The sequence below is a fragment of the Flaviaestuariibacter terrae genome, from assembly GCF_054777635.1.
In genome coordinates this window covers 1,700,436-1,758,106 of sequence record NZ_BAAHAL010000008.1, presented here as the reverse complement: position 1 = coordinate 1,758,106, position 57,671 = coordinate 1,700,436, and the positions used below count along the sequence as shown (strand labels likewise).

The following is a 57,671-nucleotide window of genomic DNA, read 5'->3' as shown; positions in this document are numbered from 1 at the left end:
GTCAAGTGTGTTGCCATAGGTATAGCTGCCGCACAATTGCGGTACGTTGCTGTACACCATGATGACCCGCATGTAGATCGGGCCGTTGTAAGCAGTTGTGGGAACGGTTATGTTGCCGTTGTACACGTAGGTACCGACGAACGTCGCGTTCTGGTCCATAACCAGCTCGCCGGCGTCCTGCAGGTTGCCGTTGCCGTTGAAATCCATCCAGATTTTGACATACTCCAGGTAGGTGCTCGCCGCTTGCACGGTAACGCTTACCGGGTAGGTGCTGCCCGCCACCAGGTTCGTAATGCTGGTACCGGAGAAATCCTGGTAACCCGGGCCCGAAGAGTACGAAGTGTTGGCGGTGTTCTTCACGACGCCATTAATGCTGACCGAGGAAACGTACTCGCAGCAAAAAGTTGTCGCCGAAGAGGCACACAGGTTCGATTGCGCTAACAAGCACTGACCGAAGCCGGTCATGAAAATGCTGAGGAAAAGCAGCTTTATCCCCAGGCTGAGCGAGTTTGTAGATTTTGTATGCATGCTTCTTAGTTTACGACGGTTGAATTGGTAACACTCCACTGATCGTTCACCTTAGACAGGGTCACTTTCATCCGCACCGAGCCGGGGCTCGTGCTGTTGCGGCCGTACGTCATGAAGAAATCAGCACTTGCGTCCTGATCACCGACGGTAAAGGAGAGGAAGTTGATGTAGGCATCCTTGTTGCCGACGCCATCGCGCGAAACGAACAGAACGGGCTGCTCGAACTTCGTGACCGAGAGACCGGCCGGAAAAGCGACGGGAAGTTGCAGGATCGTGACCTGCTGCTTCGCACCATCGACGCCGCTTGGATAAAAAGCCTGCAACGCGGGCAGGTCTAGGCATTTCTGCAAGACCTCGGCATTGTCGGCCGTCGCCTGCGCAAACCCCTTCTGGGGAGCGGCGATAGCGAGCAGGAAGCCAAGCAGGCATGCAATCAGGTGGAAGTAGGATCTTCGTTGCGCAGGGGCAAACAAGGGCATGGTTGTGTGCATTTTTTGCTGTTTAAAATTTTGTCTGGTGCGGTTCAGAGGCTTGGCGGGAGGGCATAGGCATTCCGGTTCAAGCACAGGCAACGGCACAGCTGGGCTGTTCCGGGCCGGGGCTCAAACGGGTTTGATGCTACCGGTTAGGAGGCGAAAACAGAGGTTAGAGAAAACCGCAGGAAAGGTTCGTGACGATTGGTGGATGGTGGCGGCTGGTTCTAAAAGGGTTGGAGTGGGACAAAAGAAGAGTTTAAAATCCACATAAAGCAACTACTTAGGTGTTTTTTAGTTCGGCTAAGTAATTACACCTAAAACGCTTGGTAGAAATACGATGGCCGGGCATTAGAATAAAAAGGACGGCAATGCCGTCCTTCCGTAGTACTACAATAGGGCTAACGTGCTTATTCCTGCACCCGCGTTGGCGTTGCTTTCCCGCTGATAATCGGTCCGGCGCTGGTTGCGATCGCCCCCGTGACCCGCACCAGGTTGTCGAGGTCCAGCGTGCCTACCTCGTCGGAAGGCTTGTGGTAGTGCGGCTCTACGTCCATCTTCGACGTGGAGATCGTGTGCGCCGGCACGCCCAGCCGGGCAAGGGTGGCGTTGTCGGAGCGGTAAAACAGCTGCTGCTCCGGGTAAGGGTCGGGGTAGAAGGCGAAGGCGGTACCCGCCAGCGCTCCCTGCAGCAGGGTGCCCATGCTGCTCTTCTCGAAGCCGGTAATGTAGGCGGAGCCCTTCCCCCACTTCGACTCGGTGCCGACCATCTCGATGTTGAACATCGCTACGACACTGTCGGGGTTCAGCTGGCGCGAGAAGTAGGTAGCGCCGAAGCCACCGCTTTCTTCAGCCGTAAACGCTGCGAAGACGAGGCTGCGGCCATTGTTCTTCAGGCGGGCAAAATGCCGCGCCAGCAGCAGCATCGAGGTGATACCCGAAGCATCGTCGTTGGCGCCGTTGTAAATGGAGTCGCCCGCAACGGGCTTGCCGGTGCCGAGATGATCGTAGTGACCGGAGAAGATCACCTGCTCCTGAGGCCTGTTCCTCCCCGGGAGCATGCCAACAATATTGGTCAGCTTCAGTTCTTCAAAGCTATGCTCCGCGACGACGCTGTAGCTGTCGGGGAGTCCGCTCGCCAGTAGAAATACAATATCGCTGGCGCTGGTAAAGAGCGAGCGCTTCAGCCCCGGAAGCCGCCCAAAGAAAGCCGAGAAGGAGCTGTCCACCAGGACGATTGCCGGCTCTTTGCCGGCGGCGTACTTCTGCGCCAGGCGGAAGAAGGCACGCTGGTCGGCGGCATCGGAAGGCCCGATCGTCTTCACCGCGAAGCCCGACTTCTCATCAAGGCTGAAGTCTTTCTTCGTGGTAACGACAACCACGCGCTTCGGATCGAAATCGGCGCCGCCCATCCGGGCTCTGAGCGCCGTCATCTTCGGGCGCAGCACGGAAAACGTTTGCAGGTAACCGCTGGCCCCGGGCAGGGGCTTGAGGCCCGCCTTGCGCATTTCCTCAGCGATGAACGCGGCTGCCTGCTCGCTCCCGGCCGTCCCGGGCTTGCGGCCCGCGAGTGCGTCGGAGGCGAGGTACGTTTCGATCCGCGTCGCTTCGGTTACGGAAATAAGCGGCTTCTGCGCCTGGCAGGAAAAACACAAAAGGATAGCCGTTGCAACGAAAAGTTGTTTGAACATGGTAGGATGATTGGTAGCGGGGAGGTTCCGAAGGTTCTGGAGGTTTTTAAGGTTCTGGAGGTTCTGAGGGTTCTTAAGGTTCTGATGGTTTGCGGGGTTCATTGAGGTTAGAAAGGCGGGCTTTCTTAAACCGGTAAAACCTTCAGAACTATAAAACCTTAAAAACCTGGTTAAAGCGACATCATCTCCTTGAACTTCACCGTCTGCCGGCGGCTTACCTCGATCTTCTCGCCGCCTTTGAGCTCCAGCAGCAGGCCACCGTTGAAGTAGGGCTCGATCTTTTCGATGAGGCGCAGGTTGACGATGTGCTTTCGGTTGGCGCGGAAGAATACTTTCTCGTCGAGGCGCTCTTCGAGCGCGTTGAGCGATTTCAGGATAAGCGGCTTGTTGTTGCCGAAGAAGACCTTGGCGTAGTTGCCCACGCTTTCAAAGAGGCGGATCTCGCCGAGGCGGACAAACCAGCAGCGGTCGCCGTCTTTCACGAATACCTGGTCCTGCTCGGTGAGCAGCCCGCGGGGCTCGCCGGGCGTAACGGGGCTAGCGCCGCCGCTGCCGCTATCCATGCCATGCAGCTTCTGGATCGCATCCGAAAGACGCTTCGGCTCCACCGGCTTCAGCAGGTAGTCGAGGGCATTCACTTCGAAGGCCTTCAGCGCATAGTCGTCGTAGGCCGTGGTAAAGATCACCTCGGGGGCGCGGTCGAGTTCCGCCAGCAGGTCGAACCCTGTTTTGCCGGGCATCTGGATGTCCAGGAAGATCAGGTCGGGATTATGGGTCTCGATCTTGGCCAGGCCTTCGTCCACATTGCCGGCCTCGTCCACCACTTCGATCTCGGGAAATTCCTGCAGCAGCTTGCGCAGCTCGGTGCGGGCCAGTCGTTCGTCGTCGATGATGATTGCGCGCATAAAAACAGTTTGTAGTTTGATGTTTGTGGTTTGTAGTCCGGTCGAATTAATCCACCGGGATTTCCACCTTCGCCTCCACGAGGTCGTCGGTGATCTGCGATATCTGGAAACGGGCGCGGGCACCGTAAAGCAGCGCCAGCCGGTCCTGCGTACTGGTGAGCCCGAAGCCGCTTCCGCCCGCTTCAGCGCCGGCATGAAGGTGACCTGTATTCTGCACCGTCAGCTCGTAAAAGCCTTCGTGGCGGTTGGACGCGATCCGGACAAGTCCGCCGCGCACCTGCTTGGAGATGCCGTGCTTGATCGCGTTTTCCACCAGTGTCTGGAGCATCATCGGCGGCACCTCGTACTTGAGGGTCTCGGCGTCGACGCTGTAGTTGACCTGCAGGCGGTCTTCGAAGCGGATATGCTCGAGCGCGAGGTAATCGCGCACGATCTGCAGCTCGTCGTTGAGCGGCACCGTCTCCCCTTTTTCGGCCTTGAGGCTGGAGCGGAGGATATTACTGAGCTCGGTAACAGCCGTCCGGGCGCGGGCCGGGTTTTCGTCGATAAGCGCACGGATGCTGTTGAGGGCGTTGAAGATGAAGTGCGGGTTGATGTGCGCCTTGATGGTCTTCAGCTCGAGCTCCTTTACGAGCGTCTCCAGCTGCAGGGTCTCCATCTGCTGCTTGCGGCTCTTCGACACGTAATGAAACATGAAGTAGATCAGGTTCCAGATGAAGAACAGCCAGAAATAGCCGAAGGCGCCGTCGAGGATGAGGAGAAAGACGTTCTTCCGGAGGTAATAGATTTCCTTCTGGCTCAGGAGCCCCAGCCCGTGGAGGCTTTGCATATATAGGAAGGAGGCCAGGAACGAAAAGCAGACCGTCAGCAGGAGAAACTGGGCCGCCTGCTGCTCCACCACCTTCTGCAGCACGTTGGTAACGCGGATGAGGAAGCGCATGCTGATGGTGGCCAGCAGCCCCACCGCGAGGTAGATGCTCAGGCGGCCGAAGAAGGTCTCCGCCGCCGGCCAGTTCTGGAGGGTGCCGAACGAGTAGGCAAAAAACGTGTTGATCAGCGCGAAGCTTCCCCACCCGGCCGCCTGCAGCACCCAATACCGCGAAAACTTCCCGAGATTCATAGGTAACAAATCTACAATTTAGGGGCGCTACGTAGATCTTAATTGTAGGAACGGCCCATGGCCCCGCTGAATGGGGCCCCGGGGCCGCTTTCCGGGGGCTCCGGCACTACCGGTTCTTCCGCAAGGGATTATCCGGATGACCTGTCAGCGTTTACCCGTAACGCCTTAAGACAGCATCGTATTTCTCCTAAGTGGAAGACCCCAATTTCTAATGATTTAACGCGAAACATTAGAAATCGCCTCCCGGCTGAGGTAATTTTATAGAGTCCGCAAGAGTCCGCAAACCTAACACCGCCCCTTATGAGAACACGTTCTTTACACCTGCTATTGTGCAGCATCTGCCTGCTGATAGCAACAATCGGGAAGGCCCAGGCTTATGGTCGCATTGTGATCAACGAGTATATGCCCTGGCCCTCCGCCTCCTGCGGCACGACCTCCGAATTCGTTGAATTGCTCAATTTCGGGCCCGGCCCCACCAACATCGGTTGCTACATTCTCACCACCGGCACCTATTCGGTTACCATCCCTCCCAACACCATCCTCCAGCCCGGCCAGTTTTACGTGATCGCCGGCCAAAGCAGCCTTCCGCGCAACTGCGGCAACATCGACAGCGCCGTTACCGTACACCTCAACTGGAATACCTGCAACTGCACGAACGTGGCCATCCCAACGTCCGGCGACGGCTTCATGGTTGACGGAGGCACCGCCAATGTGAACCTGGTACTCTTCGACCCGACCCTCAAGGCAGTGGATGCCGTGACCCGCGCTGTCCCGGTGCCGACCAACAGCGCCATCCTCAGCTCCTCGGTAAGCAACGGATGTACCCGGAAAACCTTCACGTTGAGCAGCATGTCGGGCATCGACTACGAGCAGCTTGGCATGTCGACCGGAAAGGCCAACTCCTTCGCCCGCAAGCTCGATGGCGACTGCGAATGGATCAAGCAGCCGCAGATCAGCGCCGGCGCCACCAACAACAAAACCTCCGGCGGCACCGCGTCGCTCACCTACCAGTTCAACATCGTCAACTCGATGGACCTTTGCACCAACGTGCATGGCTCGATCAACGTCTCTGCATCGGGCAGCAGCCTCTCCACCTACTTCCCCCTCAATTACACGCTGGCCTACGATATGGACGGCAACAATGTCTTCGACTTCGGCGACATCTATACCTACGGCAGCGACGCGACGGCCCCCGACACCACCATCAACGGCCTCGTGGGCGGTTCCTACATCGTTACGGTCGGCTCCTCGAAGGGCTGCAACCTCAAATCTTTTCCCTTCTCGATCCTCCCCTGCCAGAGCCTCCTGCCAATCAAGCTGCTCGACTTCGGCCTTGCCGGCAGCGATGCCACGAGCCATAGCTTCCAGTGGCGCTTCAGCACGCTCGAGGGCTATTCGGCCGTGATTCTGGAAAGCAGCAGCGACGGCCGCGCCTTTCACCCCGAGCGGAGCTTCCAGGTGACATCCGGCGCGCCGCTTCACTACCGCAGCACGGTGTCGCGCAGCCCCGCCCAGCAATACCGGCTCCGGCTCATCGGCCTCGACGGCCGACCCGAGTTTTCGCGGGTGGTCAACGTAGCCGAGCAGCAGGCTTCGCTGCAGGTATTCCCCAATCCCGTCAGCGACCGGATGCGTGTTCGCTGGCAGGCGCCGGCGAACGGAAGCGTCCACTTCAGCATCACCAGCGTCGACGGGCGCCTCGAGTACAGCGGAAGCTTCAACGCCCACAGCGGTGTGAATGAATGGCCGATCTCGGCGCAGGGCCTCAAACCGGGTATCTACCAGCTTACGATCGACGATGGCAACAGCATCAACCGTACGCGTTTTGTAAAACAATAAAAGGACTGAGCGAACCGAGCGCCGCGCCTCAAGGGGTGCGGCGCTTTTTTTTACAGCAGTCCTGCCAACGTCCCGACGAAGCCCTGGCGCAGTCGGGCAACCAAATTGCATCCCCTTTGTTAAGCTTCTGAAAAAGGGCGCCCATCCGGCGCTTTCGGTTATTTTTGTGTTTCATCCCGCAGCAGCGGGAGCTTAAACTGTCTTCATGCAGATCAATCCCGGTCCCCTGCTTCAGCATATCGACGCCCCCGACGACCTCAAGAAGCTTTCCAAGGAACAGCTGCACCAGGTATGCGACGAGCTGCGCCAGTTCATCATCGACGTGGTGAGCGTGCACGGCGGTCACTTTGCCGCCTCCCTCGGCGTCGTGGAGCTGTCGGTGGCCCTGCACTACGTGTACAATACGCCCTACGACCAGCTGGTATGGGATGTGGGCCACCAGGCCTATGGCCACAAGATCCTCACGGGCCGCCGCGATACGTTTATTTCCAACCGCAAATACAAGGGTCTCAGCGGCTTTCCGAAGCGCAGCGAAAGCCCCTACGATACGTTTGGCGTCGGTCACTCCTCGACCTCCATCTCGGCGGCGCTCGGAATGGCCATGGCCGCCAAGTACAAGGGCGAGACCGACCGCAAGTCGGTGGCTGTCATCGGCGACGGCTCCATGACCGCGGGTATGGCCTTCGAAGCCATGAACCACGCCGGCGTGGCTGATTCCGACGTGCTCATCATCCTCAACGACAACTGCATGAGCATCGACCCCAACGTGGGCGCGCTCAAGGAATACCTCACCGATATCTCCACATCACCGGCTTATAACAAGGTGCGCGACGAAGTCTGGAACCTCCTGGGCAAGCTGCCCGTGGGCAAGCGCTTCACGCGCGACATGGCTTCGAAGCTCGAGGCCTCGGTGAAGGGAATGGTCAACAAAAGCTCCAACCTCTTCGAAGCGCTCAACCTGCGCTACTTCGGTCCCATCGACGGGCACAACATCACCAAGCTTGTCGACACGCTGAGCGACCTGCGCCAGATACCGGGCCCGAAGATCCTGCACATCCTGACTGTGAAAGGCAAGGGCTACGCGCTCGCCGAAAAGGACCAGACGAAGTGGCACGCCCCCGGCCTGTTCGACAAGATCACGGGGGAGATCTACAAAAAGAAATTCGACCTGCCGCAGCCGCCGAAGTACCAGGATGTATTCGGCCATACCATCATCGAGCTGGCCGAGCAAAACGAGAAGGTGATGGGCATCACGCCCGCCATGCCTTCGGGCTCCTCGCTCAAGTTCATGATGGAAAAGATGCCGCACCGCGCGTTCGACGTAGGCATCTGCGAGCAGCACGCCGTAACGGTTTCGGCCGGTATGGCCACGCAGGGACTGAAGGTGTTCTGCAATATCTATTCATCGTTCATGCAGCGCGCCTTCGACCAGGTGGTGCACGATGTGGCCATCCAGAAGCTCCCGGTGATCTTCTGCCTCGACCGCGCCGGCCTCGTGGGCGAAGACGGCCCCACGCACCACGGTGCTTACGACGTCCCGTATTTCCGCTGTATTCCGAACATGATCATCTCGGCGCCGATGAACGAGCAGGAGCTGCGCAACCTGATGTACACCGCGCAGCTCGACAGCACGGTGCTGCCCTTTGTGATCCGCTACCCGCGCGGCGAGGGCGTGATGCCCGAATGGAAGAAGCCGCTCGAAGAACTCACGATCGGCAAGGGCCGCCGCCTGCGTAGCGGCAAGGAGGTCGCCATCCTTTCCTTTGGTCACCCCGGCAACTTCGCCGCCGCCGCCATCCGCGAGCTCCAGGCCGAAGGCATTACACCCGCCCATTACGATATGCGCTTTGCGAAGCCCATTGACGAAGAACTGCTGCACGAAGCCCTGACCACCTACGGCAAGATCGTAACGGTTGAAGACGGCACCGTCGTCGGCGGCTTCGGATCGGCCGTACTCGAATTCATGCAGCAACACGGCTACAAGAACGACGTACGCATCCTCGGCATCCCCGACCGCGTGGTGGAGCACGGAACGCTCAAGGAGCTGCATAAAGAATGCGGTTACGATGCGCCCGCCATCGCCGAAGCAGTGCGGGACCTGTCGCGCATTTCGGTTGAAGCGATCGTTGCTACACCACAATAGATCCAGATATGTCTTTAATATGAGAAGGGGCCTGCTGAGGGCCCCTTTGCATGTATCGTCATTGCGAGAACGCCGGTGCGAAGCCCCCTTGCACCGTCATTGCGAGGCGGCCGGCGCGTAGCGACGGCCAACGAAGCAATCTGTTGGAGTATAGTCAGGCCCTTCCGCCTGCAGTGTCAACCCGAAAGAGATTGCTTCGCTGCGCTCGCAATGACGGGGCCATCCATAAACGACAATACTGCGCCGCGCTTCGCGCAACTACAAACCTCAAACTACAAACTACAAACTTGCTAGCGTCTCCGTGCGTTCCCCTGCACACTCCGTAACAGCGCGCCCGCATCCCGCTGCACATCCGTCAGGGTAACGATCTGCACATTCGGGTACCGGCGAAACTTGGCCAGCAGACGCTGCCCTTCGGGGCTTTCGTCGATCATCACCACGGTGAGCTGCACGTTGAGCGTTTGCAGGATGCCGCGCTCCACATCGGGGAAGATAGGGAAGTCGCCGTCGGTGATGAGGAAGATCTGGTTGTTGCCGCCGGGCAGCAGCTTGCGGAGCGCCTCGCGGTACCCCTCCAGGATCGCCACAGAGCCGTTGGTGGCCTCGCCCTGCACACGCAGCGAGTCAACGATGTGCTGCAGCCGGGTTGCGTCGGTGAGTGCCGCGGCATCAAAGAGCCGCTCGGTATGGTCTCCGAACCGGTACAGCGATACGCGGTCTACGGGGCGAAGGGCGCGGACAAGCGGACGCATGGCTGTTTTGAGGAGCGTCATCCGCCGCGCGATCTTCATGGAATTGGAGAGGTCCAGTAGAAATACAATATTGCTTGGCTTGTAGCGCGGCTCGCGGAGGCCGTCGCTGCTGTCCGGGACCGCCGTCGTATCGCCGCGGGGCGGGGGCGGCTTCTGCGTCGTATCGGGCTGCAGCCGGAAGATGTCGGTGCCGCCCATCGTTCCGGAGTCCGATACAAAATACGCATCACCGTTCCAGGGATCCTGGGTAAACGAGCGCTCGTTGCCCTTGCTGTTGAGGGGCGCCCCGGCGTTCTTCGGCTGCGTCCAATCCGTCCAGCCGCTGCCGCTGCGGGTAGCGCTCCAGATATCGAAGCCGCCCACACCGCCGGGGCGATCGGAGGCAAAGTACAGGGTGCTGCCATCGGGGGATAGCCAGGGTGCCGTTTCGGCAAAGGGCGTATTCACCGAGAGCCGCTGCGGCGACGACCAACGGAGGCGTGCCCAGTCTGTCTCTTCCGGGTTGAGTGCGCTGCACACGAAGAGGTCTTCGTTGCCGGCACGGTGTACCGACAGGAAAAGCAGCTTTGCCGGCTCGTACAGGAAGGCATTCGTAAAGCGGCTGTTGAGCATCGTGTCGACACCTTCAAAGGGAAGGGTCACAAACTGGGTCTGGCCGCCGGCGCTGTAGGCAAAGGCAAGACCCTTTCCCTGTATCCGGCTTTGCAGCCCGCGGTTGTAATGCCCGTTAACGAGGTATTGACCATCGCACAGCTGCGTGAACACGAATCGGGAGCCGGTGGCGGGCGGATGGAGCCAGGGCGCGCCCTGGCGCGGGCTCCAAGGAAGGCGCTGCGTACGTGTGCTGAAGCGGATCGAAAAGTTTCCGTCCGGACCGGTTTCACTGAAGAAGAGGCTGTCGCCACTGCTGCTGAACTGCGGCAGCACCTGCGCCTCCGCGCCGTTGATGGCCGGGCCGAGGTTTTCGCGACTGCCTTTCCATTGCGCCCGAACGACGCCCGAAAAGACCAGTAGCGCCAGCAAAAGGAACAGGTGCTTCATGGACTGGATTGGCCTTCAAGATAGCCAAATGCCGCAAAAAAATTACTTATGGAAAACGGCGCCCCCTGCATCTCCGCACTATGGCCAAAGCTTTCCTCCTCGTTTGCCTGCTGATGACCCTAACGGTGCTGGCGCTGCGCAATTGGAACCGGTTCGCTCCCGGCGCGCCCTCGCCTGCCGCGCTGCTTCCGGTTCCACCACCCGCAGCTCATCCCACTGCTTCCGAAGCGGCGGCACTGCGGGCCCGTCTCCAGGCCAGGGCGCGCAGCCTGCGGGCCTATGCCGCGGCGCAGCAGTACTCCCAGCGAACGGCCTTCCTCGTCGACATGAGCCGTCCCAGCGGAAGCTACCGGTTCTTCATCTACGACTTGGCCGGCGACAGCATTCTCCGAGCGGGCCTTGTGGCGCACGGAAGCTGCAATCGCAGCTGGGCCGACAGCGCGCAATTTGCCAACGAAGTAGGCTGTGGCTGCAGCTCGCTGGGGCGCTACCGAGTCGGCGCTGCCTACCCGGGCCGGTTCGGCACGGCCTTCAAGCTTCACGGCCTCGACCCGAGCAACAGCAATGCCTATGCGCGCTTCGTGGTGCTTCATGCCTACGACTGCGTTCCTGACCGCGCCATCGATCCCCTCCCCCTCTGCAACTCGCTTGGCTGCCCGATGGTTTCGTACCGCTTTCTCGAAACCGCCGCCGGTTTCATACGGAAAGAAAAAAGACCCATATTGCTATGGATCTTCAACTGATATTTTCAACGGACCACTTACCAAATCCGAGATCTGAGATCCCAGATCAGAGATCTTAAAGCAGGTGCATATGCTCCTCGTCCGTCAGCCCTTCCTCGGTTTCGTTGTATTCGACCAGGAAGTTGTTGCGGCCGTCGCCGATGATGATGCGCAGGAACTTCTGCTGCACCAGCTCCAGCATCGACAGGAACAGGAAAATGGCGTGCACGCGGTTCTCGGCCTGCTCAAACACGCTTTCGAACGAAAGGGTACGGCGGCCCTGGGCCAGCGAGATCATCCCGGTCTTGGTGGTCTCCATGCTGTAGTTATACTGGACCACGGTGTGCACCGGCTTGTTGTGTTTCTCGTGGAGGCGCTGCATGACCTTTTCAAACGCTTTCATCAGCTTGAACAGCGTGATGGCCTGCACCTCGGTGCCTTCGCTGGCCTCCTCGCCGATGGCGGCGAGCTCGCGGTGGATATTACCCCGCTTTACCATCAGCATCCGGTCCGCTTCCTTCTCGGCGAGCTCGGCAGCGGCTTCCTTGTACTTCTTGTATTCCAGCAGCTTGTCCACCAGCTCCTGCCGCGGGTCGATCTCGTTGCCCTGCGCATCGATCTCCTTGCGCGGAAGCAGCATCTTGGCCTTGATGCGCATCAGCGTAGAAATAAAGAGGATGAACTCGCTCGACAGCTCGATGTTGAGCGTCTCCTGCGAGTGGATATAGGTGAGGAAGTCCTTGATGATGCCGGTGATGGGAATATTGTAGATGTCCAGCTCGTCGCGCTCGATGAAGAAGAGCAGCAGGTCGAAGGGACCTTCGAACTGGGGCAGCTTGATCTGGTAATTGATGTTGTGGATGGCCATGTGCTTAAAGAAACGAAAATCCCGTGGCTTTCGTGCCACGGGATGCCGTAAAGATAGGTTATTATTCGGTTAGAGACCGATTCCGACACCTACGCCCAGGATCGAGCGCATCTGCGTGGCGTCCTCGTTCTTGTTGTCGCCGAAGGTGCGCAGGTTGCCGTCGTAGATAAGGTCGTAGTTGTACAGCACCTTCAGCCACTTGTTGACGTGGAGGGAGATGTTGTTGGTCCAGTAAACGTCCATGTAGTTCGTCTCGCGGCGGATCCGGATGATGTTGAAATCCCAGGACCAGTCGACGCGGCCGCGGTAGTACACGTTCTTCATCAGCTTGCGCTGGTAGCCGAGGCTGAGCATCGCACCGGTTTCAAAGCGGCTCGTTTTGACAGGGTCGACCGCGTAGCGGGAGGCAAGCGTCGCTTCCGTCTCGCCGGTGGGCTTCACGCCGCCCTGGTAGCTGAAGCTGTAGGGCGAATTGCTCACGATCACCCAGCGGGCAAAGGGACCGGCGGCAAAAAAGAGGTTGCGGCTCGGGGTAATGTGCAGTCCGCCGTGGAAGGTGAGGTAGGCAGGCGCAAAGAAGCCCGATACGCGGCGGCGCGGCGTTTCGGAATAATCGTAGCCGTTGCTGAATTGTGTACGGAGATCGGCGCTGATGCCGAGGCCGAGGTATTTGCGCTTTGCAAAGTGGCAGGTGTAGCGGGTGTATACCTCGAGCTTGTCGTCGACCTTGCGGATACCGGTCGATTGAACGTTGGCGAGGCCGTAGGAGAGCTCGGCCATCGAGTTCCAGGTGTGGCGGGACTCGTACTTGCTGGTATCCCAGCCCGACTTACCCCAGCCTTTGTTGGCATAGAGGTAAAGGGAGGCAACACCGGTGAGGGAATATTTTTCGGGAGCGTTCACAAAATTGCGGCTTCCCGTCTGCGCGCCTACGATGCTGAGTACCGCGCCCTTGCGCCACTTGGGGTTATGCATTTTGGGCGTCTTCTGGGCAGCAGAAACGATGGCCAGGCATAGTGCGCCGGACACCAGGAGGCTTCTTCTCATAATTCAGTCAGGTTTTAAGCAGTACCGCCGAACGGTAGAGCCAAAAATAGGAGAATTTTGCCACATACACGGGACGCTTGCGAATTGCAACGCACATTTGCAACCCAATGACGCAGCGCGATAAATGGATCAACTGGAGCCTCTTTGTTTTGCTGGCTCTAATCTGGGGCTCCTCCTTTATTTTGATGAAGCTGGGCCGCACGCATCTCAACGGGATGCAGATCGGCGCGCTGCGGATCTTCTCCGCCGGAGTCGTGTTTTCGCCCTTTACGCTTGCCCATTTACGGAAGATCCCGCTGGCGCGTATCCCGCTCGTCGCCCTGTCGGGTGTGCTCGGCAACCTGCTTCCCGCGTTCCTCTTTGCCGCGGCCATCGACCGCATCGATTCCTCGCTCGAAGGCATTCTCAATTCGCTGACACCGCTGTTCGTGATCGTAGTGGGCGTGCTGTTCTTTCACATCCGCCTCGAAATGCGCAAGGTCGCCGGGGTGCTGATCGGGTTTGTGGGGCTGCTGCTCCTGAGCCTGTATAGCGGCTTCAATGCGTCGGACTTCGGTGCCGCGTCGCTCGTGCTGCTGGCTACCCTGTTGTACGGCATCAACGTCAATATCGTCAACCGCTTTCTCCGCGACCTTGATCCCTTTGCCATGGCAACGGTGTCGCTCACCATCGTGGCAGTGCCGGCGCTGGTCGTGCTGCTCTGGCAAAACGTTTTTTCGATGGCCGTGCACGACGAGGAAGCGCGGATCAGCATCGGCGCCTCGATGCTCCTCGGCTTCGTGGGCAGCGCCATTGCAACGGCCCTCTTCTACATCCTCATCAAGCGCGCAGGCGGCCTTTTCGCGTCGCTGGTCACTTACGCCATCCCCGTTGTCGCCATCGGCTGGGGCCTCCTCGACGGCGAAGCCATCTCGGTTGTGCAGTTCGGCTGCCTGGCGGTGATCCTGGGTGGCGTGTACCTCGTCAATAAGAAATCTTAATATCTCTCGATCTCGGATCTGGTTGAAAACCTAACCCATCAAAAGAAAAGCCCCTTCAATTGAAAGGGCGCCTGTATGTTTTGAGTAAATCCGAGATCTCGAGATCCGAGATGAACAGATCTAGACCACCATGATCTCTTTCTCCTTCGTCTCGAGGTGTTTTTCCACGAGGGAGATATAGCGGTTGGTGAGGTCCTGGACTTCCGCTTCATAGTCTTTGGCGGCGTCTTCAGAGAGGCCGTTCTTCTGGGCCTTCTTGATCTGCTCGATGGCGTCGCGGCGGATGTTGCGCACGGCGATGCGGCAGTGCTCGCCTTCGCCCTGGCAGCGCTTCACCAGTTCGCGGCGGCGCTCCTCGGTGAGCGGCGGCAGGAAGAGGCGGATGATGACACCGTCGTTCTGCGGGTTGAGGCCGATGTTGGAGTTGATGATGGCGCGCTCGATGGGCTGCAGCATATTCTTCTCCCAGGGCTGGATCGTGAGCGTGCGGGCGTCGGCCACGCTTACGTTGCCTACCTGGCCGAGGGGCGTCGGCGATCCGTAGTAATCCACCATGATGCCTTCGAGGATCTGCGGGTTGGCCTTGCCGGCGCGGATCTTTCCGAGTTCCGACTCCAGGTGACTGATGGCTTTCCGCATCGAGTCTTCGGCCATACCGATGGTCAGCGACACTTCTTCTGACATATAAACGTGTGATTTAGTGGAGCAAACTTAGCGATCCGCGGAACAAGGAACAAGGATTTTGACCAGAAGAACAAGGAACAAGGAATTCCGAACTCCAAATTGATGGAACAAGCGGAATGAAAAAGGGAGATCTCTTCAGACCTCCCTTCATTATTCAGTATTCCTTGTTCCTTGTTCGATAGTCCTTAGTTCTCCGCCACGGCTTGCTCGGAGCTGATGGGAACGACCTTGGTAACCTGCGGGATATGCGGCTCTGCATTGTGCGGGAGCGCTTCCCGGGCAAGTGTCGGCCGGCGGCGCACAAAGATCAGGAGACCCAGGAGGCCGAACGACACTGAGCAAAGCAGCAGCAGCAGGTAGTTCGGGCCCAGTGAGCGGCCGAAGTAGGCGATGCTGATAAAGCCCATGTTGAGCAGGAGGCAGGAGAAGGTAACGTACTTGTGGTTCAGGCCGCGGTCGAGCAGGAGGTGGTGGATGTGGTTGCGGTCGGGCGAGAACGGTGAGCGGCCATTGAGGATCCGGATGCTGAACACCCGCAGCGTGTCGGTCAGTGGCACTACCAGGATGGCGAAGGCAACGGCAACCGAGGAAGAGATGGGATAGGGCATTGCGGGTGAGTCGGCAACCTGGATGAACTTGATCACCAGGAAGGAGTTCACGAGGCCCAGCATCAGCGAGCCCGAATCGCCCATGAAGATCTTGGCGGGGTTGTAATTGAAAATCAGGAAGGCCATCAGCGAGCCGGCCATCGCAAAGGAAAGGGCGGCATAGGAGCTCAGTCCCGAGAATGCGAAGTAGGCCCCGAAGACGCACATCGTCAGGAGGCTCAACGTAGCGGCGAGCCCGTCGACGCCGTCGATCAGGTTGAAGGCATTGATGATGAGGATGATGGTGAGGTAGCTGAGGGCGAGGCTGAAGGCCTGGGGGAGGTCCCAGAGGCCGAAGAGGCCGTGCATGGAAGTGATGCGGACGCCGCACAGGTGGATGATGATCGCCGCGGCGCCGACCTGGCCGATAAACTTCTTGGTGGCACTGAGGATAAGGATATCGTCTTTAATACCGAGGAAGAAGATGACCGTTGCGGCCGCGAAGAAATACTGGAATTCGGGAGTTGCTTTCAGGTTGACGGTGAGGAGCGCCGCCAGGAAGAAGCCGATGAAGATACCGACGCCGCCGAGAGAGGCGATGGGCTTCGTGTGGAGCTTGCGGGCATCCGGGACATCGTAGAGTTTTTTGAGCTCGGCAATCCGGATAATAACGGGTACGGCAAGAAAAGTCAATACAAAGGCTACGGAAGCAGTCAATAAGACATCGAGCATACAGCGTGTGGTTGGGTTATCAAAGTATTTTCATGGGTCCAGGTGGAACATTCTCTCAGCCACAGCTCTTCAAGGGGATCGGATCCAAGGCTCAATTACGCAGCGAAAGTAACCAAACTACGCCATTAAACCTATTAAATTACCGGTTCTCTCAGGATTTTGAATGGAAAAAGGTTGCACATTTGCAGCCGACGGGACGCGCCCGGAATTGAACGCAAAAGGTTAAAGATCAACTAAAAATTATGCCAGAAATCCAAGACATCGCCAGCCAGGTACGCCGAGATATCCTCCGAATGGTGCACGGCGCCAACAGCGGTCACCCCGGGGGCTCCCTCGGCTGCGCCGACTTCCTGACGGCCCTGTATTTCCACGCCATGAAGCACAACCCCGAGCAGTTCGATATGGACGCCCGCGAGCAGGATATGTTCGTGCTTTCCAACGGCCATATCTCCCCTGTTTTCTACTCGGTGCTGGCCCGGTCGGGGTACTTCCCGGTGTCGGAAATGGCGACCTTCCGCAAGCTCGACTCGCGCCTGCAGGGCCACCCCACCACCCACGAAGGACTTCCCGGCGTACGGATCGCCTCCGGCTCGCTCGGGCAGGGCATGAGCGTGGCCATCGGCGCCGCGCTGGCCAAGAAGCTCAACAACGACCAGCACATCGTTTACTCCCTCCACGGCGACGGTGAGCTCCAGGAAGGCCAGAACTGGGAAGCAATCATGTTCGCGCCCAACCACAACGTCGACAACCTCATCGTCACCATCGACTGGAACGGGCAGCAGATCGACGGTCCCACCTACCAGGTCAACGACCTCGGCAACATCCGCCAGAAATTCGATGCCTTCGGCTGGTACACCATGGAAATGAACGGCAACGACATGGCCGAGGTGATCCACACCCTCGACGAGGCCCGCTCGATGATGGGCAAGGGTAAGCCCGTCGCGCTCATCATGCACACCATCATGGGCAAAGGCGTCGACTTCATGGAAAACGACCACAACTGGCACGGCGTCGCTCCCTCCAACGAGCAGCTCGAAAAAGCACTGGCACAGCTGCCCGAAACCATGGGCGACTTTTAGAGCAGAAGAACAAGGAACAAGAAATAAATAATGAGGAAGGGAAGTCAGAAGTGGCTTCCCTTTTTCGTGTTCGGACTTTCCGATCAGAATTCCTCGCTCCTTGTTCCCTGTTCGTTATTCCCTATCCTTCTCGGATGGCAAACTGCTGCCTGGCGGCCTTGCGGGCCGGGATCCAGGAAGCCAGGAGGGCGATTACGACGATGGTGACGGATACGAGGAGAAAGTCCCAGGGATTGAGCTTGACGGGGAAATAATCGATGAGGAAGGAGCCGCCGGAAAGCGGGATGAACTTGTAGCGGATCTGGGCGAGGGCGAGGCCTAGGGCCAGCAGGATGCCGCTTCCGCCACCGATAAGGGCCAGCAGGAGGCCTTCGCCCAGGAAGATCGACTGGATGCGGCGACCGTCGGCGCCGAGGGCATGGAGCACCTGGATATCGGCTTTTTTCTCCAGCACCAGCATCGTGAGCGAGCCGATCATGTTAAAGGCCGCCACCACGAGAATGAGGGAGAGGATCGCGTAGATGACCCACTTCTCGGCGGCCATCACTGCATAGAGCGACGCGTTCTGCTGGTAGCGCGTCTGCACTTTGTACGTTGCCCCGAGCATCTGCTGAATGTCGGCGGCCAGCGCATCGGGGTCGGCTGCCGGCTTCAGGGCGATCTCGAGGTAGGTGAAGCGGTCGGCTGGCTCGTCCATCATCCGCTGCACAAAGCCCAGGCTCGTGAGCACATACTTGTTGTCGAAATCCTGCTGGATGAGGAAGGCCCCCGCGGTGTTGACCGTATCGGCGCTGATGGAATTGAGGGGATTGCTCAGGTCGACGGCGCCCTTGCGCGGAAGGTGCACCAGCAGCGGCGAGAAGTTGCGGTCGCTCTCGATGCCCACGGCGTTCTCGACACCTGCGCCCAGCACGAGCAGCGGCGCATCGGCGGTGCCCACGTCGAAGGAGCCGCGAAGCATATGGCCGGCGACACCCGACACGCGGCGGTAGTTGTCGTCGACGCCTTTAAGGTAAATGATGGATTGGTTATCGCCGTTCTGCAGCAGCGCCTTCTCCTCGAGGGTCGCCGAGCACCAGGCTACGCCGTTGACGCTGCGGATCTTTGCAAGCTGCGCTTCGGTAAGCACGATCTGCTTGCCGCTGGCCGCGCCCACGCGGAGGTCGGGGTAAAAGGAGGAATACAGTGATTTGACGAGGTCTTCAAAACCATTGAACACGCTCAGCACCAGGATAAGGGCGGCCGCACCGACGCCAATGGCCAGGATCGAGATCCAGGCGATGATGTTGATGGCGTTGGTGGACTTTTTGGCTTTGAAGTAGCGCCAGGCGAAGAGAAAGTTCATGGGCAAAATGAATAAGGACCAAGGAACAAGAAAAGGCTCCGGAGCGTCAATCTGTTTTTTCTTCCGGCTCGCTACCTTCCTTGTTCTGCGGTCCCTGTTCCGTGTTCTTCTGTTCGTTCAGCCCCTCGTCTTCTTTCTTGATCTGGTTGAAGATGTTCTCCATCTTGAACACGTAGTCGAGGGTGTCGTCGTAGAAGAAGCGGAGCTCGGGCATCCGGCGCAGCTGCGTCTTGATGCGGGCCGTCAGCTCTTTCTTGATCTCCCAGGCGCGCTCGGTGATCTTTTTGAGGGTCTGCTTCGGTTCGGCCACCTGGAAAAAGCTCAGGTAAATGCGGGCTTCGAGGAGGTCGGGGGTGATCTTCACACCCGATACCGACACCATGCCTCCGTCCATCATCGACAGCCCGAGGCGGCGGAAAATATCGTTGATCTCTTCCTGAATGAGCCCGGCTACCTGCTTCTGACGCTTTCCTTCCTCCATAGTTGCTGCTTTGTAAGGGGCAAAAATACAACTTCGGCAATCGGCAATCGCTAATCGGCACTGGATTGGGGCCGCCGGTCAGCCCGTTCCCGATTCCCGATCGCCGATTGCCCTAACTTTGCGCCTCGCTACGGCACAGCACTCATGAAGAAATACACCCGCATTTTCCGCTATCTGCGCAACTATAAAGGCGAGATAGCGCTCTATACGCTGACGACGATCCTGTCGGTCAGCTTCTCGATCGTATCGATGGGTATGCTGATCCCGTTCTTCAACCTGATCTTCGGCGTGTCGGGACCCTCGCTGGGGCCCTCGTCCAATCCCCTCATCAACCTGATCCAGGGCTCGATGCAAAACCTGGTGGAATCGCAGGGAAAGGTAGCCGCGCTGCTCTTCATCTGCATCTTCATCATCGTATCGACACTGCTGAAAAACCTCTTTCTCGTTCTTTCCAACTACATCCTCAACCCGCTGAAGGCCCGTATCGTGGTGCGGATGCGCAACGAGATGTTCGACAAGATCCTGCAGCTCCCGATCGGGTATTTCACCGAGAAGCGCAAGGGCGACCTGATCAGCCGCGTCACCAACGACATCGGTGAGGTGGAAAGCTCGCTGATCAGCGCCATCGAAGGCTGGGTGCGCGACCCCATTACCATCATCCTGGCCATGGCGATGCTCCTCAGCACCAGCTGGCAGCTCACCGTGTTCGTGTTCCTCTGCCTCCCGGTGGTGGGCTTTCTCATCGGGCGCACCACGCGCTCCCTCAAGTCGCACAGCTCGCGTCTCGCCGAGCTGTATGGCGAATCGATGTCGGTGCTCGATGAAACCCTCAGCGGCCTCCGCGTTATCAAGGCCTTTAACCTCGAGCGTCTCATGCAGGGACGCTTTCACGGCAACGGCAACGAGCTGCTGCATATGAAGAACCGCGTGTCGCGCCGCCGCGACCTCGCCTCTCCCCTTTCCGAAACGCTCGGCATCGTCGTGTTCTGCGCGATCCTCTACTTCGGAGGCCGTCTCATTCTCTCCGGTGGCATCCCGCTGTCGGCCTCCTCGTTCATTTTTTACCTGGGTGTTTTCTACACCATCATCAACCCGGCGAAATCGCTGGCCAACTCCTTCAGCAACATGCAGAAAGGGCAGGCTGCCATCGGCCGCATCGAGGAAGTGCTGCAAACGGAGAACACCGTCGACGACAACCCCGGCGGCCAGGCGCTCAGCGAGTTCCGCGACCGCATTGAGCTGCGCAACGTTTCGTTCGACTACGACGGCATACCCATTCTCAAGAATATCAACCTGGTCATACCCAAGGGCCACACCGTAGCCCTGGTAGGCTCTTCGGGCGCGGGCAAGAGCACGCTTGCCGACCTCGTGCCGCGCTTCCACGACGTAAGCAGCGGCGAGCTCCTTATCGACGGCGTCGACATCCGCCACTACCAGCTGCAATCGGTGCGCAACCTCATCTCGATCGTAACGCAGGAGCCGATCCTCTTCAACGACAGCATCAGCAACAACATCCGCATGGGCAAGCTCGATGCATCCGATGGCGAAGTGGAGGAAGCGGCACGCATTGCGAATGCCTACAACTACATCGGGCAAAAAGAGCAGGGCTTCGACACCAACATCGGCGACCGCGGCACGAAGCTCTCCGGCGGCGAGCGGCAGCGGCTCACCATTGCCCGGGCCATCGTGAAAAACCCGCCCATCCTCATCCTCGACGAAGCCACCTCCGCCCTCGATACCGAAAGCGAGCGCCTCGTGCAGGACGCGATCAACAACATGATGCAGCACCGCACCTCCATCGTCATCGCCCACCGCCTCTCCACCATCCGTCATGCCGACGAGATCATCGTGCTGCAAAAAGGCGAGATCGTCGAGCGCGGCAACCACGACACGCTGATGGCGAAGGGTGGCTACTATTACCGGTTGGTGCAGATGCAGGAGCTGAAGTAATGTGATAATCTGCTAGTCTGCTAGTCTGCTAATAAATAGAACAAACGTCCCGCCTGTGCGGGACGTTTGCGTAAGATGTAGTTGCCCGAAAGCCAACTACATCATCGTTTGAGCGCGAGGCGCAGGAGCAGGCTCAGGTTGCGGTCGCGGAAGGGGTTGTTGCCCACGAGCGGCTGCCCGTAGCGGAGGTGCAGCGAGCCGGCGGGCAACTGCAGGCCCGCGCCAATCATGGCCTCTGTGCTCGTGCCGCCAAGGCGGCTGTTGTACTGCTCGATGCCACCCGACGGGTTTTGTACAACGTAGTGGAGCTCGCCCGAAAAGTAGCCACCCATCATCAGGCCGCTCTCCAGGAAAGGGCGCTGGCGCGAGTCGCCGAACAGCCGGCGAACGGTCACTTCCAGGTACACTGCTTTATACGACAGTTCGGCGTGCGGAATACGGAGCTCCTTGGTACCTGGCTGAAAGTCGTTGCTCCCGGTAAGCAGCGAAAGCCCCATCCCAATGAGCAGGTTGGTATTCTGGCGCCGCGGGAGGAAGTCGATCCAGGCGCCCACTACGCCCGACAAGGTGTGGACCCTTGCTGCCTGGTCGTAGGGCAGGCCGATGTACTGCGACGCGAACCAACCGCCGGCCTCTATACCGGCACGCACAACCGAGCGCTTTTTGTTGAGGCGTCCAACAACCCGCGCCCTGCCCCCGCTGCAGGCATTGAGCTGCTCGAAATAGCGGATCATATCGGCGGTCTCGTACGACACGTAATTGATATCGGTATGCGCCGCCTCGCCGCAGCCCGCGCGGATACCGAGCCGCTCGAGCTCGTTTCGGTAGCCGAATTGCCCTTTGTCGTACGGGTCTTCGTAGGGCTCGTACACGATCGGCTGCAGTGCCGTATCGCCGATGCCGCGGTAAAAGAAATGTGCCACTTCGAAGCTGTCGGTATACTCGAAGAGATCAGGATTGCCATCTACGAGCTGCTCGAGCAGGAGACCGCCATCGAGGTATACGTTTGGCGTGTAGTCGCTTTTTTGCCGCAGCGATACGGGCTTTGCCAGTACGGGCACGCGCACGTGGTGCCGCTCAAACACGGTGCTGTCTTCCAGCTCCACGCGCTCCAGCGCAGACGCATCAAAGCGGCGCCAGGGACCGGTAGCGCTTTCGGAAAAATCGAAATATTGCGGTGTGAAGATCTTTGGACGGTTGCGGACGTAGCCCCGCAGCGTACCGGATGTCGTTTGCAGGCGGGCACGCGATACCGCATCCAATTGCGCCGAAGCGGTGGCACAGAAAACGAGAAGTGCGAGCAGGAGGTTCAGGGAGCGATGCATGAACGTGATTTACACTAAAATAGGAATTTCCGGAAGTGAACCAACGACGCCGTACGGAAGGCGCCCGAACGTACGGAACAACAAAAAGCCCCCGCGATGGCAGGGGCTATAGTTAGTTGGCTAGTGGCAAAATTCACGCATCGGCAGACGGGCCGGTTATTTCAGCACTTCGCGGGAGATCACCAGCTTCTGGATCTCGCTGGTGCCTTCGCCGATGGTACACAGCTTGGCGTCGCGGTAGTGCTTTTCCACGGGGAAGTCTTTCGTGTAGCCGTAGCCGCCAAACACCTGTACGGCGTCATTGGCCACTTTCACAGCGACTTCAGATGCATAGTATTTCGCCATGGCCGACTCCTTGGTCATCGGCAGCTTGCGCTCCTTTAGGTCGCAGGCCTGGAGGATCAGCATTTCGGAGGCAGCGATCTCGGTGGCCATATCGGCCAGCTTGAAGGCAATACCCTGGAATGATGAAATGGGCTTGTCGAACTGGTGGCGCTCCTGCGAATACTGCAGCGAGGCCTCATAGGCACCCTTGGCGATACCGAGCGAAAGGGCTGCGATGGAGATACGGCCGCCATCGAGGATTTTCATGGCCTGCTTGAAACCGCTGCCGACTTCGCCGAGGCGGTTGGCGTCGGGTATGACGCAGTTCTCGAAGATCATTTCCGCGGTTTCGGAGGCCCGCATGCCCAGCTTGTTTTCTTTCTTGCCGCCGCTGAAGCCGGGGGTTCCGCGCTCCACCACGAAGGCCGTGGCGTTGTCTTTGGAGCGGGGCTCACCGGTGCGGCACATGACTACGGCGATGTCGCCGCTCAGTCCGTGGGTGATCCAGTTCTTGGTGCCGTTGATCACCCAGTTGTCGCCATCACGAACGGCGGTGGTCTTCATATTGCCGGCATCGGAACCCGTGTTGGGCTCGGTGAGTCCCCAGGCGCCGATCCATTCGGCGCTGGCGAGCTTCGGAAGCCACTTGCGCTTCTGCTCCTCGTTGCCGAAGGTCATGATGTGGCCCGTGCAGAGGGAGTTGTGCGCCGCTACGCTGAGGCCGATGGAGCCGCAGACCTTGGCGATCTCGACGATCACGGCCTGGTACTCGAAGTACGAGAGGCCGGCGCCTCCGTATTCTTCGGGCACGAGCACACCCATCATACCCAGCTTGCCGAGCTGCTTGAAGACATCGACCGGGAATTCCTGGCTTTCATCCCACTCCATAACGTGGGGCTTGATATGCTGAAGGGCAAAATCGCGGGCGGTCTGTGCCACCTGCTGCGTGATCTCGGAAAGTTGAAAATTCATATTAGCAATCGTTGTATGCGCGGCGAAGATAAGCGGAGAAAGTTTGGGGCTTTCGGTTTTGGGTTTTCGGTTTTCGGTTTTCGGTTTGGAGTTTACCCGGCATCAGCAGGTTAGCAGATTACCCCATTAGCAGACTACCTGATTAGCAGACTAGCAGACTACCCGGTTAGCAGACTACCTCCAGCCCATCATAGGCCAGGTGCATGCCTTCGGGCAGCTCGCTTTCGATGTCGGCGTGGAGGCCCAGCTGGTGGGAGATGTGCGTGAAATAGGCGTTGGGGATCGCCAGCTCGCGGGTCAGGGCGACGGCTTCGGCGAGGTTGTAGTGCGAAATGTGGGGCTCGCGGCGAAGGGCGTTCACCACCAGCACCTCGGAGCCGCGGATCTTCCCCTTCTCTCCTGCGTCGATCCGGTTGGCATCGGTGATGTAGGTGAAGTCGCCGAAGCGGAAGCCGAGCACGGGCATTTTCAGGTGCCATACCTGCACGGGCGTTACCGGGATATCGCCCACCAGGAAGGGCTCCAGGTCGATGGTTTGCAACTCGAGGTTGGGAACACCAGGGTATTTCTTGTCGGCGAAGGCGTAGGCAAACTCGCGCATCAGGGCCTCCTGCGTCAGGGCGTTGGCATAGAGGCGCATTGCTTCGTGCTGGAAGAAGTTGTAGGCCCGCACGTCGTCGAGGCCGGCGATGTGGTCTTTATGGGGATGGGTGAACAGCACGGCATCCAGGCGCTGCACATCGGCGCGGAGCATCTGGTAGCGGAAGTCGGGCCCCGTATCGACCACCAGCGTGGTCGTTGCCGATTGCACCAGCAGCGCGCTCCGCAGCCGGTTATCGCGCGGATCGTGCGAGGTGCAGACGGCGCAGCGGCAGGCGATCATCGGCACACCCGAGGAGGTACCGGTTCCGAGAAAGGTGAATTTGAGGGGGGGCGCTGCCATTGTAGGCAAATTAGCGAAAGGTTTAGAAGGTTCAGGAGGTTTAGGGACGTTTAAGAAGGTTTAGTTGGTTTAGGTGGTTCAGGTGGTTGCGGAACCCGGCTGTCCGGTTTCAGAACCCTCAGAACCTTGAGAACCATCAGAACCTTCAGAACCCTCAGAACTTTCTGATCCTTCTGAACCCTTCTTAAAATTGAGTTCTTCCTGCGCCGCGCGGTAGCGGCCCATGATCTCGGAGAACCATTTCTTGCTCTCGGGCGTGAGCGCATCCGCGTCGATGCGAAGCTGCGGGATAAGGTCGATCATCGTATTGATACGGCCTTCGAGCGGGAGGAATTTATTCAGCACCACCACTTTCCGGTCTTCGAGGATGCAAAAGCCGCTTTGGAAGGAGCCGCGCTCATAGCGCACGATGTAGCCCGCCTCTTCGGCAACGCCTTCGATCTTGTCGAGCGTGGTTTGCGTGTACTTCATGGGGCGAATTTAGGAAATAGGCCGCAAGCGGCCCTGGAGAGAAGGAACGCAGGTACCGCAAGCGGTACACGCAGATCTGGTACGATTGGTTATGATTTGCTGACGCACGGTCTTCGGCTGCGCTCAGGCCGACCAGTTCGGCTATGCTCACTGTGACACTGTCATCCTGAGCGTAGACGAAGGATGACCTGGTGAGCTTGCCGAACCATGCGTTCTATCTCACTGCCTCCCACTTCCGACTTACTTACTTACCATCTGTATCACGGGCACGATCATCTCCTCGAGCGATACACCGCCGTGCTGGAAGGTGTTGCGGTAATAGTTGACGTAGTGGTTGTAGTTGTTGGGATAGCAGAGAAAGGTGTCCTCGCCGGCGAAGATGTAGCTCGAGTTGATCGTTGGCGAGGGAAGGCCCGCCTCTTTAGGGTCGCGGAACGCGAGTACTTCCTTCGGATCGTAATTGAGGTTGCGGCCATGCTTGTAGCGAAGGTTGGTGGTCGTTTGCTTGTCGCCGATCACCTTCACGGGTGTCTTCACCCGTACGGATCCGTGGTCCGTGGCAAGCACCATGCGGATGCCCTTGTCGCAGACCTTTTTCAGCGCCTGGTAAAGGGGTGAGTGCAGGAACCAGGAGGCCGTGACGCTTCGGTAGCTTTGCTCGTCGCCGGCGAGCTCCTTGAGCACTTCCATTTCCGTTCGGGCGTGCGAGAGCATATCCACGAAATTGTACACGATCACGTTGAGGTCGTTGTGGAGCAGGTTGTGCATGTTCTGCACGAGATCGAGCCCCGCCTGGTTGTTGAGCACCTTGGTGTACGACACTTTCAGGTCGCCCTTTCCCATGGCCTTCAGGTTGGCGCGGAGCAGCTCCTCCTCGCTCTGGTTCTTGCCGCCCTCGTCTTCGTCGTTCTTCCAGTACTGCGGAAACTTCCGCTCGATATCGATCGGGAGGGCACCGGCGAAGATGGCGTTGCGGGCATAGTGCGTCGCCGTGGGCAGGATGCTGTAAAACGTATCTTCCTCCACGATCCGGAACGACTCGGCGAATATGGGCTGGATGGCGCGCCACTGGTCGAAGCGCAGGTTGTCGACGAGCACGAAGAACAGCGGCGTGCCCTTCTGGAGCTGCGGGATCACCTTTTCCTTCAGCAGCGTGTGCGACATTACGGGCCGCGTCTTGGCTTTCGGCGACAGCCAGTCCGTATAATTACGGGACACGAACTTGAAGAACTCGGTGTTGGCTTCGCTCTTCTGCGACTGGAGCACTTCCTGCATCTCCGGCGAATCGCTTTGCTGGAGGCTCAGCTCCCAGCGCACCAGCTCCTTGTAGATCCCCATCCATTCGTTGAAATCGGGGTTGGAGTTGAGCGCCATGAACAGGTTGCGGAACTGCTGCTGGTAGGCCGTGGTGGTCTTCTCGGCCACGAGGCGGCGGTTGTCGATAATCTTCTTCAGCGACAGCCAGACCTGGTTCGGGTTGACCGGCTTGATGAGGTAATCGGAAATCTGCGAGCCGATGGCTTCGTCCATCAGGTTCTCGGTTTCGTTCTTGGTGATAAGCACCACCGGTATCTGGTCGTTGTATTCCTTGATCTTGGCGAGCGTCTCGAGACCCGTGAGGCCGGGCATCGTCTCGTCCATCAGCACCACGTCCACGATGTTCTCCTTGATATAGTCGATCGCGTCAAAGCCGTTGGTAAGCGTCTGCACATCGTATCCCTTGTTCTCCAGGAACTTTTTCTGCGACTGCAGGCTCTCGATCTCGTCATCTACCCATAAAATCTTTGCTAATGCCATTGTATCGTTTTTGTGGTGCCCTGCGGCGCATTTCCAAATGTAGCCTACTACCGCCCTACTTTTGCGTTCTTAACGTTTCCGCATGCCATATGTCCGCAAGATCATCAATGACCCCGTGTACGGCTTTATCACCGTGGATGATCCCCTGATCTTCGACATCATCTCCCATCCCTACTACCAGCGTCTGCGCCGGATTCACCAGATGGCCTTTGCCTCGCTGGTATACCCGGGCGCCGTGCACACACGTCTCCACCATTCACTGGGCGCCTACCACCTGATGGGCCTCGCCCTTGTCGAGTTGCGCAGCAAAGGCGTTGAGATCACGCCCGCCGAGGAGCAGGGTGCCAAGATCGCCATCCTCCTCCACGATATCGGCCACGGTCCCTACTCGCACGCCCTTGAGCGCAAACTGATCCGCGGCGTGCACCACGAGGAGATCTCCGACCTGATCCTCCAGCTGCTCAACGAGCAGTTTGACGGCAAGCTCGATATGGCGATGGCCATCTTCCGCGGCGACTACCCGAAGCAATTCCTGCACCAGCTCGTATCGGGGCAGCTCGATGTGGACCGGATGGACTACCTCACGCGCGACTCCTTTTTCACGGGCGTATCGGAAGGCGTCATCGGCTACGACCGCATTCTGAAGATGCTCACCGTGCACGAGGGCGAGCTCCTGATCGAGGAGAAAGCGATCTTTTCGGTGGAGAAGTTCCTGGTGGCGCGGCGCCTGATGTACTGGCAGGTGTACCTGCACAAGGCGGTGGTGGCGGCGGAGAAAATGCTGGTGCGGATCATCGAGCGGGCCGGGGAGTTGATCAACGCGGGCATCGAGCTCAACGCCGTTTCCAACAACCTCGACTTCTTCCTGAAGGAACACCAGCCCGGCGACAACTTCATCCGCCACCTCGAGAAGTTCGCGCAGCTGGACGACACCGATGTTCTTTGCTCGATCAAGAACTGGTGCGGGCACTTCGATAAAGTTTTGTCAAGATTGTGCAAGGGCCTCGTGGACCGGAAGCTGCTGAAAGTGCGCTTCCAGCGCGAGCCCTTCGCGGACGACTACGTGGCCGGATTGCGCCGCGAAGTAGCCGTCCGGCTGGGCATAACCGAGGAGGAAGCGGCCTATTTCGTGTTTACGGGGGAGGCGCAGAACACCACCTACAACCCCTACGACGAGCGCATACGGGTGCTGTTCAAGGACGGGACGGTGACCGATATCGCCAGCGTCGACAACGCCCTGATCCACCACCAGCTAGCCGCCCCTGTCAAAAAGTATTACCTTTGCCACCTGAGATAAGTCAAAATCGAAAGTCAAAAGTCAAAAGCTTTGGACCTACCGAACCGCTGGATGCCGTTGTCTTTTTTTTGACTTTTGAATTTTTACTTTTTACTTTTAGTACATGCAGTTTACAGCCGCCCAGATCTCTGTATTGCTCAACGGGAAAATCGAGGGGAACGCCGATGCGACGGTTTCGTCATTCGGCAAGATCGAGGAAGCTTCCGAAGGGCAGCTGACCTTCCTGGCCAACCCGAAATACGAGGATTTCCTGTACTCTACGGGCGCATCCATCGCGATCATCAATGAAACCTATGAGCTCCGCCAGCCGGTGGGGCCGACGCTTATCCGCGTACCCGATGCCTACAGCGCCTTCGCGCAGCTCCTGAGCAAATACCAGGAAATGGCCACCCAGCAGATGAAAGGCATCCAGCAACCGAGCTTTATCGCGGAGTCCGCGAAGCTGGGGCAGGATGTGTTCGTGGGCGCCTTCTCCTATATCGGCGAGCATGTCAAAGTGGGCAGCGGCACGAAGATCTTCCCGGGCTCCTTTATCGGCGACAACGTGACCATCGGTGACGGCTGCCTCCTGCACCCGGGCGTCAAGATCTACCACGACTGTGTGCTTGGCAACGGCGTCACGATACATGCCGGCACCGTGGTCGGCGGCGATGGCTTCGGCTTCGCGCCCCAGGCCGACGGCTCCTTCAAGAAAGTACCGCAGATCGGCAATGTGCTGATCGAAGACAACGTGGAGGTAGGCGCCAATACCACGATCGACCGCGCCACAATGGGCTCCACCATCATCCGTGCCGGCGCCAAGCTCGACAACCTGATCCAGATCGCCCACAACGTGGAGATCGGAAACAGCACGGTCATCGCGGCGCAGGCCGGCGTTTCGGGCTCCACCAAGATCGGCGCCAACGTCATGATCGGCGGGCAGGCCGGCCTCGTGGGCCATATCCAGATCGCCGACGGCTCGCGGATCAACGCGCAGAGCGGCGTGTCGAAATCCCTCAAGGAACCTTTCTCCTCGGTAACCGGCTCTCCCGCCGGCGACTATACCAGCGCCCTGCGCAGCCAGGCCGTGTTCCGCAACCTCCCCGAGCTCGAAAAGCGCATTTATGAGCTGGAGAAGATTGTGCGGCAGCTGGCAGCGGAGAAAATCTCAGATGTCAGATCTGAGATGTAAGATCTGGAGTTCCTCCCTCCTTCCTGCTGCTTTGGCGGTTTCTACTGGAATTTGAATGCCTGGGGCTATTCTTTTTCGATGTATTGCACGCTGCAACGAAAATGGCGGTAAGCTCATTTGCTTCCGCAATCAACCGGTCCAGTTCCTGTCCGCTCAGCAAGCCCGCCTCTTTTGAAACTTCCAGCCAGTAAAGTGACTCGTCCGATTCCTCCAGGACAATCTCAATTTTATAGATGAAATCGGCGGTAGACTTCGCACGTCCAGCCGCGCGGTAGTTGGCGCCTACCGATCCAGCCGCACGGATCAACTGTTTGCCCGTTTCGAAGCCGGTGGCGTCCCTCGGAAGCGCACGGCATAAGCGAAGTACATCCACATGAAATTTCCTCGTTCTTGCCTGTAGCTCCGCGCGATTCATATTGTTGCTTTTCGCGAAGCTCCGACTCCCAATAGCCTTGAAAAAGAGAAAAGCCACAGTATTTCCTGTGACTTTTCCTGAAAAATATTGTTGTAAAAAACAGCAGATCACTGTTACCCCGATCTGAGATCCGGAATCTGAGATCTGAGATCTCAGCGCTGAACTCCTACTGCTTCACAATGTTGCAGCATTCTTTCCGCAATCTCCACGAGGTGGTCGAAGTGAATCGGCTTGGTGATGTACTCAACGTCTTTGCCGCGGAAGAAAAGCTTGTCGAGTTCGGAGCTGGAGGTGCTGAAGATGACGACGGGAATATGCTCGAGGCCGGGCTCGCGGCGAAGCTGCTGGAAGGTGCGGCGGCCGTCGAGGCGGGGCATGTTGATGTCGAGCACAATGAGGCAGGGAAGCTCGCCCGTGGCCTTGAGGAGTTGGAGGAGCTCGAGGCCTGCGACGCCGTCCTGGGCGTCGAGGAGCCGGTAGCCGGAGCCGACGCGGTTGAGGGCCTCGCGAAGCAGCTGCAGGTCATCGGCGTCGTCGTCGATGTAAAGTATGCTATGGGTATGCAGGTCGTTTTTCATAGTTCGTCCTGCAAAGTTGTCGCATCGGGTAGTTAAGGAAAGGGAAAGGTCGGCGAAAGGGCCAATACATAAGGCGAACAGGGACGTCAGGAGAGCGCGCCTGTTTCGGGCTCCCTGCAGTAGGACTGGAGGCGGGTGACAAGGGCGAGCCAATCGCTGTAAACGTCGGGCTTCGTGATCAGCTCCACCTCGGGGGCATTGCGCTGCTCGCGCTCCATGAGCTCATAGGAGCTGGAAAAATATTTTACCGGGATGGCGCGGAAGCGCTCGTCGGCCTGGAGGATGGCATAGGTCTCCGGACCGGAGCGAACCGGGTTTTTGAGGTCAAGGAGAATGAGACAGGGGAGCCGCCCTTCGATCCGAAGGCTTTGCAGCAAAGCTTCCCCATCGGGGAAAGTTTGCACCAGCAAACCTGCCGACGTGGCTACTTCCTCAAACAATTCGACATCTTCCTCGTCGTCCTCCACATAGGCTACATACCTCTGGCTGGCGGGTAGGATCAAATTCATACACCCGAGTCGTTGCAATAGGCATGCCGCCACGCTGCGCCGGGCGAAAAAAAGCTGTGAAAACACCTACGGACGGCCCGATCAAAGCCCCTGAGCGACTTATTTTTTACCGCCTTAGGCGACTTTTCCACCGGCGTTGAGCCATGGCCTGCATTCAGCAGCAGATGCAGGTCAGAAGACGGCTACGGACGTTGCCGCTGTGCGGGTGGCGCCGGCAGCCTGGATCCAGTAGATGCCCGGGCGCAGCCCCTCAAACGTAGCGCTGGCGCCGCCGGCGGGGCGGGTGGCCAGCAGCCGTCCGAGCCCGTCATAGAGGCGGCAGGCCGGAAGCTGACGGTCGGACTGCAGCCGCACAAAGCCACGCCCGGCGCTGATGTGCAGGCTGGCGTCGGTGCGGAGGTCGGGCACGGCCGTCGACACGCTGCCGGCGCGGGCGAGCCAGACAGTAGCATTCATGAGCAGGCGCTGGTGGTTTCCGGCCGCGTCGGTAAAATAGCCGTTATAGAGGTTGCAGGCCGGGTTGCCGCTGCCGTCATCCGTTGGCGAGGAGTCGCCGATGGCAGCCACCTTGCCGGCGCCATAGCGGGCGTAAGCCACGAGCACGTTGCTGTTGCCCGCGCTGCTTCCGCTGCGAAACACGACGCCCTTTACCGTGGGGTTGGCGGAGCTGCTCAGGGTCATCGAGGTGCCACTCGACCATTTTACGGACGTGACGTTGCCCCAGGTGCCGTGGATGATGGAGTCGGTGGCGGCTGCCTGCACGTTGCCGGAGGTTTCCGAAAAGCTGGCGAGGTCGAAGCTGATGCCGAAGGGATTGGCGGCAATGCCGTTGCTGCTCATAAGGTCGTTCCAGATCGCCGGCGAGTCCCAGCCGTCGTTGTTGCGATCGCTCTGGTCGTGGTCGGAGATCATGAAGAGTCCGCCGCCGGCCGCCACCCACTGCAGGATGGCCGTTTTTTCGGATGCGCTGAAGCGGATGTTAGGCTCGTCGACAACGAACACCTTGTAGCGCGAAAGATCCTGCGGGTTGCCGGCGTTGTTGAACGTGATCTGCCCGTTGTAGGGGAGCGACTCCACTACGTACCCCTGCTTGGCGCAGTCGACGGCCCAGGCCGAAAGGGCGCCCTCCCAGTATGTTTCCGCCGTGTTGGCACCTACGCCCGACTGCGCCGGGGTTGGGATTTGCTGTGGGTTGCTTGCCGTGTACAACGAGCCGCTGCCGGTTGCGCCGGTTGGATTCCAATCGAGGTTGTGCAGGTCGGCGTCGATCACCCAGTCGGCATTGCCTGCCGATTCGGCCTTGCTGGCATCGAAGAGAATGCGTGTCTGGGCGCACAGGGCGGAGGCGACGAGGCAGCCGCCGATAAACAGTACGGAACGAAAGAACATAGTTAGTTTGGCTTGAAGGCACCGAAGGTACGCCGGCCGGCGCGACGAGTTTGGGCAATAACACTGCGTTAAGTGCGGGCGGCGCGGCCGGTCGATGGCCAGCCCAAAACCGGCACCTGCGGCCGCAACCCGGACGTCGCTTGCAGAGGGCAACCGGGAGGCCGGAAGGAGCCGGCAACCAGCGGGGAGCCGCGGGTCCAAACCGCCTGTTTTTTAACGCTTTCCGCCTTGTCTAACCCGGCCTTTTTCGGTACATTTGCCGTATCCCTCCGGACCCGCTCCCGAGGACCTAATCCCCCACAAATGAGTGATACGTTAGATACCCTGACCGGCAGCCCGGTAGCTGCCTCCCAACCCGCTTACGGCGCCGACAGCATCCAGGTACTCGAGGGCCTTGAAGCCGTGCGCAAACGCCCGGCGATGTACATCGGCGATATCGGCGTCAAAGGCCTCCACCACCTCGTGTATGAAGTGGTCGACAACTCGATCGACGAAGCCCTCGCCGGTCACTGTAAGAATATCCTCGTCACCATCCACGAAGACAACTCGGTGTCGGTGGAAGACGACGGCCGCGGTATCCCGACCGCCATGCACACGAAGGAAAAGCGCTCCGCCCTCGAGGTGGTGATGACCGTGCTGCACGCCGGCGGTAAGTTCGACAAAGACTCCTACAAGGTTTCCGGCGGTCTCCACGGCGTGGGTGTATCCTGCGTCAACGCCCTTTCGACCAAGCTCCATGTCACGGTGTTCCGCGACGGCACCATCTACGAGCAGGAATACCGCATCGGCGTTCCGCAATACCCGGTACGGGCCATCGGCCAGACGGAGAAGCGCGGCACCACGGTGCACTTCTGGCCCGACAACACCATCTTCATCACCGACGTTTACAACAAGGATATCCTCGAAGGCCGTCTCCGTGAGCTGAGCTTCCTCAACAAGGGTCTCCGCATCACCCTCATCGACCTCCGCGAGAAGGACGAAGAGACGGGCCTTACCTACGAGAAAACATTCTACAGCGAAGGCGGCATTATCGAGTTCGTGGAAATGCTCGACTCCAATGCCGGCCGCACGCCCCTTATCCCGAAGCCGCTCTACGTGGAGGGCCGCGACGAGAAGGCCAACGTAGCGGTGGAAGTGGCGATGAGCTACAACGACTCGTACACCGAGCACATCTATTCCTACGTCAACAACATCAATACGATCGAAGGCGGTACGCACGTCACCGGTTTCCGCCAGGCGCTGACCCGCGTGTTCAAGAAGTACGGCGACGAGCAGGGCCTCTTTGAAAAAGCCAAGGTGCAGATCGAGGGCGACGACTTCCGCGAGGGTCTTTCGGCCATTGTGAGCGTCAAGGTTCCCGAGCCGCAGTTTGAAGGCCAGACGAAGACGAAGCTGGGCAACAACGAAGTGGCCGGTATCGTGAACACGACCGTAGCCCGCGTGATCGAGCACTTCCTGGAGGAAAACCCGAAGGAAGCCAAGAACATCATCCAGAAGGTGATCCTCGCCGCCCAGGCCCGTGCCGCGGCCAAGAAAGCCCGCGAGATGGTGCAGCGCAAGAGCGTGCTCTCCGGCGGCGGTCTTCCCGGCAAGCTTGCCGACTGCTCCGAGCGCGACCCTGAACGCTGCGAGCTCTACCTCGTGGAAGGTGACTCGGCCGGTGGCACTGCCAAGCAGGGCCGCGACCGATCCTTCCAGGCCATCCTTCCGCTGCGCGGTAAGATCCTCAACGTGGAGAAGGCCATGGAGCACAAGATCTACGAGAACGAAGAGATCCGCAACATCTATACGGCGCTCGGCGTAACCGTGGGCACCGAGGAAGACAAGAAAGCGCTCAACATTACAAAGCTGCGCTACCACAAGCTGATCATCATGACCGATGCCGACGTCGACGGCTCGCACATCGCCACGCTGATCCTCACCTTCATGTACCGCTACATGAAAGAGATGGTGGAACAGGGCTATGTATACCTCGCCCAGCCGCCGCTCTACCTGGTGAAAAAAGGAAAGGAAGCGATCTATGCCTACGACGAAGAGCAGCGCAAAGCCGTTATTGAAAAGCTCGGTGGCGGCAACGAAGGCGCCGTCAACATCCAGCGCTATAAGGGTCTGGGTGAGATGAACGCCAACCAGCTTTGGGAAACGACGATGAATCCCTCGACCCGCACGCTGAAGCAGGTAACGATCGACAGCGCCGCCGAAGCCGACCGCATCTTCTCGATGCTGATGGGCGACGAGGTAGCCCCGCGCCGCGAGTTCATCGAAAGCCACGCCAAGTACGCGCGCATCGATGTCTAACGCAATAACCACATTTTCAAAGCCCCGCCCCCGGCGGGGCTTTTTTGTGCCCCGGACTGAAGTCCGGGGCGATAAGCAGACGGCGCTACGCGCCGAAGCGACTTCCTGAACCCTTCTTCGGATTACCTTCGGGCATGCACCGTCTGTTATTCGCTTTTCTCCTTTGCTTTGGTCTTCCCGCGCTCGCCCAGGTCACCCTGCGGGGCACTGTGCTTGACGCAACCAGCGGCCAGCCGCTGCCGGGCGCTTCCGTGTTTTTGAGCAATACCTCCGTAGGCACCACGGCCAACAGCCGCGGAGAATTCGAGCTGCCCGTGCCCGCAGGCAAGTACGACCTGGTGGTCAGCGCCGTTGACCACGAAACCTACAGCCGCGCCCTCGGCAATGAAGGCAGCGCCCCGCTGGTCGTTCGGCTCAAGCCGCGCGTGCAGGAGCTGGAGACCGTAGTAATACAACCCTACGAGAAGAACGGCTGGAAGAAGTGGGGGCAGTTCTTCCTGGACAACTTCATGGGCACTTCCGAAGAAGCGGCGCACTGCATCATCCGCAACAAGGAAACGCTCCGCTTCCGGCTCGACACGCGGGCCAACACGCTAACAGCCGTCGCCCGCGAGCCGCTCATCATCGAGAACAAGCGGCTTGGCTATCGTATCCGCTACCAGCTCGAAGACTTCAGCTTTCATTTCGGCACCCACATCGTGACCTTCTTTGGCTACCCGCTTTACGAGGATCTTGGCGCGGGCAAGGCGCGTACCCACAAATGGGACGAGGCGCGCCGCCGCGTATACGAGGGCTCGATGATGCACTTTATGCGGGCCCTGTACCGCAACCAGCTGATCGAAGAAGGCTTCACCCTGTACCGCGTGCGCAAGATTCCCAATCTCGCTGAAGTAGCCCGCGTGAAGCCGCTCGAAAACGGCCGTCTGTTTTTTCTCCGCAACGGCAGCGAGCTGCGCAGCGACGACCCCGACGACAGCCTCCGTGCCTGGCAGCCGCAGGTGGGCCGCGAGCCCGTGCTGACCGTTGTCGACGGGCATCGTCTCGTTGGCGACAGCCTCGCTTATGCCGGCGACAGCTCAACGGCGGTCCTAGATTTCCCGAACTATATCGTCGTGCTGTACGACAAAGGCAAGACACCCGAGAGCTACCGGAAGACGGTGCGCAACGGCAACTTCGCCATGCAATCGGAGCTCTGCCTGCTCAATGGCCGCCCGGTGCTGGTGGAATCGAACGGTTACTATTACAGCCCGCTCGACCTTATCGCGAACGGCTGGCTCGGGTGGACTGAAAAAATAGGGCGGATGCTGCCATTTGATTACAAGCCCTGAGCACTGGGCCACACGTGAGCCATTCGCTATTGACGTTTTCCCTCGAACTTCGTCATCCGCTTTCGCAACCCGATATTCGTCATTCGATTTCGTTATTCGTTATTCGATATTCATCTTATGTACACTCCCTCCCCCACCCGCTACACGAACATGGAATACCGCCGCTGCGGCCGAAGCGGCCTGAAGCTGCCCGCGCTTTCGCTGGGCCTCTGGCACAACTTCGGCGTCGACGACGACCTGGCGCGTTGCCGCAACATCGTGCACACGGCCTTCGACAGCGGCATTACCCATTTCGACCTTGCCAACAACTACGGACCGCCGCCGGGCGGCGCTGAGACGACTTTCGGAAAGATCCTCAAGCAGGACCTGCTGCCCTACCGCGACGAGCTCGTGATCTCCACCAAGGCCGGTTACGAGATGTGGCCCGGGCCCTACGGCGACTGGGGCTCGAAGAAATACCTCGTTGCCTCTATCGACCAGAGCCTGCGCCGCACCGGCCTGGATTATTTCGATATCTACTACCACCACCGCCCCGACCCGGGTACGCCGCTCGAGGAATCGATGGGCGCGCTCGACAGCATCGTGCGGCAGGGCAAGGCGCTGTACGTAGGCATCTCCTCGTATTCGGCCGATGAAACCGCAAGGGCCGCCGCGGTGCTCCGCAACCTGGGCACACCCCTGCTGCTGCACCAGCCCCGCTACTCGCTGCTCGATCGCTGGGTGGAAGGCGGGCTTCTCGACACGCTGGAGCGCGAAGGCGCCGGCTGTATCACCTTTTCGTCGCTCGCCCAGGGCCTGCTGACCGACAAATACCTGCAGGGTATTCCGCCCGACTCGCGCGCCGCCTCCAACCGCGGCAACGGCGCGCTCGAGGCCGGCTCGATTGCCCCTACCCTGCTTCAGAAAGTTCATGCGCTGCACAACATCGCCGGTTGCCGTGGCCAGTCGCTGGCCCAGATGGCGCTGGCCTGGGTGCTCCGCGATCCGCGGATCAGCTCGGTGATCATCGGCGCCAGCCGTGCCGAGCAGGTGCTCGACTCGGTACGTTGCCTCCAGCGCCCGCAGTTCGACCCGGAAGAGCTTGATGCCATCGAGGAAGTGCTTCAAGGGGGAGAAAACTGATCGTTGAAAATATTTTGGTCCCCGTTTTGCGGGAATACCGTAGATTTAATTCTCACAAACACTTTAAAACCTGACCATATGGCTGACGTAAATCTCACCGCTTATAATGTCAAAACCAAAGAGAAGAATGTTCCGATCCAGGACGCCGTAGTGACCAAAACAGCCAAAGGCGCCTACATGGTGCAGGGCCACGACGGAAAGGGCAACAAGCTCACGACCCTGTGCAACGAAGAAAAAGCGCTCGCCGCCATCAAGGCCGGTGTCGCCAAGCAAGGCTGGTAAGAAGCCTTACAGTTTTGCAGTTTATCAGTAAAATGGTTACCCGGTAAGAATTGCTGAAAAGCGATGCTTGCTTCCAAGCCGGCCTTCCTTAGGGATGCCGGTATACAAGAAAAGGTGCTCTTTGCAGGGCACCTTTTCTTTTTGCTTATTGCTTGTAGAGGCGGAACGACTGGACAGCGCCGGGGCCTTCGGCCTGCAGCAGGTAAACGCCCGCCGCTGCGCCCCCGAGCTGCACCGATTCCTTTTCGACGTACCCGCTCGCAGTGCGGCTCCATTGCCGCAGCAGCCGGCCCTGCCCGTCGTAGAGGCGGAAGCGCACCGTTTCGCCATCGGCCGCACGGAACGACAGGTGGAAAACAGCTGCCGACGGGTTGGGGTACAGCTGCCATACATAGCTGTCGCTGAACAGAACCGGGCGGATGGCCGAGAACTGGTACGTGCCATCGGCATTGCGTACCCGCAGGCGGTAATAGCAGGTGCCGGTCTTGCCCGGCCGATTGTCGAGGTACTGGTAGTGGCGCCCCGTGCTGCTGTTGCCCAGGCTGACCACCGAACCGATAAGATGGTATTGCCCGCGCTGCATGGCCTCGTCGCCGTCGGCCACTTCCACATCGTAGCGAAGCACACTCTCCTCGAAGCCAAGCTCCCAATCGAGGCGGGCGGCCGTCTCCACGCGTCGGGCGCTGAATGATACAAAGCGCACCGGAAGCGGCGCCTGCTGCACGCCGCCCGAGTTGAACCAGAATTCCGAAAAATCCTTCACCCGGAACTCGGCGTAATAGCCGCTTCCGTAAGGCACGATACTCCGCGCGGCCGACCCGTAGAACGACCAGCTGCCGCCGTTGTTGTTGGCAAGGCTGTTGTCTTCCTGCGCTGTATTGCTGTCGGTGTATTTCGAAACGCCCAGGTCAAAGGCAGTCGAGGGCTTCGCGCAGTTGGCGCAGCCGCTCGCGTTGATCAGCAGCTCCGACTCGCGCTCACTGAAATACAGGCGCACGGTCACCGAATCGGCAAGGTTGCGGTGCGCGGGCTTGATGGTAAAGCTTCGGCCGAGGTAATACTGGTTGCTCGTATAGTGCGAGGCCGTCGTGTCGATGTATACCTGCACGTCGGTTGTGCCGAGGTCCTGGTTGTTGGGCAGGATCGACGCAACGCGCTTCCCGCCGCTGCTGAAGTGGATCCAGCTGTTGCCCCAGACACTGTCCTGCAGGGGCGCGCCGGGCGTCGGGCCGGTAAAGAGACCGCCGTCGTCGTAGATATGAATGTCGTCGATGGCAATGCCTTCGCGGCTTGTCGACTCATCGGAGTGCATGGCGAAGCGCAGGCGCAGCTCGGAGGAGCCCGCCGGAAGCGCGTAGGTGGCCACACGCCAGGTTGTGTAATTCGTGCGGCTCCACACGTTGCTGCCGGTCTTGTTGTACCAGTTGGTGCCGCCGTTATAGGCGCCCAGCTTGGTCCAGGTGTTGCCGTCGGTCGAATACTCCACCCAGCCTGCATCGCATACGGTACTGCCGCAGTCTTCGAGGTCGAGTACGATGCCAAAGCTCAGGGTGGGATTCGTAAGCCCGCTTACATTGAAGCAGGGCGAGTAGAGGTAGGAGTCTTCGCGATCGTTGTAGTTGCCGGCGAGACGCGTTTTCCAGGCATTGACGCCCGAAGCCGCGCGGCCGATCTTGGGCGACTGCGGTGTGCCGAGCTCCCAGGACGAATTGGTTCCGCCGCTGTACCAGTAGCCTGCGCCACTTTCAAAATTTTGCAGGTACGGGAAGCTGCTCACGACCGGCTGGTTTACGACCGCAAGGGTCAGCGTATCGTTCTTGTGCACGTCGTCGCCGGGCATATCCACGAGCACCCGCACGGTATGAGTGCCGAGGGCAGATAGATCGGCCGTAGTGCTAAACGTGTGAACGACGGTGGCATTTGCCGCCACGCTCGGATAGGTTTCGCTTACCCAGCCACCGCCGTCGATGCTGTAGCGCAGGGGCACATTGGTGAGCGTACCGAAGGAGCTGTTGCGGATCGCGGCCGATATCGTGCTGCTGGCGCTGAGGCCGCAGGCGCTCGGGGCCGGGGAGAGAATGCCGAGTACCTGCATGTCGTTCGCTGCGGTATACAGCTGCACATCGTCGAAGCTGTAGCCGTTGCCGCCATAAATGTCAACAGCCGGATAAGAGCCGTACTGCCCCCAGCGCACCTGGAAGCTGGAGCTGAAGTTCTGCCCCGCAGCCGACAGCAACCGCGATATCTCGATACCATGTACCTCCGTTTCGCTCCCGGGCTCGCCGCCGTTGACGCTGAGGTCATATACTTCCACCCAGGAAGCGGCGTCGTTGCCGCGGATCCAGACCTTGTTGGCGCTGTTGCTCGACTGCCCATGGTTGCGGAACACGAAGCCAAGGCGCAGGTCGTTGACGGTGGCGTCGTAGGCCGACAGGTTGAAGGTGCCGATCAGGTAGTTGGTGGTATTGCTGCCGTTGAAGCGGTCCATGTCGAGCGTCACGGCACGGTTGCCCGAGTGGGCAAAACCGGAGTTGACAAAGCTTCGGAGCCGCGCATAGCCCGAGTTGCGCGAGAAGTCGAAGTGATCGTCGCCCTCGAGGCCCGTCTGGTCGTAGCGGTAGCTCGTGTTGGCAAGTGTCTCGAAATCATCGGTGAAAGGCAGCGTCAGCACGGGGTTGGCCAGCTGCTTGATGGTGACGGTCAGTGTATCGTTGGCAGCCAGGTGATCGGTAGCCCAGTTCCTGACAACGGCCTGGATCACATAGGACCCGGCGGCGTTCATGTCGACCTTCGTTACGAAGTTATAGTTGTAGATCGCGCCGGCGCTGATCGTTGCGCTCACGGGCTCGGTCACCCAGCTACCACCATTGACGCGGTACTTCATGTCGAAGCCGCTGATGGCGACGTCGTCCAGGTTTTTGACCTGGACGGAAACAGTGCTCAGCGAGGAGAGCGCGCTGCTGGTATTGAGGCGGCCGTTGGCAGGGCCGGTAACCGCATACAGTTTCAGGTCGCCGTCCGAAATGCCCGCCCCACAGGAACCCGTGTAGGGCTGCCGCGATTGGGCCACGGAGCGTCGCCCTGCATTGCCGTTGATCCGCGGCCGCACCGCCACCCAATAGGTTGTGTCGACGCTGAGGCCGCTGAGTACATAGCTGGTGGACGTCGTTGTGCCCATCGATTGCATTGCGTCGCCGCGCAGCATCATCACTTCATAATCGGTGGCCCCGCTGACGGCGGTCCAGCTGAAATTGATATAGCCCTCGCACTGGCTGGCGGTGGCGGCCATCGTCACAACCGGCAGCGCGGCGATCACAAAGGCGTTGCTCGTGCTGCTGGCGCCGGTGCCCGATTGCGTAATGCGGATGCGCGCCCCGTCGGTAGCTACGGAAGGGACCGTCCAGGTATAAATACGGCGCGCGGGATCAAGGCCGCTGGCGATGGTACTCCAGGTCGCGCCGTTATTGCTGCTGAATTCGAGCGTAAAGGTGGATGCGGGATTGCCGTATGCTTCCCAGCTAAGCTTCATGACATCGCCCGGTGCCCAGCCTTCGCCGCCTACCGGGTTGCTGATCTGGACGGAAACCGGGAGCGGGTCCCACACGAGCTGGTAGGCCTGCCCGCCGTTCTGTGTGATGGAAGTGCCCTTCACCCGAACCGTATAGTTCCCGGCGGGCGGGTTATCGATCACTACCTGCTCGAGGTTATTGAGGTGGTCGGCGCCGGTAAATGCGGCACTGCCCAGCGCGCCCATGGAAGTATCGAGGCGATACGGAAGCTGGGCATTGTTCGACAGGTCCACAACCTCGAGGTCGAGGTCGTTCACGAGTGCCTTCGAAGCAATGAGCGAAGCCGCGGGGTCGTGCCAGTAGAGAAGTACTTTGAGTTGCGCCGTATTGGCGGGCACGGTGATGCTGTGGGTGTTGGTAGCGGCCGGCGCGACGCTGGCCGAAACATAATGCCCGTTCTCGAGCATGTCGACGCTGCGGAGCAGGTTCATCCAGCCATAGCCGTAGTTGTAGTCGGGGCCGTCGGTACCGCGGTCGGTGGACCCGTTGCACAGGAGCGCTTTGATTAGAGCACCCTTCGGGTTGGCGCCGCCCTGCAGCTGCCGGTAGCGCTGGATAAGCAGTCCCATTCCACCCGCAACCGCCGGGGCCGACATGCTGGTGCCCTGGTTGCTTCCGTACGTGTTGCCGGCGACGGCGGAGATCACCGCCTGGCCCTGCGTTACGATCTCGGGCTTCACGCGGCCGTCGCGCACGGGGCCGCGGCTGCTGAAGGTCGACACGAGGCCGGAGTCGGTGCTGGCGCCGACCGTAACGACGTTCTTGGCGCTCTGGTAGCCGCCGTATACGGTATGGTAGCGCTGCGGAAACGGCGAGCAGGTGCTGCTGCCGCTGTTGCCCGCGGCAAATACGTGGGTGAGGTCCGGCAGGTCGTAGGCCTGCTGGTCGAGTGCCTGCGCGTAGATGTCGTACAGGCCCATATACGAGCACTCCGCGATGTTGCCGTACGAGTTGTTGGTGACCAGCATGCCGTAGTCGTTGTAGTAGGTGGCGGCGTTGCTGAGGATACCGGAGTAAAACGAGGAAACGATCGTCGCCTTCGGTGCCATGCCGCTGTACAGCTCGTTGACGATGCCGGCACCGGCAAGCGTTCCGGTGGTATGATAGCCGTGGCTGGTTTGCGTAACGACGGCGCGGTCAATCAGGCGGCCGCTGAAGTCGGGGTGGCTTTGCACGTCGGCGTCGTCGCCGATGCCCAGCACCACGCCTTCGCCGTTGAGGGCGCGGCCGCCCTGTGCCAGCGGCGCGTTGAGCACGTTGGCACGCGCACCGGAGCGGTTGTTGAAATTGAGTCCCTGCACCGGCTGCTCGGCCTGCACGTAGTCAACGATGGGAAGACCGGCAAGCTCGCGCAGGCGCGCGAAGGGCAGCTGCAGCCCGACAATACGGTAGCTGAGCCAGTCGCGGCCAGTGATGAAAAAGGCCCGTCGCCCGAATTCGGCGAGCGCGTCGCCCACGGGTACCGCGTCGGGAATGCGTACCAGCACATTGACGGTGCCGGTTACTTTGACTGCCCAGGTGGGCGGCAGCGGGCCGCTCAGCATCGGGTCGAGCTTCTGGAGCGGACTCAGTGCCCAGAGGCCGCGAACACCGCCACTGGCAAGCACCGAGCGCGAAAGCGGCATCCGCACGCTGGCGGTATAGGCCCCGTAGGGTACATACTGGAGCAGCTCGATCCCGGCGCCCGAGAGATACTTGCGCTGCTCGGCCGTTGGTATCTGGTAAAACTGGAGTACAAGGTAGGCGCGGCCGGCGACCTTGGGGAGGCTGCGGTTGAGGGAGTCCACGAGGGGGCCGCTCAGCGCGGGGACGGGCTGCGGGCCTGTTTTGAGCTGGAGTGCGGGCGCGGCTTCCTGGCCGCCGGCAATGACGGCAATGGCAAGCAGCAGTAAGGTCAGAGTCTGGCGTAGGTGCTTCATGGTGATCCGTAAATAAATGTACGAAAAGGCACCCGGACCCGGTTGTCCCTTCGGTGAAGCAGCGGATTTTGAAGATTTTCTTTTCCAGCCCCGCGGAACGCGGGGTTCAGGGTCCCCATGGGCTTTGCCTGTAGCGAGGTAGCATGTCGGTTGGGGGTCCTTCGACAGGCTCAGGAAGACAGCTTGGATTGCCCAATCACCCCATCAACCCATTACCAGCGCGTGCATCCGCTGGAGGAAACTGTGTACTTCGTTCATGCCGCGCACCGGCTCTGCAACGAGCAGGAACAGCTTGCCCACCTGCTTGAGGTGTGCCTTGTTGGTGCCGGTCTGGAGGAAGTCGAGGATGCGCTTGAAGAGGTCGCTTTCGAAGTAGGGTGAGTCGGGGCGGTTGATGAAAAAGCACTTGAGGGTTACGTCGCGGAGCAACAGCTTCTCGAAGCCGAGGCTGACGGCGAGCTTGCGCACACGGACGGTCATGAAGAGGTCCTGCACCTGCGGCGGTATGGGCCCGAAGCGGTCGCGGAATTCCTCTTCCATCGCCAGCAGCTCTTCCTCGCTGTCGCAGTTGTCGAGGCGCGAGTACAGCGCGAGGCGCTCGGTGATACTCTCGACGTAATCGTCGGGGATCAGAATCTCCTGGTCGGTGTCGATGGTGCAGTCCTGCACGTAGTCGTCCTGCTTCGTGATCTCTTCCTTGAAAAGGTCTTTGAACTCGGTGCGTTTCAGCTCGCGGATGGCTTCCTCGAGGATCTTCTGGTAGGTTTCGAAGCCGATCTCGGCCATGAAGCCCGTTTGCTCGCCGCCGAGCAGGTTGCCCGCGCCGCGGATGTCGAGGTCGCGCATGGCGATCTGGAAGCCGGAGCCCAGGTCGGAGTGCTGCTCGAGGGTTTGAAGGCGCTTGCGGCTGTCGGTGGGCAGCGTGCTCATCGGCGGCGCCAGCAGGTAGCAGAAGGCTTTCTTGTTGGAGCGGCCCACGCGTCCACGGAGCTGGTGCAGGTCGGAAAGCCCGAACTGGTGGGCGTTGTTGACGATGATGGTGTTGACGTTGGGGATGTCGACGCCGCTCTCCACGATGTTGGTGCACACGAGCACGTCGTACTTCCGCTCGATGAAGTCCATGATCCGCTCCTCGAGCTCGTGGCCTTCGAGCTGGCCATGTGCCCAGCCGATGGAGAGGTCGGGACAGAGGCCCTTGATGTGCGCGGCCATCTCGGCGAGACCCTGGATGCGGTTGTGGATGAAGAACACCTGTCCGCCGCGCTCCGTTTCGAAATACACCGCCTCGCGGATAAAGTCTTCCTGGAACACGCGCACCTCGGTCTGGATCGGCTGCCGGTTGGGCGGCGGCGTGTTGATGATGCTCAGGTCGCGGGCGCCCATGAGCGAGAACTGGAGCGTGCGCGGGATGGGCGTTGCCGTCAGCGTGAGCGCGTCGATATTGGTACGCAGCGTCTTGATCTTTTCCTTGTGCGCCACGCCGAACTTCTGCTCCTCGTCGATCACGAGCAGGCCGAGGTTCTTGAACTTGACGTCCTTGCTGAGGATGGCGTGCGTGCCCACGAGGATGTCGATCTTTCCTTCCTCGAGCCGCTTGAGTGTTTCCTTTTTCTCCTTCGCGCTTTTGAAGCGGTTGATATAATCGACCGTTACGGGGAAGTCGCGGAGGCGATCGCTGAAGGTCTTGAAGTGCTGGAAGGCAAGGATCGTGGTGGGCACGAGCACGGCGGCCTGGCGGCCGTCGACAACCGCCTTGAACGCAGCGCGCACGGCGATCTCGGTTTTGCCGAAGCCCACGTCGCCGCACACGAGGCGATCCATCGGTGAATTCGACTCCATGTCCTTCTTCACATCGGCCGTGGCCTTGCTCTGGTCGGGCGTATCCTCGTAGATGAACGAGGCCTCGAGCTCGGTCTGCAGGTAGTTGTCGGGGCTGTGCGCAAAGCCTTGCTGGGCCTTGCGTTGGGCGTATAGCTTGATGAGGTCGAAGGCGATCTCCTTGACCTTGGTCTTGGTCTTTTCCTTGAGGCGGTTCCACACGTCGGAGCCCAGCTTGTTGACCTTGGGCACGGAGCCTTCCTTGCCGGTAAACTTGGCGATCTTGTGGAGCGAGTTGATATTGACGTAGAGGATGTCGTTGTCCTTGTAAATGATCCGCACGGCTTCCTGCAGCTTGCCGTTCACATCGAGCTTTTGCAGGCCGCTGTACACGCCCACGCCGTGGTCGATATGCGTTACATAGTCGCCGGGCTGCAGCTCGCGGAGGGTGCGGAGCGTGAGGGCCTTGTTCTTGTTGTACGCCTGCTTCACCTTGTACTTGTGGTAGCGCTGGAAGATCTGGTGATCGGTGTAGCAAACAAGCTTCAGGTCTTCGTCGATAAAGCCTTCGTGGATCGAGATGGCCTGCGGCTGAAACTGGATCTCTTCGTTGAGGTCCTTGAAGATGGTGTACAGGCGCTCGAGCTGCCGCGGGTTCTCGGCAAACAGGTTGAGCGCAAACTGCTTTTTCTCCCAGTCTTTCAGGTCACGGATCAGCAGGTCGAACTGCCGGTTGAAGGCAGGCTGCTCCTTTGTATGGAATTCGATCTCTTTATCGATCGGGCTTTCGGGGCGCTGCGGACCAAAGTGCAGCAAGTGCCGGCGCCCGAGCTCCTCGCGGAATTGCTGCGGGCTGATGAAGTCGGCAGCGGTTACCTCGCGCTTTTCGAGGCGGTCGTCCTCTTCCTCCTTATCCTTATCGGTCTTGCCGGCGCGCAGCTCGAGGAAGAGATTCAGGTCTTCTTCGGCCGTCAGCAGGTGCTCGTGCGTCAGCTCCTCGTCCTGGATCCACACGACGGTATTGGGCGCCAAGAATTCCAGCAGCGACACTTTCTCCTCGTCGCTGAATTGCGTTTCGACGTTCGGGATGATCGATACCTGCAGGAGGCGGCGCTCGGATAGCTGCGTTTCGGGATCGATGATGCGGATGGAGTCGATGTCGTTGCCGAACAGCTCCACCCGGTAGGGCTTCTCGTTGCCGAAGGAGTAGATATCCAGGATGCCGCCGCGCACCGCGAACTGGCCGGGCTCATATACGAAGTCGGTACGCTCGAAGCCGTAGCTCACGAGCTTTTCGTAAAGGGCATCCGGCTGGATCGTGTCGTTGGTCTTGAGGTGAATGACCGACTCCGACACCGTGCGCGACACAACAACTTTTTCAAAAAGCGCCTCGGGGTAGGTTACGAGGGCACCCGCGCGGTTGCCGGCGGCGGCCGCGAACTTCATCAGCGCCTCCGTGCGGAGCATCACGTGCGACGAATTGAGGAGGCGGTAGTTCTTGCGGTTCTTGAACGAAGACGGGAAGTAAAAGATATTGAGGGCGTCGGTAAGGCTTTCGAGCGTGTTGTGAAAGTAGGCCGCGTCCTCGGCGTCGTTGCAGATGAGCAGGTGGTTGATCTGCGAGCAAACCGGATGCAAAAAAAGCGAAGCCGCCACGAACTGGCTGCTGCTGCCCCGGAGGTTGCGGAGCAGGAAGCGCTGCGGTTGGGCCATGCTGATCCCCTCCGCCAGTGAAAAAACCTGGGGGGTACTTTGGTAGGCCTTAAGCAGGTCGGATACACTCATTCGCGAGGGGCAAAAATAGGGGGAGGCCAGTTGGCAGTGTACGTTTTGGGCTTTACGATTGACGTTTTGGGTTTTACGTTTTACGTTGGGGTTTCCGGTTTGGGATTGGAGAACGGGCATAGCGCAAAAAGTCCCGGCCTTTCGGACCGGGACTTTTTATGAGGAGTTGCCGAAGTCGTGGCAACTGGAAAATGAAAAGGGAAAACGGCTCTACCGGATCACCTGCTGCACGAAGATCTCGCCCTTGTCGCCGGTAACCCGTACCACGTAGGCACCGTGGGCCCAGCGATCGGTGGGCAGCTGCGTCAGGCTGTAGGCGCGGGTTTCGCGGTGCACGAGGGCGCCGCGCGTATCCCATACCTCGATGTTCATCCGGCGGATGTTGAGCGTTCCCGGCACGATCGTGATGCGGTTGTTCGCGCCCGACACGTAGCGGATAAAGTCGCGGGTGGCGGTCACGTTGCTTACGCCGGTAGCCTGGGTGAGGTTGGCCGTCCAGAGGCCGCGGCCATGGGTAGCGGCGAGCACGAGGCGGTCGGAAGCACGGTATTTCAGCATGTACACCGGGGTGTTGGGGAAGTTGGCGTAGGGCGTCCAGGTAGTGGCGGCGCCGGCGAGCGAGGTTGTAAACCACACGCCGAGGTCGGTGCCGATCATCATGCCACCGGAGCCGTTGCCGGCGCCATTGGGCTCAATCCCGGCGGGAACGAACATGGACCAGTACACCGGCATGTCGGGCAGGTTGCCTTCCACGCTGGTCCAGGTGGTACCGCTGTTGGTGGTTTCCCAAAGGCTTACCACCCCGAAGTTGGACAGGGTCACCACAAGGTGGGCGGGGTTAGCCGGGTCGATCTCGATCGACGAAACCGCCGCATTGGCCACCGAGCCGGTGATCTGTACGTTCACCGAAACCGTAGGCGTTGTGGCGTTAGCATTGGTGAGCTTCAGCAGCTGCGGCTTGGCCGAAGCGAACGAGCAGCCGAGCCATACCGTGTTGGCCGCGGAGGGATCGACGCGAACCGCGGTGACCTCGCGGCTTCCCATTACCGAAATGGTGCGGGTTGCGCGGCCCGGCGTGCCGGTGAGGTTGCTGATGACCGTCAGCTTGTTGGCATCGTCGCCGCAGTAAAGCACCTTGGCGGCATCGTCGAGGTCAGTGGGGTTGATGAATTGTCCGGTCGAGGAAGTATTTCCTGTCAGGGCCTGGAAGTTGGAGCCGTTGAGCGAGCGGTAGTAGGAGTTGCCCACGTACGCAGCGATCTGGAGGTTGCCGTCGGTCTGGTCGATGTGGGGGATACCTCCGTCGCCGCCTACGACAGCCGCTGTAGCGTTAATGCCGGCGGTAGTGAAGCGCTGGGTGTTGTTGTCCTGGGCACCGGCGAGGAAGTAGTTCGTGTTCGTCGGGTGGAAATCGGCGCCGTAAAACTGTGTTACGTTGTAGCTGTTGTTCTTGTTTTCAAAAAATGCGGAGGCGCCGTCGGCGGGGTTGTTCGATACGAAGATGCCACCGTCGTTGCCCGCGATGAGGCGGTTGGAGTTGACGTATACGAGCGCGTGCTGGTCGACGTGGATGGAGCCCGAGATACGGGTCCAGGTCTGGCCACCGTCGGCGGAGCGGGTGATGTACGCGCCACCGGCCACGAGTACGTCGGCGTTCGACGGGTCAACAGCCGCAATGAGGTTGTACCAGGTTTGCGAAGCCGCTCCGTTGTTTACGTCGATCGGGGCTACCATATTGGTCCAGGACTGGCCGCCGTTGTCGGAGCGGAATGCTTCCGTCACCTGCGAGTTGGTGCTGTCCTGCGCGAGGAGGTAGAGGCGGTTCGGATCAGAAGGAGCGACGGCGAGCTCGCAGCGGTTGGTGGCTACGGAGAACGTCGGCGTAACATCAACCCAGGTGCCTACGGTGCCGGTGTTGGCGCCATTGGAGCCCGACGACTTGATGACGATTGCGGAGGAAAAGATGCCGAGCGTTGCGTACACGTCGCCGTTCGAGGCTACCTCGAGGTCGGCGCCGCGGCCGGTGCGGTAGTTCAGTTCCGTCAGCGGGAGGCCGGCGACCTGGGTCCAGGTGGCGCCGTTGTCGGCGGAGCGCATGATGCCGCGGAAGGCGGTGGCCGAGTTGCGGAGCGATACATAGAGATTGCCGCTGTTGTCCTGAACCAGGTCCTGGCAATATTCGAAATCGGTGGTCGCCGGGAGTACGTTCCAGGTAAGACCGCCGTCGGTCGACTTGAAAATACCGGCGCCCTTGACACCGTCGACGTTGAACCAGCCTTCGCCGGTGCCGGCGTAGATAACGCTGGCATTCGTGCGATCCTGCACCAGGCAGGTGACGGCGAGGTTGTTCATGCGGTCGGCTACAGGCGTCCATTGCACGGGGGCCGAAAGGAAGTTGGTGCTGCGGAAGATGCCTCCGCTGACGGAGGCTGCCAGCACGGTGTTGCCGGTGGCATCGGCGCGGTCAACGAGGATGGCGCGGGTGCGGCCGCCCACGTTGCTGGGGCCACGCTCCGTCCAGGGCAGGGATGCCGTGCGGCCGTTGGCGATCAGCGAGCGGCGCGCCTGCTCGGCGCTGAGGAGGCGGGAGGAAGGAACGGTGTTGAGCTCCGGGTCGCGGGTCATCAGGAACTGCTGGCGCTTGGCGAGCTCCATGCCATCCTGCTCGAGGCGCTCTTCACGCTCTTCGGTTTGCTCGGCACGGTAGGCGGCATAGCCAAAATAGGTTGCGGCACAAACCGCCAGCGCGGCAGTGGCCTTGATCAGGGACTTCATAGTAGACATAACAGGATAAGCAGTTCGGGTTGGATGAACGTATGTTTTGGAAAAATCTTATTTAAGAAATGCTTAGTAAACTCTCAAATTTACAGAATATCACAGCGTAAACCCGCTCCCATGCGTAAATTTTTGACCCTGCTTGCCCTCTCGTTCGCCCTGGCGGCGTCGGCCCAAACCGGCGCCAGCGTTTCTCTTTACGGCTTCGCACGCCCCTCCCACCCCGGGATCGTTCCGCCCAATTACCCCAATGCCACGCTGATGGACTACCGCATTTTCGTGGCCCATGCAGCCGGCGCCTTCCGCATCACGGGGCTGCGCATCGGCGGTAAACCATACGCTTTCCGGAGCCAGGTGGTTGCCAGCCCGGTGACGGTCGAAAACGGCAACCTCCCGCAGCAGCCGCGTACCGATACGCTGGTGCCGCCCACAAAGCGCATTGTGGAAGAAGTGATCCTGCCCAGGGGGCCGGTGCGCCCGGGCGCAGGCGCGCTGCAGCTGCGGTACACCTGGAAGGGGAAAGCCTATGTGAAAACGTTGAAGTCCTGGAAGGAGCTCGAGCCGATCCTCCACGAGTGAGATAGAAAGTGGGATGTAGGATCTCGGATGTAGGATGTAGGATGTCTGATCTCGGATGTCGGATCTTTCGGGCGTTGGGGTAAAAAAAAGAGGGCCGATAAGAATACCAGCCCTTTTAACCTAAACCGTCCGACAAAAAGTATGTTGAGTTCGACTCTTCTGTTTGTAACTAGCGCTGAATCAATGTTTCATGTATCGTTGCGCTACATGGATATAATTTTCAAGCACTATGCCAATATCGGCTAGCGCCGGGTTTAAAATCAGTGGCGGCCCCGATTAAAACATGAAAAGGCCCGCTTTAACGCATTTTTGTAGCTTCACATAAAGACGGAAGCTATGCCGCTGCAACCCTGGCGAAAAGGAATCGTTACCCGCATTGAGCAGGAGACCCGCAATACGCGCCGCTTTTGGGTAAAAGTGCCCGAAGTAGAGCAATTTGACTTTTTACCTGGGCAATTTGTTACCCTTGATCTCCCCATCCACGAAAAGCCCAACCGGCGCTGGCGCAGCTATTCGATCGCCTCCTGGCCCGATGGTAGCAATGAGTTCGAGCTGCTCATCGTTCTCCTGGAAGGAGGAGCCGGCACGACGTACCTCTTCAACGAGATCACAACAGGCTCCGAGTTGCTGCTCCGCGGACCGCAGGGTGTATTCACGCTCCCGGCGGTTATCGAGAAAGACCTCTTCCTGGTATGCACCGGCACCGGTATCGCCCCCTTCCGGAGCATGCTCCAGCACATCCGTCGTACGGGCCTCGAGCACCATAACCTCTATCTCATCTTCGGCACCCGCGAAAAGGCCGACCTGCTGTACGAAGAAGAAATGCGGCAGCTCGAGCGCGACCTGCCCCGCTTCCGCTATCTCCCCACCCTCTCCCGCGAAAGCTGGGAAGGCTGCTGCGGCTATGTGCATGCGGTGTACGAAGACATCGTGCTCACCCAGCAATCCACCCTGGGCCACTTGCCGCATGCGCGCTTTTACCTCTGCGGCTGGAAGGCGATGGTCGATGAGGCCCGGCAGCGCATCGTGCAGCTTGGCTTCGACAGGAAAGATGTAGAGCTGGAGCTGTACGGATAACCGGTTTCGAGCGTCATTGCGCGCGCAGCGAAGCAATCGGCATCACGCGGAGCCGATTGCTTCGGTCCACTTCGTTCTCCTCGCAATGACGCCCTACATTCGCGGCATGTTTGTCCTCCTCAAAGTCATCCTCTGGTTTTTCCGCCCGCTTATCTGGGTGATCGTTTTGTTTGCCTGGGGGCTGCTGACCAAAAAGCCGCTTCGCAAGCGCCGCCTGATCGGCGCGGCCTTCGGACTCCTGCTCTTCTTCAGCAATCCCGCGATCATCAATGCCTTGTACCGCGCCTACGAGCCCAACCCCGTTGCGCTGGAGCAAGCGGGACAGTACAGCGCCGGCATCGTGCTCGGCGGTTTTGTGAATTACAACCAGAAGGATGATGCCGGCTATTTCAACAGCGCATCCGACCGATTTATCCAGGCGGCGCTCCTGTACAAAACCGGGCATTTGCGCAAGCTCATCATCCCGGCGGGCAACGGCTATATCGTTGAGCACGGCTTCCAGGAGGCCACCTTTGCGAAGGAGAAGCTCGTACAGCTCGGCATTCCCGAAGGCGATATCTATACCGACGTGCGCTCGCGCAACACCCTTGAGAATGCGCAAAACACCAAGCACATCATCGACTCGCTGCAGCTGAAGGGCCCTTTCCTGCTGATCTCGTCGGCGGCGCACCTGCCCCGGGCCCGCCCCGTGTTTGAAAAGCTCGGTGTTCCCGTGGAGCTCTTTCCCTGCGACTTTATCTCGCGTGGCGTCGGCAACAATTTATTCGAAGATTATTTGCTCCCGCAATCGACCGCGCTCCGGAACTGGGATTCGTTCATCAAAGAAATACTTGGCGTAATCACCTACAGGATCACCGGCAAAGGGTAGGGAATAGCGAACAAGGAACAGGGAATTAAGAATTACGATCGGAAAGTTGGAGGTTAAAAAAAAGAAGGGAAGCCTATTCGGACTTCCCTTCTTTTTTCATTATTCCTTGTTCCTTGTTCTTCTGTTCCAGCGCTGTCAAAGCATTGCTGTGAGCACGATATTCCTGACTTCACTCATCGGCACCCGCTCCTGCTTCATGCTGTCGCGGTGGCGGATGGTGACGGTGCCGTCTTCCTTGGTCTGGTGGTCGATGGTAACGCAGAACGGGGTGCCGATGGCATCCATCCGGCGGTAGCGTTTGCCGATGGTATCCTTCTCCTCGTAAAAGCATTTGAACGAAGAACGGCAGTCGCTCATAAGCTGCTGCGCGATCTCGGGAAGACCGTCTTTTTTCACAAGCGGCAGCACGGCCAGCTTGATGGGCGCGAGCTTCGCCGGGAACTTGAGCACCACGCGGCTGTCTTTCTTTTCGTCGGTGCTGAGATCCTGCTCCTCGTACGCCTCGCTCAGGATCAGCATCACCGTGCGGTCGACACCGATGGAGGTTTCGATCACGTAAGGAATGTAGTTGCCATAGGGCTTGCCGGTGGCCGGGTCGATGTCGTTGTCGAAGTACTGCATCTTCTTGCGGCTGTACTCCTGGTGGTTGCGCAGGTCGAAGTCGGTGCGCGAGTGGATGCCTTCCACTTCCTTGAAGCCGATCGGAAAATCGTACTCGATATCGCAGGCCGCGTCGGCGTAGTGTGCCAGCTTGATGTGGTCGTGGAAACGGTATTTGTCCTGCGGGATACCCAGCTCCAGGTGCCACTTCATGCGCTCGGCTTTCCAGTACTCGTACCACTCCTTCTGCGTGCCGGGTCGGATAAAGAATTGCATCTCCATCTGCTCGAACTCGCGCATCCGGAAGATGAACTGGCGCGCCACGATCTCGTTGCGGAACGCCTTGCCGATCTGCGCGATGCCGAACGGAATTTTCATCCGGCCCGTCTTCTGCACATTGAGAAAGTTGACGAAAATGCCCTGCGCCGTTTCGGGACGTAGGTAGATCGTATTGTCGCCTTCATCGGAAGTGGCGCCGAACTCCGTGGAGAACATCAGGTTGAACTGGCGCACATCGGTCCAGTTGACGGTGCCCGACACGGAGCACGCGATCTTGTTCGATTCGATCAGGTTCTTGAGACCGGCAAAATCGTTGTTGGCGAGCAGGCCGTCCATCTGGCCCTGCAGCAGCTCGGCCTGGTCCTTGTGCCCCCCGGCCTCGAGCTCGTCGATCTTCGCCTCGATAAGATGATCCACGCGGTAGCGCTTCTTCGAGTCCTTGTTATCGATCATCGGGTCGGAGAAGTTGTCGACGTGGCCGGAAGCCTTCCAGGTGGTGGGATGCATGAAGATGGCAGCGTCGATGCCCACGATGTTCTCATACATCCGGGTCATGGAGTTCCACCAGTGGTCCTTGATGTTCTTCTTCAGCTCCGCGCCCCACTGGCCGTAATCGTACACGGCGGCAAGGCCGTCGTAGATCTCGGAAGAGGGGAAAATAAAGCCGTATTCCTTGCAGTGGGCGATGATCGCCTGGAACTTGTTGCTATCCGTTGCCATAGGGCGCAAAAGTAAGGTTTCGGCCCGCTTGAACCGTCACGGAGCGGAAGCGCCGCGGCGAAGCCATCCGCTAGCGCCCCCTGCGTATGGCGCCTGCGATGACGGCCAGCAGTGCGACCCCCACGGCTTTCACCGGGCCCACTTTCGTGCCTTTGCGCTCTTCCACGGCATGCGCGAGCTGCGGGTCGCGGGGGGCATTGCCTGAGCTGACGGCCAGCTGGGGATACGCCCTTGTGCGCCAGGGCTGCTGCGGGTCGGCGGGTTGCAGCACGTCCTGCTGCGGCTGCTTCTTCGGCTCGGCCGAGGCCACGATCGAGCCTTCCATCGGCACGGCGTAGTGATTGGGAATAATGCCCGGACCGTATTGCACGAGGTAGTTCTTCGTGAACTCGGCGCCGAAATACAGGATGAACGCCGAATAGTAGATCCACAACAGCAGTATGATGAGCGAGCCGGCCGAACCATAGGTAGAGCCTACGTTCGACTTGGCGATGTAGAGACCGATAAGAAATTTGCCGATCAGGAAAAAGGCCGCCGTAGCGCCGGCGCCGATCCACACGTCGCCCCACTTGATCTTCGCATCCGGAAGTACCTTGAAGATCCCGGCGAAAAGCACCGTTGTCACAACAAGCGTGAGCACGAGGTTGATGATGTAAAAAAGAATGACGCTTACGTCGGGGAAGCGGGCCATGAGCCGGTCGCCGAGCCCTTCGATCACCGCGGTGGCCGCCAGCGACACCAGGAGCAGGAAGCCCAGGGTACCGACGAGACCAAACGACAGCAGGCGGTTCTTGATCACTGCCTTCATACCGGCCTTCGGGTGCACCTTGATGCCCCAGATACCGTTGATCGAGTCCTGCATCTCGCCGAACATCGACGTGGCACCGATGAGCAGGGTGACGGCGCCGATAACGAGGGAAACAGTTCCTTTACCGCTGAGTGAAGCGCTGCGGATCATTTCCTGGATCTGGGCGGCCGAGGCTTTGCCCACGATACCGCTTATCTGGCCGAAGAGCTGCCCGGAAACGGCCTCCTGCCCGAGGAAAAAGCCCGCCACGGATATAATGACGATCAGCAGCGGCGCGAGCGAAAAAATGGTATAGTAAGCCAGCGAAGCGCTGAGCTTGGGTACTTTGTCTTCGGAAAAGCCCTTGACGGACTGCTTCAACAGGGGCACTACCGACTTCCACGAGAATTTCTTGTTCATTCCTGTCGCATTTGGCAGGACTAAATCCAAAAACACGGCCAGAAACGCGTATTCCGTTTCCAGGCAATCAGGGGATGGCTGCATCCCCCGCCCGCGTCCCGCTGCCTCCGACCTCCCTTCTGAAAATCGCTGTTTTTGCACCGCGGATCGTAGAAATACGTACGTAATAACCGGCACGGTTTGACAGCCCCGCGCCGATACTTCGTCGCTACTTTTGTTTTCCCTTCCTGTTGAATCCCCGCTGACTCGCGAAACGCCGCATCACTCACTTTAAAACCAAAGCACATGCAAACTGCATCGCGCCCGCGTACGGCTTCCCGCCCATACACGCGGCCATTGAATCGCCCCGGATTCGTTTGGACCCTCCTGCTTATTATGATCCTGGCGCCGGTCGCCGGGCTGCTGGCGCAAACCGGCACCGTGGACGGGACCTACAACTTTGCCAGCCTCGGTGTCGCGGATGGCGGCGCCTCGGGTTACAAAGCGCAACAGGACAAGTTCCTGGTGAGCAACATTTTCGTCCAGGTAAGCACGAACCGGATGTATGCCAACAACACTACCGCCGGCGCGTCGCAGTTCGTAGTGCTGAAAGCGAACAATTCCGTCATCAAGACGTTCACGCTGAAGGACATGAAGTTCCAGAACGGCGGGCCCACGAACTACGCGCTTTCCGTGTTCAACATCACCCTGAAGGATTACAGCGGCAACACTATTGCCGCGCACTCCCTGGCCTCGAACGTTTCGCTCAACACCTCGGGCACGACCTCGGTAGCGATGTCTGCCTTTCCTTTTTCAACAGCCTGGCCCGCGGCCGGTTACGATAACGTGAACTCGGTGGAGATCACCTTTCAATATTCTGCGGCGAACGTACATCCCGATAATATGGACTGGGTAAACTGGACGCTGGCGAACCTGTCGAACACCACGCCCACCTCGCTGACTGTGGGCAGCATTTCGGGCTCGCCGTTCTGCGCGGGTTCGTCGATCAGCATTCCCTACACAGCCACCGGCATCAATTCGGGCAACACGTTCACGGCGCAGCTCTCCGACGCCAGCGGTTCCTTCGCCTCTCCCACGACACTGGGAACTGTATCGAGCACCGCTTCGGGCACGATCTCCGGCACGATCCCCACGAATACCGGCACCGGCACGGGATACCGCGTTCGCGTCGTGGCCAGCAACCCCGGCAGCACTTCCAGCGACAATGGCTCCAACCTGGCGATCAATGCCAAGCCATCCGCCAGCATCAGCAGCTTTACCAATGTGGCCTGCTTTAACGGCTCCAATGGAACGATCACAGTTACCGCTTCGGGCGGCACCCCTTCCTATAGCTATTCGTGGTCGCCCTCGGGCGGCACTGCTGCTACAGCAATCAATCTCTCCTCCGGCAACTATACGGTGACGGTGCAAGACAGCAAAGGCTGCCAGGCTACCGCAACCAGGACGCTGACGCAACCGGCTTCGGCACTGAGCGGCTCCGTGGTCATCAGCAATGTGGCCTGTTTCGGCGGTACCACCGGCGCAGTCAACCTCACTGCTTCCGGCGGCACGCCCGGCTACACCTACAACTGGGGCGGCGGCGTAACCTCGGAGGACCGCACGAATCTTAGCTCCGGCACTTACGGGGTAACGATCACCGATGCCAACAGCTGTCAGTACACGATCTTCCCGATCAGTGTCACACAGCCCTCGGCACCGGTATCGGGTACGACTGTGGTGTCCACCGTGGCCTGCTTTGGCAGAAATACCGGCGCTATCAACCTGACCCCCAGCGGCGGCGCAGGCGGGTACACGTTCCTTTGGAATAACGGCACGACTACCACGGAAGACCGCGCAGGACTCGTGGCCGGGACCTATTCAGTGACCATCACCGACGCGAACTCCTGCACCGGAACGGTCGGCAATATTGTGGTCAGCCAGCCTTCCGCGGCTGTTTCCGGAACAACGGTGGTGACCAGCGTGGCCTGCTTCGGGGGCAATACCGGGGCCATTAACCTGACACCTGCGGGCGGGGCGGGTGGCTATACCTTCCTTTGGAACAACGGAACAACGACGACCGAAGACCGCACGGGCCTGACCGCCGGTAATTACTCGGTGACCATCACCGATGCCAACAGCTGCACGAGCACCGTGAGCAACATCCTCGTTACACAGCCCACGAGCCCGGTATCGGGAAGCACTGTTGTGACCAGCGTAGCCTGCTTCGGCGGCACTACAGGTGCGATCAACCTGACGCCTACCGGCGGAGCAGGCGGGTATACCTTCCTTTGGAATAACGGCAGCAGCAGCACCGAGGACCGGACTAACCTCACGGCCGGCACGTATTCGGTTACCATCACCGATGCCAATGGCTGCCAGGGCACGGTTTCGAACATCATTGTCGGCCAGCCTTCGGCGGCGATATCCGGAACAACGGTAGTGACCAACGCCGCTTGCTTCGGAGGCAATACAGGCGCCATCAACCTGACGCCCAGCGGAGGCGTCGGTGGCTACACATTTCTTTGGAATAACGCCAGCAGCACTACCGAAGACCGAACGGGCCTCACGGCCGGCACCTACGCGGTGACCATCACGGATGCCAACGGCTGCATCGGAACAGTCAACAATATTTTGGTCAGCCAGCCTTCGGCAGCGGTTTCGGGGTCCACCGTGGTTACCAACGTCGCCTGTTTCGGAGGCGCCAACGGCGCCATCAACCTGACCCCGTCGGGCGGAACCGCGGGCTATACCTTTAACTGGGGAAACAGTATAACTACGGAAGACCGCGTTGGCCTCGCATCGGGCAATTACAGCGTTACGATCACAGACGCCAATGGCTGCACGGGCACGTTGAGCAACATACAGGTAACACAGCCCAGCGCTCCCGTCTCGGGAACTGCGTCGGTCAGCAACGTATCGTGCTTCGGAGGCTCCAACGGCTCGATCAACCTCACGCCAGGTGGCGGCACTACCGGCTACACCTACAACTGGGGCGGCAGCATTACAACCGAGGACCGCACAGGACTAACGGCGGGCTCCTATTCGGTTACCATCACCGATGCCAATGGCTGTACGGGAACCGTCAGCAATATCCAGGTCACCCAGCCCGCGCAACTGGCGGTGGATGCCGTCGGCAACCAGACCGTGTGCGCCGGGCACAACAGCAGCGCGGTAAGCTTCAGCGGCAACGCCGGCAGCTACGAATGGACTAATGACAACAACTCGATCGGTCTCGCCGGCTCGGGCAGCGGCAACATCGATGCCTTTGCTGCAGCCAACGCCACAACGGCGCCCGTTTCGGCAACGAT

General features: G+C 59.5%; 42 protein-coding genes (2 of these 42 cut by a window edge). 16 read left to right on the top strand and 26 right to left on the bottom strand.

What is annotated here, in order from left to right; translation table 11 throughout:
- From ACYU7Z_RS15725 to ACYU7Z_RS15705, 5 genes are all read right to left on the bottom strand, one after another.
- On the bottom strand, window positions 1–528 hold the beginning of the coding sequence (locus tag ACYU7Z_RS15725; RefSeq protein WP_460572179.1) for an HYR domain-containing protein. 7,971 nt of this gene lie to the left of the window's left edge; 528 of the gene's 8,499 nt are visible here — the first part of the coding sequence; it begins with the start codon at window positions 526–528; its stop codon lies beyond the left edge, outside the window.
- A gap of 5 nt (window positions 529–533) precedes the next feature.
- A complete protein-coding gene (locus ACYU7Z_RS15720) occupies window positions 534–1,019 on the bottom strand; it encodes a hypothetical protein (protein WP_460572177.1) in 486 nt (161 codons plus the stop codon).
- Window positions 1,020–1,411: 392 nt separating this feature from the next.
- A complete protein-coding gene (locus ACYU7Z_RS15715) occupies window positions 1,412–2,692 on the bottom strand; it encodes a M28 family peptidase (protein ID WP_460572175.1) in 1,281 nt (426 codons plus the stop codon).
- Between the two features lie 170 nt (window positions 2,693–2,862).
- Entirely contained in the window at window positions 2,863–3,597 is a 735-nt protein-coding gene (locus ACYU7Z_RS15710; RefSeq protein ID WP_460572173.1) for a LytR/AlgR family response regulator transcription factor, read from the bottom strand.
- A 46-nt stretch (window positions 3,598–3,643) separates the two neighbouring features.
- Complete coding sequence (locus ACYU7Z_RS15705) at window positions 3,644–4,717, bottom strand: sensor histidine kinase (protein WP_460572171.1); 1,074 nt, start codon at window positions 4,715–4,717, stop codon at window positions 3,644–3,646.
- Between the two features lie 300 nt (window positions 4,718–5,017).
- Between ACYU7Z_RS15705 and ACYU7Z_RS15700 the strand changes: the two genes are divergently transcribed.
- Window positions 5,018–6,556, top strand: coding sequence for a lamin tail domain-containing protein (locus tag ACYU7Z_RS15700; protein WP_460572170.1), 1,539 nt, complete (start codon window positions 5,018–5,020; stop codon window positions 6,554–6,556).
- A gap of 205 nt (window positions 6,557–6,761) precedes the next feature.
- Window positions 6,762–8,699 carry a 1-deoxy-D-xylulose-5-phosphate synthase gene (gene dxs, locus ACYU7Z_RS15695; protein WP_460572168.1) on the top strand — a complete coding sequence of 646 codons (1,938 nt, stop codon included), beginning with the start codon at window positions 6,762–6,764 and terminating at the stop codon, window positions 8,697–8,699.
- A gap of 290 nt (window positions 8,700–8,989) precedes the next feature.
- On the opposite strand, the gene ACYU7Z_RS15690 is transcribed toward dxs, so the two are convergent.
- Window positions 8,990–10,492, bottom strand: coding sequence for a VWA domain-containing protein (locus ACYU7Z_RS15690; protein WP_460572166.1), 1,503 nt, complete (start codon window positions 10,490–10,492; stop codon window positions 8,990–8,992).
- An 80-nt stretch (window positions 10,493–10,572) separates the two neighbouring features.
- Between ACYU7Z_RS15690 and ACYU7Z_RS15685 the strand changes: the two genes are divergently transcribed.
- Window positions 10,573–11,235 carry a murein L,D-transpeptidase catalytic domain-containing protein gene (locus tag ACYU7Z_RS15685; RefSeq protein WP_460572164.1) on the top strand — a complete coding sequence of 221 codons (663 nt, stop codon included), beginning with the start codon at window positions 10,573–10,575 and terminating at the stop codon, window positions 11,233–11,235.
- Window positions 11,236–11,290: 55 nt separating this feature from the next.
- On the opposite strand, the gene ACYU7Z_RS15680 is transcribed toward ACYU7Z_RS15685, so the two are convergent.
- Both ACYU7Z_RS15680 and ACYU7Z_RS15675 read right to left on the bottom strand, forming a co-directional pair.
- Window positions 11,291–12,082, bottom strand: a complete 792-nt coding sequence (locus ACYU7Z_RS15680; protein WP_460572162.1) for a segregation and condensation protein A — start codon at window positions 12,080–12,082, stop codon at window positions 11,291–11,293.
- A 69-nt stretch (window positions 12,083–12,151) separates the two neighbouring features.
- The gene (locus tag ACYU7Z_RS15675) at window positions 12,152–13,129 is read right to left on the bottom strand and encodes a DUF3078 domain-containing protein (RefSeq protein ID WP_460572160.1); all 978 of its coding nucleotides are present in this window, start codon (window positions 13,127–13,129) and stop codon (window positions 12,152–12,154) included.
- A gap of 107 nt (window positions 13,130–13,236) precedes the next feature.
- On the opposite strand from ACYU7Z_RS15675, the gene ACYU7Z_RS15670 reads away from it, so the two are divergent.
- A complete protein-coding gene (locus ACYU7Z_RS15670; protein WP_460572158.1) occupies window positions 13,237–14,109 on the top strand; it encodes a DMT family transporter in 873 nt (290 codons plus the stop codon).
- A 120-nt stretch (window positions 14,110–14,229) separates the two neighbouring features.
- On the opposite strand, the gene frr is transcribed toward ACYU7Z_RS15670, so the two are convergent.
- Both frr and ACYU7Z_RS15660 read right to left on the bottom strand, forming a co-directional pair.
- Complete coding sequence (gene frr, locus ACYU7Z_RS15665; RefSeq protein WP_460572156.1) at window positions 14,230–14,793, bottom strand: ribosome-recycling factor; 564 nt, start codon at window positions 14,791–14,793, stop codon at window positions 14,230–14,232.
- A gap of 185 nt (window positions 14,794–14,978) precedes the next feature.
- On the bottom strand, window positions 14,979–16,112 hold the full coding sequence (locus ACYU7Z_RS15660) for an MraY family glycosyltransferase (RefSeq protein WP_460572154.1): 1,134 nt from the start codon (window positions 16,110–16,112) through the stop codon (window positions 14,979–14,981).
- 242 nt (window positions 16,113–16,354) lie between these two features.
- Here ACYU7Z_RS15660 and ACYU7Z_RS15655 point away from each other — a divergent pair, with 242 nt between their 5' ends.
- The gene (locus ACYU7Z_RS15655; RefSeq protein WP_460572152.1) at window positions 16,355–17,191 is read left to right on the top strand and encodes a transketolase; all 837 of its coding nucleotides are present in this window, start codon (window positions 16,355–16,357) and stop codon (window positions 17,189–17,191) included.
- Window positions 17,192–17,312: 121 nt separating this feature from the next.
- Here ACYU7Z_RS15655 and ACYU7Z_RS15650 read toward each other — a convergent pair whose 3' ends face one another.
- Complete coding sequence (locus tag ACYU7Z_RS15650) at window positions 17,313–18,536, bottom strand: FtsX-like permease family protein (RefSeq protein ID WP_460572150.1); 1,224 nt, start codon at window positions 18,534–18,536, stop codon at window positions 17,313–17,315.
- Between the two features lie 46 nt (window positions 18,537–18,582).
- The gene (gene rbfA / locus ACYU7Z_RS15645) at window positions 18,583–19,017 is read right to left on the bottom strand and encodes a ribosome-binding factor A (RefSeq protein WP_460572148.1); all 435 of its coding nucleotides are present in this window, start codon (window positions 19,015–19,017) and stop codon (window positions 18,583–18,585) included.
- Between the two features lie 144 nt (window positions 19,018–19,161).
- Between rbfA and ACYU7Z_RS15640 the strand changes: the two genes are divergently transcribed.
- A complete protein-coding gene (locus tag ACYU7Z_RS15640) occupies window positions 19,162–20,967 on the top strand; it encodes an ABC transporter ATP-binding protein (RefSeq protein ID WP_460572146.1) in 1,806 nt (601 codons plus the stop codon).
- A gap of 101 nt (window positions 20,968–21,068) precedes the next feature.
- On the opposite strand, the gene ACYU7Z_RS15635 is transcribed toward ACYU7Z_RS15640, so the two are convergent.
- The 5 genes from ACYU7Z_RS15635 to porX all read right to left on the bottom strand — a co-directional run bounded on the left by ACYU7Z_RS15635 (window position 21,069) and on the right by porX (window position 26,799).
- Window positions 21,069–22,292 carry a hypothetical protein gene (locus ACYU7Z_RS15635; protein ID WP_460572144.1) on the bottom strand — a complete coding sequence of 408 codons (1,224 nt, stop codon included), beginning with the start codon at window positions 22,290–22,292 and terminating at the stop codon, window positions 21,069–21,071.
- A 156-nt stretch (window positions 22,293–22,448) separates the two neighbouring features.
- On the bottom strand, window positions 22,449–23,588 hold the full coding sequence (locus ACYU7Z_RS15630; protein WP_460572142.1) for an acyl-CoA dehydrogenase: 1,140 nt from the start codon (window positions 23,586–23,588) through the stop codon (window positions 22,449–22,451).
- A gap of 166 nt (window positions 23,589–23,754) precedes the next feature.
- On the bottom strand, window positions 23,755–24,531 hold the full coding sequence (locus tag ACYU7Z_RS15625) for an MBL fold metallo-hydrolase (RefSeq protein ID WP_460572140.1): 777 nt from the start codon (window positions 24,529–24,531) through the stop codon (window positions 23,755–23,757).
- 78 nt (window positions 24,532–24,609) lie between these two features.
- Window positions 24,610–25,002 carry a hypothetical protein gene (locus ACYU7Z_RS15620; protein ID WP_460572138.1) on the bottom strand — a complete coding sequence of 131 codons (393 nt, stop codon included), beginning with the start codon at window positions 25,000–25,002 and terminating at the stop codon, window positions 24,610–24,612.
- Window positions 25,003–25,242: 240 nt separating this feature from the next.
- On the bottom strand, window positions 25,243–26,799 hold the full coding sequence (gene porX / locus ACYU7Z_RS15615) for a T9SS response regulator signal transducer PorX (RefSeq protein ID WP_460572136.1): 1,557 nt from the start codon (window positions 26,797–26,799) through the stop codon (window positions 25,243–25,245).
- A gap of 82 nt (window positions 26,800–26,881) precedes the next feature.
- Here porX and ACYU7Z_RS15610 point away from each other — a divergent pair, with 82 nt between their 5' ends.
- Both ACYU7Z_RS15610 and lpxD read left to right on the top strand, forming a co-directional pair.
- Entirely contained in the window at window positions 26,882–28,096 is a 1,215-nt protein-coding gene (locus tag ACYU7Z_RS15610) for an HD domain-containing protein (RefSeq protein WP_460572134.1), read from the top strand.
- 103 nt (window positions 28,097–28,199) lie between these two features.
- Complete coding sequence (lpxD, locus tag ACYU7Z_RS15605) at window positions 28,200–29,267, top strand: UDP-3-O-(3-hydroxymyristoyl)glucosamine N-acyltransferase (RefSeq protein ID WP_460572132.1); 1,068 nt, start codon at window positions 28,200–28,202, stop codon at window positions 29,265–29,267.
- On the opposite strand, the gene ACYU7Z_RS15600 is transcribed toward lpxD, so the two are convergent.
- The 4 genes from ACYU7Z_RS15600 to ACYU7Z_RS15585 all read right to left on the bottom strand — a co-directional run bounded on the left by ACYU7Z_RS15600 (window position 29,251) and on the right by ACYU7Z_RS15585 (window position 32,158).
- Complete coding sequence (locus ACYU7Z_RS15600) at window positions 29,251–29,682, bottom strand: four helix bundle protein (RefSeq protein ID WP_460572130.1); 432 nt, start codon at window positions 29,680–29,682, stop codon at window positions 29,251–29,253. The two genes, lpxD and ACYU7Z_RS15600, sit on opposite strands and share 17 nt — an antisense overlap.
- A 152-nt stretch (window positions 29,683–29,834) precedes the next feature.
- Window positions 29,835–30,260, bottom strand: coding sequence for a response regulator (locus ACYU7Z_RS15595; RefSeq protein ID WP_460572128.1), 426 nt, complete (start codon window positions 30,258–30,260; stop codon window positions 29,835–29,837).
- An 86-nt stretch (window positions 30,261–30,346) separates the two neighbouring features.
- A complete protein-coding gene (locus ACYU7Z_RS15590; protein WP_460572126.1) occupies window positions 30,347–30,769 on the bottom strand; it encodes a response regulator in 423 nt (140 codons plus the stop codon).
- Window positions 30,770–30,940: 171 nt separating this feature from the next.
- Window positions 30,941–32,158 carry a hypothetical protein gene (locus ACYU7Z_RS15585; RefSeq protein WP_460572124.1) on the bottom strand — a complete coding sequence of 406 codons (1,218 nt, stop codon included), beginning with the start codon at window positions 32,156–32,158 and terminating at the stop codon, window positions 30,941–30,943.
- A 303-nt stretch (window positions 32,159–32,461) separates the two neighbouring features.
- Here ACYU7Z_RS15585 and gyrB point away from each other — a divergent pair, with 303 nt between their 5' ends.
- From gyrB to ACYU7Z_RS15565, 4 genes are all read left to right on the top strand, one after another.
- On the top strand, window positions 32,462–34,456 hold the full coding sequence (gene gyrB, locus ACYU7Z_RS15580; protein ID WP_460572122.1) for a DNA topoisomerase subunit B: 1,995 nt from the start codon (window positions 32,462–32,464) through the stop codon (window positions 34,454–34,456).
- 134 nt (window positions 34,457–34,590) lie between these two features.
- On the top strand, window positions 34,591–35,784 hold the full coding sequence (locus ACYU7Z_RS15575; RefSeq protein WP_460572120.1) for a carboxypeptidase-like regulatory domain-containing protein: 1,194 nt from the start codon (window positions 34,591–34,593) through the stop codon (window positions 35,782–35,784).
- A 117-nt stretch (window positions 35,785–35,901) separates the two neighbouring features.
- Window positions 35,902–36,906, top strand: a complete 1,005-nt coding sequence (locus ACYU7Z_RS15570; RefSeq protein ID WP_460572118.1) for an aldo-keto reductase family protein — start codon at window positions 35,902–35,904, stop codon at window positions 36,904–36,906.
- A gap of 78 nt (window positions 36,907–36,984) precedes the next feature.
- Window positions 36,985–37,188 carry a hypothetical protein gene (locus ACYU7Z_RS15565; RefSeq protein ID WP_131851007.1) on the top strand — a complete coding sequence of 68 codons (204 nt, stop codon included), beginning with the start codon at window positions 36,985–36,987 and terminating at the stop codon, window positions 37,186–37,188.
- 145 nt (window positions 37,189–37,333) lie between these two features.
- On the opposite strand, the gene ACYU7Z_RS15560 is transcribed toward ACYU7Z_RS15565, so the two are convergent.
- The 3 genes from ACYU7Z_RS15560 to ACYU7Z_RS15550 all read right to left on the bottom strand — a co-directional run bounded on the left by ACYU7Z_RS15560 (window position 37,334) and on the right by ACYU7Z_RS15550 (window position 49,054).
- Window positions 37,334–42,676 carry a S8 family serine peptidase gene (locus ACYU7Z_RS15560; RefSeq protein ID WP_460572115.1) on the bottom strand — a complete coding sequence of 1,781 codons (5,343 nt, stop codon included), beginning with the start codon at window positions 42,674–42,676 and terminating at the stop codon, window positions 37,334–37,336.
- A gap of 204 nt (window positions 42,677–42,880) precedes the next feature.
- Window positions 42,881–46,279: a transcription-repair coupling factor gene (gene mfd / locus ACYU7Z_RS15555; protein WP_460572113.1), complete on the bottom strand. Its 3,399-nt coding sequence runs from the start codon at window positions 46,277–46,279 to the stop codon at window positions 42,881–42,883.
- Window positions 46,280–46,489: 210 nt separating this feature from the next.
- On the bottom strand, window positions 46,490–49,054 hold the full coding sequence (locus tag ACYU7Z_RS15550; RefSeq protein ID WP_460572111.1) for a WD40/YVTN/BNR-like repeat-containing protein: 2,565 nt from the start codon (window positions 49,052–49,054) through the stop codon (window positions 46,490–46,492).
- A gap of 120 nt (window positions 49,055–49,174) precedes the next feature.
- Between ACYU7Z_RS15550 and ACYU7Z_RS15545 the strand changes: the two genes are divergently transcribed.
- The 3 genes from ACYU7Z_RS15545 (at window position 49,175) to ACYU7Z_RS15535 (ending at window position 51,578) form a co-directional block, all read left to right on the top strand.
- The gene (locus tag ACYU7Z_RS15545) at window positions 49,175–49,633 is read left to right on the top strand and encodes a hypothetical protein (protein WP_460572109.1); all 459 of its coding nucleotides are present in this window, start codon (window positions 49,175–49,177) and stop codon (window positions 49,631–49,633) included.
- Window positions 49,634–49,969: 336 nt separating this feature from the next.
- Window positions 49,970–50,710, top strand: coding sequence for a ferredoxin--NADP reductase (locus ACYU7Z_RS15540; protein WP_460572107.1), 741 nt, complete (start codon window positions 49,970–49,972; stop codon window positions 50,708–50,710).
- Between the two features lie 106 nt (window positions 50,711–50,816).
- A complete protein-coding gene (locus ACYU7Z_RS15535) occupies window positions 50,817–51,578 on the top strand; it encodes a YdcF family protein (protein WP_460572105.1) in 762 nt (253 codons plus the stop codon).
- A gap of 135 nt (window positions 51,579–51,713) precedes the next feature.
- On the opposite strand, the gene ACYU7Z_RS15530 is transcribed toward ACYU7Z_RS15535, so the two are convergent.
- Both ACYU7Z_RS15530 and ACYU7Z_RS15525 read right to left on the bottom strand, forming a co-directional pair.
- Window positions 51,714–53,177 (bottom strand): glycine--tRNA ligase, encoded by a 1,464-nt coding sequence (locus tag ACYU7Z_RS15530; RefSeq protein WP_460572103.1) that lies wholly within the window; start codon window positions 53,175–53,177, stop codon window positions 51,714–51,716.
- 70 nt (window positions 53,178–53,247) lie between these two features.
- On the bottom strand, window positions 53,248–54,384 hold the full coding sequence (locus ACYU7Z_RS15525) for a YihY/virulence factor BrkB family protein (RefSeq protein WP_460572101.1): 1,137 nt from the start codon (window positions 54,382–54,384) through the stop codon (window positions 53,248–53,250).
- Between the two features lie 285 nt (window positions 54,385–54,669).
- On the opposite strand from ACYU7Z_RS15525, the gene ACYU7Z_RS15520 reads away from it, so the two are divergent.
- Window positions 54,670–57,671, top strand: the 5' portion of a protein-coding gene (locus ACYU7Z_RS15520) for a T9SS type A sorting domain-containing protein (protein WP_460572099.1). Its footprint extends 1,915 nt past the window's final position; 3,002 of the gene's 4,917 nt are visible here — the first part of the coding sequence; it begins with the start codon at window positions 54,670–54,672; the stop codon falls past the right edge of the window.

Coding starts and splice junctions, on each gene's coding strand:
- ACYU7Z_RS15600 (WP_460572130.1), bottom strand. CDS start 29,682: ATGAATCGCGCGGAGCTACAGGCAAGAACGAGGAAATTTCATGTGGAT.
- rbfA (WP_460572148.1), bottom strand. CDS start 19,017: ATGGAGGAAGGAAAGCGTCAGAAGCAGGTAGCCGGGCTCATTCAGGAA.
- ACYU7Z_RS15700 (WP_460572170.1), top strand. CDS start 5,018: ATGAGAACACGTTCTTTACACCTGCTATTGTGCAGCATCTGCCTGCTG.
- ACYU7Z_RS15585 (WP_460572124.1), bottom strand. CDS start 32,158: ATGTTCTTTCGTTCCGTACTGTTTATCGGCGGCTGCCTCGTCGCCTCC.
- mfd (WP_460572113.1), bottom strand. CDS start 46,279: ATGAGTGTATCCGACCTGCTTAAGGCCTACCAAAGTACCCCCCAGGTT.
- gyrB (WP_460572122.1), top strand. CDS start 32,462: ATGAGTGATACGTTAGATACCCTGACCGGCAGCCCGGTAGCTGCCTCC.
- ACYU7Z_RS15655 (WP_460572152.1), top strand. CDS start 16,355: ATGCCAGAAATCCAAGACATCGCCAGCCAGGTACGCCGAGATATCCTC.
- ACYU7Z_RS15570 (WP_460572118.1), top strand. CDS start 35,902: ATGTACACTCCCTCCCCCACCCGCTACACGAACATGGAATACCGCCGC.
- ACYU7Z_RS15680 (WP_460572162.1), bottom strand. CDS start 12,082: ATGGCCATCCACAACATCAATTACCAGATCAAGCTGCCCCAGTTCGAA.
- ACYU7Z_RS15715 (WP_460572175.1), bottom strand. CDS start 2,692: ATGTTCAAACAACTTTTCGTTGCAACGGCTATCCTTTTGTGTTTTTCC.
- ACYU7Z_RS15710 (WP_460572173.1), bottom strand. CDS start 3,597: ATGCGCGCAATCATCATCGACGACGAACGACTGGCCCGCACCGAGCTG.
- ACYU7Z_RS15595 (WP_460572128.1), bottom strand. CDS start 30,260: ATGAAAAACGACCTGCATACCCATAGCATACTTTACATCGACGACGAC.
- ACYU7Z_RS15565 (WP_131851007.1), top strand. CDS start 36,985: ATGGCTGACGTAAATCTCACCGCTTATAATGTCAAAACCAAAGAGAAG.
- ACYU7Z_RS15720 (WP_460572177.1), bottom strand. CDS start 1,019: ATGCACACAACCATGCCCTTGTTTGCCCCTGCGCAACGAAGATCCTAC.
- ACYU7Z_RS15525 (WP_460572101.1), bottom strand. CDS start 54,384: ATGAACAAGAAATTCTCGTGGAAGTCGGTAGTGCCCCTGTTGAAGCAG.
- ACYU7Z_RS15690 (WP_460572166.1), bottom strand. CDS start 10,492: ATGAAGCACCTGTTCCTTTTGCTGGCGCTACTGGTCTTTTCGGGCGTC.
- ACYU7Z_RS15545 (WP_460572109.1), top strand. CDS start 49,175: ATGCGTAAATTTTTGACCCTGCTTGCCCTCTCGTTCGCCCTGGCGGCG.
- ACYU7Z_RS15550 (WP_460572111.1), bottom strand. CDS start 49,054: ATGAAGTCCCTGATCAAGGCCACTGCCGCGCTGGCGGTTTGTGCCGCA.
- ACYU7Z_RS15675 (WP_460572160.1), bottom strand. CDS start 13,129: ATGAGAAGAAGCCTCCTGGTGTCCGGCGCACTATGCCTGGCCATCGTT.
- ACYU7Z_RS15575 (WP_460572120.1), top strand. CDS start 34,591: ATGCACCGTCTGTTATTCGCTTTTCTCCTTTGCTTTGGTCTTCCCGCG.
- ACYU7Z_RS15705 (WP_460572171.1), bottom strand. CDS start 4,717: ATGAATCTCGGGAAGTTTTCGCGGTATTGGGTGCTGCAGGCGGCCGGG.
- frr (WP_460572156.1), bottom strand. CDS start 14,793: ATGTCAGAAGAAGTGTCGCTGACCATCGGTATGGCCGAAGACTCGATG.
- ACYU7Z_RS15560 (WP_460572115.1), bottom strand. CDS start 42,676: ATGAAGCACCTACGCCAGACTCTGACCTTACTGCTGCTTGCCATTGCC.
- porX (WP_460572136.1), bottom strand. CDS start 26,799: ATGGCATTAGCAAAGATTTTATGGGTAGATGACGAGATCGAGAGCCTG.
- ACYU7Z_RS15685 (WP_460572164.1), top strand. CDS start 10,573: ATGGCCAAAGCTTTCCTCCTCGTTTGCCTGCTGATGACCCTAACGGTG.
- lpxD (WP_460572132.1), top strand. CDS start 28,200: ATGCAGTTTACAGCCGCCCAGATCTCTGTATTGCTCAACGGGAAAATC.
- ACYU7Z_RS15635 (WP_460572144.1), bottom strand. CDS start 22,292: ATGCATCGCTCCCTGAACCTCCTGCTCGCACTTCTCGTTTTCTGTGCC.
- ACYU7Z_RS15540 (WP_460572107.1), top strand. CDS start 49,970: ATGCCGCTGCAACCCTGGCGAAAAGGAATCGTTACCCGCATTGAGCAG.
- ACYU7Z_RS15670 (WP_460572158.1), top strand. CDS start 13,237: ATGACGCAGCGCGATAAATGGATCAACTGGAGCCTCTTTGTTTTGCTG.
- ACYU7Z_RS15590 (WP_460572126.1), bottom strand. CDS start 30,769: ATGAATTTGATCCTACCCGCCAGCCAGAGGTATGTAGCCTATGTGGAG.
- ACYU7Z_RS15535 (WP_460572105.1), top strand. CDS start 50,817: ATGTTTGTCCTCCTCAAAGTCATCCTCTGGTTTTTCCGCCCGCTTATC.
- ACYU7Z_RS15530 (WP_460572103.1), bottom strand. CDS start 53,177: ATGGCAACGGATAGCAACAAGTTCCAGGCGATCATCGCCCACTGCAAG.
- dxs (WP_460572168.1), top strand. CDS start 6,762: ATGCAGATCAATCCCGGTCCCCTGCTTCAGCATATCGACGCCCCCGAC.
- ACYU7Z_RS15640 (WP_460572146.1), top strand. CDS start 19,162: ATGAAGAAATACACCCGCATTTTCCGCTATCTGCGCAACTATAAAGGC.
- ACYU7Z_RS15610 (WP_460572134.1), top strand. CDS start 26,882: ATGCCATATGTCCGCAAGATCATCAATGACCCCGTGTACGGCTTTATC.
- ACYU7Z_RS15660 (WP_460572154.1), bottom strand. CDS start 16,112: ATGCTCGATGTCTTATTGACTGCTTCCGTAGCCTTTGTATTGACTTTT.
- ACYU7Z_RS15625 (WP_460572140.1), bottom strand. CDS start 24,531: ATGGCAGCGCCCCCCCTCAAATTCACCTTTCTCGGAACCGGTACCTCC.
- ACYU7Z_RS15630 (WP_460572142.1), bottom strand. CDS start 23,588: ATGAATTTTCAACTTTCCGAGATCACGCAGCAGGTGGCACAGACCGCC.
- ACYU7Z_RS15620 (WP_460572138.1), bottom strand. CDS start 25,002: ATGAAGTACACGCAAACCACGCTCGACAAGATCGAAGGCGTTGCCGAA.
- ACYU7Z_RS15650 (WP_460572150.1), bottom strand. CDS start 18,536: ATGAACTTTCTCTTCGCCTGGCGCTACTTCAAAGCCAAAAAGTCCACC.